The 49,554-nt window shown below is 70.4% G+C and carries 41 protein-coding genes, 2 tRNA genes and 1 pseudogene; 16 read left to right on the top strand and 28 right to left on the bottom strand.

Annotated features, from left to right (window positions below; genetic code table 11):
- The first annotated feature begins 21 nt into the window (after positions 1–21).
- The 4 genes from JMJ55_RS27325 (at position 22) to JMJ55_RS31785 (ending at position 2,546) form a co-directional block, all read left to right on the top strand.
- Positions 22–483: a DUF2924 domain-containing protein gene (locus JMJ55_RS27325; RefSeq protein WP_202828779.1), complete on the top strand. Its 462-nt coding sequence runs from the start codon at positions 22–24 to the stop codon at positions 481–483.
- Positions 480–1,832 carry a recombinase family protein gene (locus JMJ55_RS27320; protein WP_202828778.1) on the top strand — a complete coding sequence of 451 codons (1,353 nt, stop codon included), beginning with the start codon at positions 480–482 and terminating at the stop codon, positions 1,830–1,832. Before JMJ55_RS27325 ends, JMJ55_RS27320 begins: the two co-directional genes overlap by 4 nt.
- The gene (locus tag JMJ55_RS27315) at positions 1,829–2,260 is read left to right on the top strand and encodes a hypothetical protein (RefSeq protein ID WP_202828777.1); all 432 of its coding nucleotides are present in this window, start codon (positions 1,829–1,831) and stop codon (positions 2,258–2,260) included. The genes JMJ55_RS27320 and JMJ55_RS27315 overlap by 4 nt, the downstream gene beginning before the upstream one ends.
- A 163-nt stretch (positions 2,261–2,423) precedes the next feature.
- A complete protein-coding gene (locus JMJ55_RS31785) occupies positions 2,424–2,546 on the top strand; it encodes a hypothetical protein (RefSeq protein ID WP_268885434.1) in 123 nt (40 codons plus the stop codon).
- 3 nt (positions 2,547–2,549) lie between these two features.
- Here the strand turns inward: JMJ55_RS31785 and JMJ55_RS27310 are convergent, their stop codons facing one another.
- On the bottom strand, positions 2,550–2,792 hold the full coding sequence (locus tag JMJ55_RS27310; RefSeq protein ID WP_202828776.1) for a hypothetical protein: 243 nt from the start codon (positions 2,790–2,792) through the stop codon (positions 2,550–2,552).
- A 13-nt stretch (positions 2,793–2,805) separates the two neighbouring features.
- Here JMJ55_RS27310 and JMJ55_RS27305 point away from each other — a divergent pair, with 13 nt between their 5' ends.
- Positions 2,806–3,843: a patatin-like phospholipase family protein gene (locus tag JMJ55_RS27305; protein ID WP_202828775.1), complete on the top strand. Its 1,038-nt coding sequence runs from the start codon at positions 2,806–2,808 to the stop codon at positions 3,841–3,843.
- A gap of 524 nt (positions 3,844–4,367) precedes the next feature.
- On the opposite strand, the gene JMJ55_RS27300 is transcribed toward JMJ55_RS27305, so the two are convergent.
- From JMJ55_RS27300 to pip, 6 genes are all read right to left on the bottom strand, one after another.
- Positions 4,368–6,074: a type I restriction enzyme HsdR N-terminal domain-containing protein gene (locus tag JMJ55_RS27300; protein ID WP_202828774.1), complete on the bottom strand. Its 1,707-nt coding sequence runs from the start codon at positions 6,072–6,074 to the stop codon at positions 4,368–4,370.
- A gap of 55 nt (positions 6,075–6,129) precedes the next feature.
- Positions 6,130–6,330: a hypothetical protein gene (locus JMJ55_RS27295; RefSeq protein ID WP_202828773.1), complete on the bottom strand. Its 201-nt coding sequence runs from the start codon at positions 6,328–6,330 to the stop codon at positions 6,130–6,132.
- A gap of 145 nt (positions 6,331–6,475) precedes the next feature.
- Positions 6,476–7,663 (bottom strand): hypothetical protein, encoded by a 1,188-nt coding sequence (locus JMJ55_RS27290; protein ID WP_202828772.1) that lies wholly within the window; start codon positions 7,661–7,663, stop codon positions 6,476–6,478.
- A gap of 48 nt (positions 7,664–7,711) precedes the next feature.
- Complete coding sequence (locus tag JMJ55_RS27285) at positions 7,712–9,631, bottom strand: ATP-binding protein (protein ID WP_202828771.1); 1,920 nt, start codon at positions 9,629–9,631, stop codon at positions 7,712–7,714.
- 1,098 nt (positions 9,632–10,729) lie between these two features.
- A tRNA-Arg gene (locus JMJ55_RS27280) sits at positions 10,730–10,806 on the bottom strand.
- Between the two features lie 20 nt (positions 10,807–10,826).
- Positions 10,827–11,777: a prolyl aminopeptidase gene (pip, locus tag JMJ55_RS27275; protein ID WP_202828770.1), complete on the bottom strand. Its 951-nt coding sequence runs from the start codon at positions 11,775–11,777 to the stop codon at positions 10,827–10,829.
- Between the two features lie 167 nt (positions 11,778–11,944).
- On the opposite strand from pip, the gene JMJ55_RS27270 reads away from it, so the two are divergent.
- Complete coding sequence (locus JMJ55_RS27270) at positions 11,945–12,706, top strand: hypothetical protein (RefSeq protein ID WP_236034108.1); 762 nt, start codon at positions 11,945–11,947, stop codon at positions 12,704–12,706.
- 66 nt (positions 12,707–12,772) lie between these two features.
- Here JMJ55_RS27270 and JMJ55_RS27265 read toward each other — a convergent pair whose 3' ends face one another.
- The 11 genes from JMJ55_RS27265 to JMJ55_RS27215 all read right to left on the bottom strand — a co-directional run bounded on the left by JMJ55_RS27265 (position 12,773) and on the right by JMJ55_RS27215 (position 27,529).
- Positions 12,773–14,116, bottom strand: coding sequence for an aldehyde dehydrogenase family protein (locus tag JMJ55_RS27265; RefSeq protein ID WP_202828769.1), 1,344 nt, complete (start codon positions 14,114–14,116; stop codon positions 12,773–12,775).
- A complete protein-coding gene (locus tag JMJ55_RS27260) occupies positions 14,100–15,314 on the bottom strand; it encodes a hydroxysqualene dehydroxylase (RefSeq protein ID WP_202828768.1) in 1,215 nt (404 codons plus the stop codon). Before JMJ55_RS27260 ends, JMJ55_RS27265 begins: the two co-directional genes overlap by 17 nt.
- Before the next feature lies 1 nt (position 15,315).
- Positions 15,316–16,929 carry a squalene/phytoene synthase family protein gene (locus JMJ55_RS27255; protein ID WP_202828767.1) on the bottom strand — a complete coding sequence of 538 codons (1,614 nt, stop codon included), beginning with the start codon at positions 16,927–16,929 and terminating at the stop codon, positions 15,316–15,318.
- On the bottom strand, positions 16,926–18,026 hold the full coding sequence (locus JMJ55_RS27250; RefSeq protein ID WP_202828766.1) for a glycosyltransferase: 1,101 nt from the start codon (positions 18,024–18,026) through the stop codon (positions 16,926–16,928). The genes JMJ55_RS27255 and JMJ55_RS27250 overlap by 4 nt, the downstream gene beginning before the upstream one ends.
- Before the next feature lie 5 nt (positions 18,027–18,031).
- A complete protein-coding gene (locus JMJ55_RS27245) occupies positions 18,032–18,829 on the bottom strand; it encodes a lysophospholipid acyltransferase family protein (protein WP_202828765.1) in 798 nt (265 codons plus the stop codon).
- A complete protein-coding gene (locus JMJ55_RS27240; RefSeq protein WP_202828764.1) occupies positions 18,826–20,427 on the bottom strand; it encodes a phytoene desaturase family protein in 1,602 nt (533 codons plus the stop codon). The genes JMJ55_RS27245 and JMJ55_RS27240 overlap by 4 nt, the downstream gene beginning before the upstream one ends.
- A gap of 22 nt (positions 20,428–20,449) precedes the next feature.
- Entirely contained in the window at positions 20,450–22,039 is a 1,590-nt protein-coding gene (gene crtI, locus JMJ55_RS27235) for a phytoene desaturase family protein (RefSeq protein ID WP_202828763.1), read from the bottom strand.
- A gap of 106 nt (positions 22,040–22,145) precedes the next feature.
- Positions 22,146–23,792, bottom strand: a complete 1,647-nt coding sequence (locus JMJ55_RS27230) for an acyl-CoA dehydrogenase family protein (RefSeq protein WP_202828762.1) — start codon at positions 23,790–23,792, stop codon at positions 22,146–22,148.
- 139 nt (positions 23,793–23,931) lie between these two features.
- Positions 23,932–25,713 carry a DUF3140 domain-containing protein gene (locus JMJ55_RS27225; RefSeq protein WP_236034106.1) on the bottom strand — a complete coding sequence of 594 codons (1,782 nt, stop codon included), beginning with the start codon at positions 25,711–25,713 and terminating at the stop codon, positions 23,932–23,934.
- Between the two features lie 115 nt (positions 25,714–25,828).
- Complete coding sequence (locus JMJ55_RS27220; protein WP_202828761.1) at positions 25,829–26,683, bottom strand: aldose epimerase family protein; 855 nt, start codon at positions 26,681–26,683, stop codon at positions 25,829–25,831.
- Between the two features lie 3 nt (positions 26,684–26,686).
- Positions 26,687–27,529: an NAD-dependent epimerase/dehydratase family protein gene (locus JMJ55_RS27215; protein WP_202828760.1), complete on the bottom strand. Its 843-nt coding sequence runs from the start codon at positions 27,527–27,529 to the stop codon at positions 26,687–26,689.
- 86 nt (positions 27,530–27,615) lie between these two features.
- On the opposite strand from JMJ55_RS27215, the gene JMJ55_RS27210 reads away from it, so the two are divergent.
- Entirely contained in the window at positions 27,616–29,058 is a 1,443-nt protein-coding gene (locus JMJ55_RS27210) for an MDR family MFS transporter (RefSeq protein WP_202828759.1), read from the top strand.
- A gap of 100 nt (positions 29,059–29,158) precedes the next feature.
- On the opposite strand, the gene JMJ55_RS27205 is transcribed toward JMJ55_RS27210, so the two are convergent.
- From JMJ55_RS27205 to atpH, 7 genes are all read right to left on the bottom strand, one after another.
- Positions 29,159–30,283 carry an endo-1,4-beta-xylanase gene (locus tag JMJ55_RS27205; RefSeq protein WP_202828758.1) on the bottom strand — a complete coding sequence of 375 codons (1,125 nt, stop codon included), beginning with the start codon at positions 30,281–30,283 and terminating at the stop codon, positions 29,159–29,161.
- Positions 30,280–31,140: an acyl-ACP desaturase gene (locus tag JMJ55_RS27200; RefSeq protein WP_202828757.1), complete on the bottom strand. Its 861-nt coding sequence runs from the start codon at positions 31,138–31,140 to the stop codon at positions 30,280–30,282. Before JMJ55_RS27200 ends, JMJ55_RS27205 begins: the two co-directional genes overlap by 4 nt.
- Positions 31,141–31,306: 166 nt before the next feature.
- Entirely contained in the window at positions 31,307–31,717 is a 411-nt protein-coding gene (gene atpC / locus JMJ55_RS27195) for an ATP synthase F1 subunit epsilon (RefSeq protein ID WP_202828756.1), read from the bottom strand.
- Between the two features lie 2 nt (positions 31,718–31,719).
- Positions 31,720–33,147, bottom strand: a complete 1,428-nt coding sequence (gene atpD / locus JMJ55_RS27190; RefSeq protein WP_202828755.1) for a F0F1 ATP synthase subunit beta — start codon at positions 33,145–33,147, stop codon at positions 31,720–31,722.
- A 16-nt stretch (positions 33,148–33,163) separates the two neighbouring features.
- Positions 33,164–34,045, bottom strand: coding sequence for a F0F1 ATP synthase subunit gamma (locus JMJ55_RS27185; protein ID WP_202828754.1), 882 nt, complete (start codon positions 34,043–34,045; stop codon positions 33,164–33,166).
- A 19-nt stretch (positions 34,046–34,064) separates the two neighbouring features.
- The gene (gene atpA / locus JMJ55_RS27180; protein ID WP_202828753.1) at positions 34,065–35,600 is read right to left on the bottom strand and encodes a F0F1 ATP synthase subunit alpha; all 1,536 of its coding nucleotides are present in this window, start codon (positions 35,598–35,600) and stop codon (positions 34,065–34,067) included.
- Positions 35,601–35,602: 2 nt separating this feature from the next.
- Entirely contained in the window at positions 35,603–36,205 is a 603-nt protein-coding gene (atpH, locus tag JMJ55_RS27175; protein ID WP_328702786.1) for an ATP synthase F1 subunit delta, read from the bottom strand.
- A 192-nt stretch (positions 36,206–36,397) separates the two neighbouring features.
- Between atpH and JMJ55_RS27170 the strand changes: the two genes are divergently transcribed.
- Positions 36,398–37,594, top strand: a complete 1,197-nt coding sequence (locus JMJ55_RS27170) for an MFS transporter (protein WP_202828751.1) — start codon at positions 36,398–36,400, stop codon at positions 37,592–37,594.
- Here the strand turns inward: JMJ55_RS27170 and JMJ55_RS27165 are convergent.
- Both JMJ55_RS27165 and JMJ55_RS27160 read right to left on the bottom strand, forming a co-directional pair.
- Complete coding sequence (locus tag JMJ55_RS27165) at positions 37,591–37,746, bottom strand: hypothetical protein (protein WP_202828750.1); 156 nt, start codon at positions 37,744–37,746, stop codon at positions 37,591–37,593. The genes JMJ55_RS27170 and JMJ55_RS27165 overlap by 4 nt on opposite strands.
- 80 nt (positions 37,747–37,826) lie before the next feature.
- The gene (locus tag JMJ55_RS27160) at positions 37,827–40,064 is read right to left on the bottom strand and encodes a primosomal protein N' (protein WP_202828749.1); all 2,238 of its coding nucleotides are present in this window, start codon (positions 40,062–40,064) and stop codon (positions 37,827–37,829) included.
- Positions 40,065–40,194: 130 nt separating this feature from the next.
- Here JMJ55_RS27160 and fsa point away from each other — a divergent pair, with 130 nt between their 5' ends.
- The 7 genes from fsa to JMJ55_RS27125 all read left to right on the top strand — a co-directional run bounded on the left by fsa (position 40,195) and on the right by JMJ55_RS27125 (position 48,204).
- Positions 40,195–40,851: a fructose-6-phosphate aldolase gene (fsa, locus tag JMJ55_RS27155; RefSeq protein ID WP_202828748.1), complete on the top strand. Its 657-nt coding sequence runs from the start codon at positions 40,195–40,197 to the stop codon at positions 40,849–40,851.
- An 11-nt stretch (positions 40,852–40,862) separates the two neighbouring features.
- On the top strand, positions 40,863–41,540 hold the full coding sequence (locus JMJ55_RS27150; RefSeq protein WP_202828747.1) for a DUF484 family protein: 678 nt from the start codon (positions 40,863–40,865) through the stop codon (positions 41,538–41,540).
- A gap of 107 nt (positions 41,541–41,647) precedes the next feature.
- Positions 41,648–42,583 (top strand): tyrosine recombinase XerC, encoded by a 936-nt coding sequence (locus JMJ55_RS27145; RefSeq protein WP_202828746.1) that lies wholly within the window; start codon positions 41,648–41,650, stop codon positions 42,581–42,583.
- Positions 42,584–42,661: 78 nt separating this feature from the next.
- On the top strand, positions 42,662–42,898 hold the full coding sequence (locus JMJ55_RS27140; RefSeq protein WP_202828745.1) for a zinc-finger domain-containing protein: 237 nt from the start codon (positions 42,662–42,664) through the stop codon (positions 42,896–42,898).
- Positions 42,891–45,758, top strand: a complete 2,868-nt coding sequence (gene polA / locus JMJ55_RS27135) for a DNA polymerase I (RefSeq protein WP_202828780.1) — start codon at positions 42,891–42,893, stop codon at positions 45,756–45,758. The genes JMJ55_RS27140 and polA overlap by 8 nt, the downstream gene beginning before the upstream one ends.
- A gap of 142 nt (positions 45,759–45,900) precedes the next feature.
- On the top strand, positions 45,901–48,060 hold the full coding sequence (locus JMJ55_RS27130; protein ID WP_202828744.1) for a hybrid sensor histidine kinase/response regulator: 2,160 nt from the start codon (positions 45,901–45,903) through the stop codon (positions 48,058–48,060).
- Between the two features lie 54 nt (positions 48,061–48,114).
- A tRNA-Ser gene (locus JMJ55_RS27125) sits at positions 48,115–48,204 on the top strand.
- 61 nt (positions 48,205–48,265) lie between these two features.
- On the opposite strand, the gene JMJ55_RS27120 is transcribed toward JMJ55_RS27125, so the two are convergent.
- Entirely contained in the window at positions 48,266–49,252 is a 987-nt protein-coding gene (locus JMJ55_RS27120; RefSeq protein ID WP_236034111.1) for a c-type cytochrome, read from the bottom strand.
- Positions 49,253–49,379: 127 nt separating this feature from the next.
- On the opposite strand from JMJ55_RS27120, the pseudogene JMJ55_RS31275 reads away from it, so the two are divergent.
- Positions 49,380–49,554, top strand: a pseudogene (locus JMJ55_RS31275) (IS3 family transposase); the annotation flags it as partial.

Raw genomic sequence — 49,554 nt, 5'->3', positions numbered from 1 at the left:
GCAGCACGCGGGAGATATCCCTTGGCCGGGTCAGTTCTCGATGAAAACCCCGGGTCAGTTCTCAGCGAAACTCAACAGGCCGACATCGCCGAGCTGAAGCAGCAGTGGCGCGAGCTCTGCGGCACCGAGCCGCCGCCCTACAACAGGAAGTTCCTGGAGAGCCGGCTCGCCTACCGCATCCAGGAACTGGCCTATGGCGGCCTGAAGCCGGAGACCGTCGCCCGGCTCGAGGCCCTGGGGGATCAGTTGGACGGCGGCAATGTCGTCCTCCGCCGCATCCGCGCCGGCGAGGACCGGCCGATCGCCGGCACGCGGCTCGTGCGTGAATACCAGGGCATCCAGCACACCGTCACTGTGCTGACGGACGGCTTCGAATACGAGGGCCGGCCCTACCGCTCCCTCTCTGCCATTGCCCGGCACATCACCGGCACGCGCTGGAACGGCTGGAGCTTCTTCGGGCTGCGCAGCCGAGGTGATGCATGAGCAAGCGCAAGGCCGCCACCACAGTCGAGACCGCCATGCCGGCCACCACCAAGAAGCTCCGCTGCGCCGTCTACACCCGGAAGTCGACTGAGGAGGGGCTGGAGCAGGAGTTCAACAGCCTCGATGCCCAGCGCGACGCCTGCGAGGCCTACATCGCCAGCCAACGCGCCGAGGGCTGGGTGTTGGTGCCGGAGCGCTACGATGACGGCGGCGTCTCCGGTGGTACCCTGGAGCGGCCGGCGCTGCAGCACCTACTGCGTGACATCGAGCGCGGCTTGGTGGACGTGATTGTCGTCTACAAGCTCGATCGACTGTCTCGGTCACTGATGCACTTCGCTAAGCTGGTGGAGGTGTTCGACACCCACAGCGTCACTTTTATTTCAATAACGCAAAGCTTTAACACGACAACCAGCATGGGCCGGCTGACGCTCAACATCCTGCTCAGCTTCGCTCAGTATGAGCGCGAGTTGATCAGGGAGCGGGTGCAGGACAAGGTCGCCGCCTCCAAAGCTCGTGGCATGTGGATGGGAGGACCGGTGCCGCTAGGCTACGAGGTGCGCGACCGCAAGCTGGTGGTGAACGAGGCCGAGGCAGCGTGGACACGGCGGGTCTTCGAGCTCTTCGCCGACACTGGCTCCGGCGTGGAGACTGTCCGGCGGCTGTGCGCAGAGGGCGTGCTGACCAAGACCGGCCGGCCCTTCGACAAGGGGGCGCTCTACCGGCTGCTGAACAACCGGACCTACCTCGGCGAGGTCATGCACAAGGGCAAGGTCTACCCGGGCGAGCACCGGGCCGTCGTGCCGCGGGCGCTGTGGGACCGGGTCCATGCCGTCCTGCAGGAAAGCCCGCGAGTCCGCGCCAACCAGAATCGTCGGCAGACCCCGGCGCTGCTGCGAGGCCTGATCTTCGGGTCGGACGGGCGCGCCATGTCGCCCACTCACACGCGGCGGCATGGGCGACTCTACCGCTACTACGTCAGCCAGGCCGTGCTGAAAGGGGAGACCAGCGACTGCCCGGTCCGACGCCTGCCCGCGGCCGAGATCGAGACGGCGGTCATCGATCAGGTCCGGGCACTGTTGCGCCAGCCAGAGGTGGTGGTCGGCACCTGGCGGGCGGCGCGGGCCGAGGCGCCGGACCTGACCGAGGCGGAGACCCTGGCTACTCTGGAGCGGCTGGACCCGCTGTGGGACGAGCTGTTCCCGGCCGAGCAGGCCCGCATCGTCCGGCTACTGGTGGAGCGGGTCGAGGTCAGCCCCGCCGGCGCCGACATCCGGCTGCGGCTGGAGGGGCTGGCCAGCCTGGTGCGGGACCTCGGCGGCATCGGCATCGAAACCCGGCGGGCGGCATGACGACGGCGACCAGCATCACGGTCCGAGTCCCGCTGACGATCCGCAGCCGCGGCGGGCGGAAGCTGGTCGTCACGCCAGACGGCAGTACATCTGAGCCCGCACCGGCGCGCACCCGAGCCGACCCGGCTCTTGTGAAGGCACTGGCACGGGCACATCGGTGGAAGCGGCTGCTGGAAAGCGACCGCTACGGCTCCCTCGCCGAGTTGGCCAGGGTCGAGAGGATCGACCGATCCTATCTCGGCAAGATGCTACGGCTGACGCTGCTGGCGCCGGATATCGTCGAGGCACTTCTTGATGGGCGGCAGCCTCCGGAGCTGGCTCTGGCGGCACTATCGACACCTCTCCCGAGCAGGTGGGATAAGCAGCGTCTCGCGCTCGCAGGTGCAGCTTTCCCGCCTGTCGCACGATCCAGTCGCATAGCGAATTAGCACCAGACCGCTTGAGTCTGTGGAGTCCACCTTAATTTAAGCCGAATACAGAGGGCAGGCAGAGCCGATATTTCGAGCTGTGAAACTCTATGTTACTGGAATTGTGCAGCGCAGCATACAACATGATCGGCGAGGTTGGGGAGGAACATTAGGAGCCTTCTCCATGCCCATCCTGACCACCTTGCTTGCTGTACTGATTGTCGTTGGTGTCAGACTGACCCTCGAACAGTCCAGATATTTCCAGAACCACGCGAAAGATCTACCACCAATGCCGCTCGGCCTCTGAGGCTCACGGCACCAACCGAGACCGCTCGCCCGGCCTCGGCCCACTCGGCAGACGTGACCTCTGCGCCTCTGCCCGCGCCAGCGGCACCGGGATCGCACTCATCCCGACATTGAGGATCACCACCCCGGCTGGACCGACCTGGTCCAGCAGGTGGTGACGGCCGCTCAGCGCCTCCGAACACAGGAAGTCAATGAACGTAGTTCCTTCTACCATCTCCCCCCAGCCACATCCGATCAGTTCGGTCACGACCCCGCGTCCGGTGACCATCGCGCTACAGGGCGGCGGCGCGCTCGGGGCCTTTTCATGGGGCGTGCTCGACCGCCTGCTGGACGAGCCGCGGCTGCGGATCGCGGTTGCCAGCGGCGCCAGTGCCGGGGCGATGAATGCGGCCATGCTCGTCCAGGGCCTCGCCAACGGCGGCCCCGCCGAGGCCAAGCACCTGCTCGAGGCGCTCTGGCGCCGCGTTGCCGTCGCTGCTGGCTCGCCCGACCTCGACAGCGCAGCCTGGCTCCGCCCCTTCTTCGGGATGTTCTCCCCTGTGGCCGACGCACTGCGGCATGCCGCCAAGGATCTGCCGCCATCGCGGCTCGCCCCGATGGGTCGCAACCCGCTGCGGGGCGTCCTCAATGGGCTGCTCGACCCGTCCGTCTTCGGGACGGAGGGAGCGCCGACCCTGGTCGTCTCGGCGACGCGGGTGCGCACCGGCGAGGCGCGGCTGTTCTGGGATGCCGAGGTCTCGGCCGATGTGCTGCTCGCCTCGGCCTGCCTGCCGCAGATCTTTCCGCCGGTGGAGATCGAAGGCGAGGCGTACTGGGATGGTGGCTACGCCAGCAATCCGCCGCTGCGGCCACTGATTGAGGCCGGGGCACCGGCGGATGTCATTCTTGTTCCCACCGCGCCGATGGAGCGCCCCGAGCCACCGCAGGGTGCCGCCGACATCCGCGAGAGGTCGGCCGAGATCGCCTTCGGCACGGCTCTGCGGCTGGAGTTACGCTCGCTCGCCATGGCGCAGCGGCTGCTGGCCGATTTGCCCGAGCCGCCGCCGCCGGGGACCGGGCTGGCGCGGCTGCGCGAGGCCCGGCTGCACGTGATCGCCGCTGAGGAGGCGCTCCGTGCCCTGCCGAGCGGCAGTGCGCTGGACACTCGCTGGGACTTCCTGCGGCGGCTGCGCGACCTTGGACGCAGCACCGCGGAGCGCTGGCTCGACGATAATCTCGACACTATTGGAATGCGCCCCACGCTCGATCTTGCCCGGTTCGCCAGGCCAGCAGTCGAGATCCGCACCGAGGAAGACTGATTCGCTGTGTGACGTGCTGTTCCGGCCAAGCAGGCTGGCATCGTCTGGCTGCTGGTCGAGCGGGTTGAGGTCAGTCCCGCCGGCGCCGACATACGGCTGCGGTTGGAGGGGCTGGCCAGCCTGGTGCGCGACCTCGGCGCCATCGGCACTGAGAGCCGGAGGGCCGCATGACCACGGCCACCAGCATCACTGTCCGTGTCCCACTGACCATCCGACGCCGCGGCGGGCGGAAGCTGGCGGTCACGCCGGACGGCACCGGGCCCCGCGCCGCGGCGGCGCGCACGCGCGCCGACCCGGCCCTGGTGAAGGCGTTGGCGCGGGCGCATCGGTGGAAGCGGCTGCTGGAGAGCGGCCGCTACACCTCCCCGCTGCAACGACGCGTAGCTACGGTTCACCCGTCGCTGATGCATGGCAAGCGAGGTGCGGGAATCGGACGCGCTGATCGAGGCGGTGCGCCGAATCGGCGGCAACACCGAATAGAAGGCCGCCCGACGGCCAGCACAGGCGCGAAATCCAACCCGTGTTTAGCGAAAGCCGTAGGAATTTCTGAGCGCGGCCGCGACCTCCACATCTCCAAAAAAGAAGCGGTCGGCCAGCTCAGCCTCGCTCGCCTGGGCACCGTCGTCGCGCGACATGCCGATCCATGCTCTGGCCTGCCACGACCCGATCGCGGCCAGGTGTTCGACCTCTGGCCTGTGCTGCGCGAGTGCATAGGACCGCCATTCGGGCGATCTGTCGAGGATGCACAGGCAGTTGTGCCCAAGCTCGTCGTAGACGATCCCCGCCGCCTCGGTGGGATGGACCTCGCCCAGATTGCGCTCGTTCAGCAGCGCCCTGTAATCCTTCACGCCGGAGATCAGGCTCCGCTCAAGCTGCCACAGCTGCTGGAGTTCGAGCTTCGCGGACTCGACGAGGAACCGCCGGTGCTCTCCGGTCGAGGTCGCCACGAAGCGGTGTAGCGCCAGTGCTTCGAGCTGGTCGAGCGATAGCAGGAGGTGACGGTCGGGGGACGACACCATCTGGGAGAAGTCAAACTCGTCGCCCAAGTACCTCTGGAGGGCATGCTTCGTCTCGCCGGCCCGCTTCATTTGCGGGTGCAGTACCATCAGCGCCTTGAACACGCGCCTGACGCCGTTCGCGTAGAGGAGCACGCACTTGCGCGCGGGATCGGCGCTGAAGTGCGTAAGGCCGAGCGCGATCAGCCTTCCGATTACGGCGTCGGTCGGGGCGCCGCCCCCGTTCGTTCCGCCCAGCCAGTGCGGCGTCCACGGCAGGTAGGCGTGCGCCTCGCTCAGCCCAATCAGGTAATGGAGTGCATGCGAGACGAAGGCGTCGTTCGCTGCGCGCGGCTCGTCCGGGAAGATGCGGTGCAAGACCTGGAACGGACTGGGCGTGCTCAATTCTACTAGGCGCGCGGTGCCGGCTTTGATCATGGGCCAGGGCAGCGGCACCGGGAACACGCCCTCGACGATCTCGGCGGCGTCGGCGGACCTAATTCTGCGGAGCTCGGCGTCGCCGCCGCGGGTCGCCCGCAGGGCTCGGTGGTTGGCGATCGTCTGCTGCTCCTTTGCGCGCAGGCGCCGGTCCACCAGGCTTCTGAACTCCTCCATGCGGCCGAGCTGGAACTCCTTATCGAACACCTTGTCCAGCAAGCGCACAACCCGGCGCTTCTGGAAGAACCAAGACTGCAACGGGCCGAGGAGGGCCCTAATCTCGTCGAAGTCGCGCAGCAGGTTTTCCCGCTCGACGCGGAGCACGGGAGCCTCCAAGCTCTCCTCGCGGTCGTAGATCTCGATGGCATGGCCGTCGCACAACACGACTAGTGCGGCGTTGACGGCCGGATGGATGGCGTACTGCACGGCTTGCCACAGCTGGTCGTACTTGAAGCGGCCGTTCGTCACCTTCGGCCTCTTGGCCTCGATGACCCAGAAGTCCTCCTCCCAAAGCGTGATCGTGTAGTCCGCGGAGAGCCCCTTTTCCAAAATCCGGAGTGACTTCTCGCGCGTGGTCGAGAACATGCTCTCCTTGGCGTAGCCCATGACACGCAGGATGGGGGTGATGATCTCCTCGCGGACATCCGCTTCGGACCACTCGTCGAGCCGGCTAAGGCCCATGATCCGCTCCAACTCGGCCTGCGCGCCGGTGGACAGCGGTTCGAGCGCCTTCGCTTGGAGTAGCAGGTCCGCCTCACTCAGCGAGCCGGTAAGGGGGTCCGTGAGGCCGTTGCCCATGTTTCCACCAATCCGCGACTACGACCCGCAAACCGATGCCGGCCCGGCCCGCCGGTCAGCCGAGTTGGTCCGGTGATCCATCATTCCAATACAGGGTGAGATCCGCTCCTGCCAGTCTGGCGGGCAGGTCGACCGGCGGGTAAGTCGCGAGGCGGCGGATGGCTAGGTCGTAGACCTCGTCGAACGCGGCCTCGACCAGCATCCCGGGCACAATGCGCCGTGCGCGGGCTTCGCCCTTTATGTTGGACGCGCTCACTGCCTGGATCCGCTTACCCGTACCGTGGAATGCGGTGAGCTAACGTCCGCCAAAAAGATTGGAGGCCATGGACCGCATCACCCTCTGGTCCGCACACGCGTGACATGGAGCCCTATTGTGTGCAGCGCCAATCACATCCGCAGCACTATGCGTCTTTCAATGTTCCCAGGTCTGGACCAAGGGGCACTATCCAACCTCCCGCACGATCGGGACGTGCAATCGCGCTCTTTCTTGAAACCCCGGCCATCGCCTTCCGTATCTCGGTGGGCTCTCCGGAAATAGCCAACCGCAGCACATCGCGTTCAATACCGACGAAGGTGGGACGCAAGTCCAGGCGGGCTAGGGTCTCCTGGTCTGCCTGCGAGAGAATTGCAGTGCGGGCTGGGCCAGCGCGGGTCACAAGACCACCCACCAAGCCGTCGAAGGCGTCTTCCGACGCTCCCGGGCTGATCTCCCTTACAGGTGCGTCCTCCAAGGCTCTTCGAGCCCGCGCTGAGGCTTGCCTTTCGCTCAAGGCGAACGAGGCGGATGCAAGCTCGCTGAGCTCGTTCGCCAATCCAGAATGCCCGAGCGGGCCCAAAAGGCCGGCGAAATGCAAGCGCAAGAGACCTACAAAGAGCGCATCCATGTCCTCAGGAGGTGTCGCATCCCCCTCATCTTCTGGATCGTGAACAGCCAACATCGGCTCCGGAGCGCCGCCGCGCGCCGCTCCCCAACGGGTCACGATTGCGACACGCTTCAGAGGGATTACCGGGTGATTTCCAGCGTACACGTTGACACGTCCGGCTTGCCGCCAAGCGCGTGCCAATGTTTGGGTGGGGCCGAGCCGGTCGTGACAGCCCTTGGCTTCGGCTACGGTCAAGGCGGTCATGCCGGCCGAGCACGAGATCCAGTCGGGAAGGTCCCCTCGCTCGCCGTGCCGTTTCTCAATCCTGATGCGCCGGCGCCTGTTCAGGTGAATGGTTGACCGTGCGAGGTGAGCAAAGACGGAGAGGCCGAAATAGCGTTCAAGGTAGGCGCGCGCAACAAATCGTCCAAAAAGTCCTGAAAGCGCAACTTTCACCTCGCGGGCCTGACCCAGAGGTTCACGAAAGATGAACGGCGTGCCGGCGCCGGTAGGCTGGAGGAGAGCGTTCAGCACTGACCACGAGCCCAACCCGGCACCTGGTGTTTGCAGCACCTCGCGGATCCCTGCATCCTCGATTTCCTGCGTGGAGAGGGCGACAGTAGGACCTGCTACCGGGTTTTGCGCAGCGGGCTCAAAGGAATGGATGAACGTCCGGTCCACGGCTTCCTGCTCAGCAAATGCGATTCTGGAATCCCATAGGTCCAAGAGCGACTTTCCCCGGAAGGGTGGGCTACCACCATCCGGCGCTCTGCATCATTTCGCAGCTGCCTGCGCAGATTCCGGGATCTGGGGTGTGAAGGTCGCGCGCACGAGCGTGGGGTCGATGCGAACCGCAATCTCCTCGAACCACCCGCGCACCTCGCCTGCTGGGTCACGCTCGCGCAGCATGTCGCGCGTCATGCGGGCAGCCGCATCGGCGTTCAGCCGCAGCTTCGCCTTACGACACTTCTCGGCCTGCTTCTTCTCGTCGAGTTCCGACCAAGCCTTGGGCGAGCCGCTGGCCAAGTGGACCTTCTGAGCGACAATGGTCGGCACGTCGCAGGCGTCTGTAAACACGACCGCCACCTGCATAGCCTCCGCGATCGCGCCCGGGTGCAGGTAGTTCTCCATCTCGCGCTTCGATGTCAGGCGGGCCCAGTGCGTGCCACCCCGCGCGTTCACCTGGTCTACGAAGGCGCCGTACTTCGGCGGGGTCTCTGTGTCGCGGTCGTAGATGTGGACCTCCGGCAGGCCGAGGTTGGCCAGATATCGCTCGTTCACCCAGTGCCGTAGGTTGCCGCCGCTGGTTACCACGAAGGCGACCCTCGGATCGTTTTGTATGTCCGGCACGGTAGTGTCGCCGTCGGCGCGGAACAGGCGCGCCATGTGACCCAGGAAGACGACGTCGTTCGGGCCCTCGACATAGACCAGCAGCGCGGCCCGCTTGTCGGGCAACACGCCGAGCTGGTCCGCCACATCGCGCAGTACCTCTTCGCCGCCGCCCCGCACCTCGGGGTGGCCGTCCGCACCTCGGGCGACGAACCGGATGCTCTCCGCAGGCAGGAGGCCCGCGATCGCGGGCACATGTGTCGTGAGGAGGACCTGCACGCCCTCCCGCTCGCTCAGCTCGGCGAGCGCCCGCACGAGCATCGCTTGGTTGTTGGGGTGCTGCGAGGTCTCGGGCTCCTCGATGGCATAGATCACGCCCGGGCTATCCGTCGCGGCCTGCCGACGTTCGGCCTCGGCCCGGAAAAAGTTCAGCAGGATGAGCCTCCGGACGCCGCTACCCCGTTTGTTGATCGGCACGCCGCCCTCGCCTACCAGCGAAAGCTTAAATCCCTCCCATTTGGGTTCGGCGCGGAACTCTGGTGTCAGCTCTGAGGCGAGCGCCGGGTCCATCTCGCGTAGCTTCTCGATTGTGCGCTGCGCGACCTGCGCCACGCGGTCACGGACCTTCGCCCTGACCTGCTCCAGGTCGGCCTCGACCTCCCGCACCGCCTCCTTTACGGCCAGGGCCATGGGGTCTTGGACCTCAGGGTCCTCGTCCCGGCTCGGCCGGTCGGACCGGAACAGGGCGAAGGTGGGGAGCACCTTCTGGAGCTGCTCCCAAACCTTTTTGCCGTCCTCAGCGTCAAGAGGGACCAGCCGCGCGACAAGGTCGAGATCGGCGACGTGGGCCCGGATGGCAGCGCGGAGCGACCCATTCGACCGCGCATCAGCAATAGCCTCCTTCGCGATGCCGAGGTCTGCGGCGCGCTTTTTCAGATCGGTGTTCTTAAGCTGCAGCAGGTCCGCGGCGCCGTTCGCCGTAGGGTGCAGGCAATTGGCATACACGGTGCAAGGCACCGACTTCTTCGAGGCGTCGAAGACCTTGACGATCTCCAGCAGTCCCTCCGCGTTAAGTAGGTGCTCGTCCGTAAGGCTCGTGGGTGCGCGGGCATCGATGACAATGTGTCCTGGGAATTGGTCGAACACGCAGCCGATCCGGATGAGCGGGCCCGTTTCGCCGCGCATGCAGGCGTCCTGCTGGTCGATCTTCACCGCATCACAGCCGAAGAAGATGGCCAGGGCCTCAAGGATGGTGCTCTTGCCGGCATCGTTCTTGCCCACGACTGATGTCAGGTCTGCAATATCAATCTCGGTGCGCCGCGCATACCCGCGAAAGTTCTCCAGGATCAGCCGGTGCAGGCGCATAAGCAGAGTCCCCCACGCCGATTCCCTCAGAAGGCGCGCCTCAAGTTTCCGTGAAATTCACGGGGTCGACAATAGAACCTTTTAGCAACAAGCGGTTGGGCTTAGTCGGAAACGGGCGCGCCTCCCCCGCCCGCTGCGCGGTTTCAGCACTCCGCGTGATGATCCCTCACGCGGGTCTGCCTGAAATAGCCGCGCCCACCCGCCGTGCGGGAGGCTGCCGGCGTGCTAGCGCGCGTTACGGACACGGGCCCCTTGCCCGCACTGCCTGCGCAGGCTGTGACGGGCCCGTAGGGACGGGGGAGCGCCTGACGGGCAAACCGGCCCACCTATCCTGAACGTTTAATGATTGCTCCGGCCCGACAGCGGCCGAGGGGAACGTCCGCTTTGACATCCCGGGTTTTCGAAGCGGACAGGCCGCCTCCGGCCAGACCACGCCGTAGCAGGCGACCTTGGGCAGGCTGCTTCTACGACCGCTCACGTGGGTGAAGCGGACATACGGGCCGCAATCGTATACAGTCGTTTCCTGCCCTCCTCGGTCGGTTGAGGCTGGGTATGCTTCGTCCGCTTCCAGAATATCGCGTGCGCCCAGCCGACGACCGACACGGGCGCGACGCCGCCGATCCTGTCATTTGCGGACTCATGGCCGCTTTGCCCCCGTATCCGGACCTTAACGGGCCAGACTTGGAGATCCGAGAGGGGGCAAACCGAGCTCTTCCCGCCACCGAGTCTTCGAGGACGGCCGTTCTCTCGGATGCTGCCCAACCGCGACTTAACGGTACGAGCGGGGTCGCCCTGACATGAGCTATAATCGCGTTCCGGGCAGCGGCGGTTCTGAAGTTCGTCGCTGGAGCCGAGTGGTCGGGCATTCGGATTTCCAACTTCCGCGAGAGATGCCGCTCGGAAGCCGGCCTTTTTCCTCGGTCCCAACCTTGGGACTAAATCGGCCAAGTCCCCAGGTCCGGAGAGAATCCGTCCTCCGGAGAGAGATTGCCGGCCAGCTCCGACCTCAGCACTCCCAAGGTTCGTGCGCCAACCCTGGCGCAACCTGCGGTTCCAGGCGCCGCCCAGCCAACCGGAGAGCGAGTTTGCAGGAAGGAATGGTGTCCCCGGCGGGATTCGAACCCACGGCCCCCAGATTAGGAATCTGGTGCTCTATCCTGCTGAGCTACGGAGACCCAGAGCCAGCCTTAGCATATCAGCCGCGGCGCCGGAACCGCTCCACCGCGCTCACCAGCGCCGTCCGCACCCCGGGCTCCAGCGCCGAATGCCCGGCATCCGGCACCACCGTCAGCCGCGCGCGGGACCAGGCGGCGGCCAGCTCGAAGGCGGTCTCGGCCGGGCAGACCATGTCGTAGCGGCCCTGCACGATCTCGGCCGGGATATGCGCGATCCGGTCCATATGGCCGAGCAGCCCGGCCTGCGGCAGGAACAGGTCATGGGCGAAGTAATGCGCCTCGATCCGCGCCAGGCCGAGGGCGGAGCGGTCCTGGGCGAAGCTCGCCACCGTCTCCGGGCTCGGCAGCAGGGTGGAGCAGGAACCCTCATACTGGCTCCAGGCCCGCGCCGCCGGCAGATGCACCAGCGGGTCGGGGTCGCAGAGCCGGCGGAGATAGGACCCCAGCAGGTCCCGCCGCTCCTCGGGCGCCAGATGCTCGGTGAAGGCGGTCCAGGCATCGGGGAAGATGCGGCGCAGCCCGGTCAGGAACCACTCCACCTCCGACCGCCTTCCGAGGAAGACGCCGCGCAGCACGCAGCCGGTGACGCGATCCGGATGGGCCTGGGCATAGGCCAGCGCCAGGGTCGAGCCCCAGGAGCCGCCGAAGAGCAGCCAGCGCTCGATGCCGAGGAAGCGGCGCAGCGTCTCGATATCCTCGACCAGATGCGGCGTCGTGTTCTCGCGCAGCTCGCCGAGCGGCCGGGACCGGCCGGCGCCGCGCTGGTCGAAGATCACCACACGCCAATGGCTGGGATCGAAGAAGCGGCGATGCACCGCGCCCGCCCCGGCGCCTGGCCCGCCATGGAGGAAGAGGGCCGGCTGGCCGCGCGGATTGCCGACCTGCTCCCAATACATCACATGCCCGCCCGTGAGGGGGAGCAGGCCGGTTTCGAAAGGCGCGATATCGGGGAAGAGGTCGCCACGGGGCATGGGCGCAATATCCCCATCCCATGGCACCGCGGCAACTGCCTCCGCGCATCGGGCGGTGCGGGATCGTGTCCCATGGCACCGGAAAGTGACACATTCGATGGAAGGGTGGCGATGGATGCTGCTGCGACCTCTTCGCCTTTGGCCCCTGCACGCCTAACTTGTGGGCGATGGCCATATCCTCGCCTGCCAATTCCAGCCCGACGCCGGCCGATGCCCTGCCGCGCTGCGCCGTCTGCGGCACCGGCAGCCGGCAGCCGCCCTTCCGGCCCAACCCGCCGGAACAGGCGCCGGATCTCGACCTGCGGCCGGGCGAGCCGGTGCGCTCGACCATGGCGCGCTGGCTGCAGCAATGCCCGAATTGCGGCTATGCCGCGCCGAACATCACCCGCGCCCATCCGGCCGCGGCCCAGGCCGTGACGGCCGCGCCCTTCCGGGCGCTGATGGCGGAGGCGGGCTATCCGCCCCTCGCCCGCCGCTTCCTCGCCTGGGCGCATGTGCTGGAGGAAACGGGCGCGCTGCATGCCGCGGCCGAGGCGACCTTGCAGGCCGCCTGGGTCGCCGACGACCTTGGCCAGGCGGAGCTCGCCCGGCTCTGGCGGCTGGAGGCGGTGGCGCTCTGGCGCGGCGGCCCGCCGCTCGACCAGGAACAGACGGTGCGGGTCATCGATGCGCTGCGCCGTGCCGGCGCCTGGGATGATGCGGCGACCACCGCCGAGACGCTGCGCCGCGTGGCGGAGCTGCCGGAGGCGGTGGCCCAGGTGGTGGGGCTGGAGCTGCGGCTGATCGCGGCGCGGGATGGCGGGCGGCACACCGTCGCCAGCGCCCTGCCCCCGCCGGCCCGCCGCCCGCATGTGACGCATCAGCGCAGCCAGCCCCGCGGCGGCCCCGGCCTGTTCGAGCGGCTGCGGCGCTGGTTCGGCCGGGGCTAGAGCATTTTCAAGTCCGGCGTGTCCGCCGGACGACTCGGAAAATGCGACCAAACAACAAGCTAGGCCCTACTTCAGGATCCGCCGCACCAGGCGGCGCCTGCCCTCGGTCCAGGGCGGGTCGAAGAGGCGCGAGAGGCTCCAGCGCCCATGCCGCACCCGGGCGCGGAGGGTGCTGAATTCGCGGAACCCCGCCTCCCCGTTCCGCCGGCCGAAGCCGGAGGCGCCGACGCCGCCGAAGGCCAGCGCCGGGAAGGCGGCATATTCGACGCAGCGGCCCTCGATGATGGCGCCGCTGCGGGTCCGGGCGGCAACCTGCGCCGCCTCTGGCCGGCTGGCGCCGAAGAGGTAGAGGGCGAGCGGCGCCGGCCGCGCCGCGATCCAGCCGAGCGCGGCCGCGAGATCGGGCAGCGGCTGCAGCGCCAGCACCGGGCCGAAGATTTCCTCGCTGTGCAGCGCATGGCCGGGCGGCGCCTCGGCGAGCGCCAGGGCGTGGCGGCGCCTGGGTCCATCCTGCGCGAGCGGCGTCATCCGCGCGCCGGCGCAGAGCGCGGCGAGGCGGGCCGCCTGGCGCTCATTCACCACCGCCGTCTCCGGCAGGCCGATGCCGCTGGCGCGGCAGGCGGCGATGAAATCCGCCCGCTCATGCCCGACCAGCAGCACGGTATCGGGCGCGACGCAGGTCTGCCCGGCATTCACCGCCTTGCCGGCGAGGATCGCCCGCGCCGTGCGGCCGAGATCGGCGCCCGGCAGCACCAGCGCCGGGCATTTGCCGCCCAGCTCCAGGGTCAGCGGGGTGAGCCTGGCCGCCGCCGCGGCCATGACCTTGCGGCCGGTCTCCGTCCCGCCGGTGAAGACCAAGTGATCCCAGGGCTGGCCAGCGAAATCGGCGGCGACCTCCGGCCCGCCCTGGACGGTGCGGGCGATGTCGGCGCCCAGCGCCTCCTCCAGCAATGCCTCCAGCAGGGCCGCGGTGCGGGGCGTCGCCTCGGAGGGCTTGAGCACGATGCGGTTGCCCGCGGCCAGCGCATCGACGGCCGGCAGCAGGGCGAGCTGCACGGGGTAGTTCCAGGGCGCCATGATGCCGACCACACCCTTGGGCACCGCTTCCTCGCTCGCCTGCGCGGGCTGGAAGGGGAAGGGCACGGTGGCGCGGCGTGGCCGGGCCCAGCGGGCCAGGTGGCTACGGGCATGGCGGGCGGCATCGACCACCAGCTTCACCTCGGCGAGCAGCGTCTCCTCCGGGCTGCGGCCGCCGTAATCGGCATCGATGGCGGCGGCGATCGCCTCGGCCCGGCGCAGCAGCGTGGCGGCCAGCGCATCCAGCAGGGCGCGGCGGCGGGCGAGGTCCAGGGCGCCGTCCCGCGCCTCGGCGGCGCGGAGGCCCGCCAGGGCTTCAGCCGCGGAGGGCATCGGCCGCCGCCTCGCCGCTGCGGGTCGCCGCCTCGATGGTGGCGGGGAGGACGGGGTCGGTCCAGTCGCCGGCCAGCGCCAGATTGGGCAGCGGCAGGCGGGGCGGGCGCGGCGGGGGCCCGGGGGTATGGCGGGGCGTCGCGCGGCGCTCCTTCACCACCCGGCAGGGCGGTGGCGCCTCCGGCCAGTCGCCGGCAAGGTCGAAGGCCAGCGCTGCCTCGCGCAGCTCGGCCCAGGCGCGGGCGGCGAGGCTGTCCTGGTCCTCGCGCGCGGCCTCGTCCCCGGCGGAGACCGTCACGCTGACCCCGGCCGGCCGCACCAGCACCCATTGGCAGAGCGCGTCCAGCAGGCCGAGGAAGCGCACCGGGCCGGGGCCGGGATGGGCGTAGTGCAGGTTGACGATGGGGGCATAGGCTTCGGGCGCCGGGAGGTGCGGCAGCAGGCGCAGGCTCTCCCAGGGCGGGGTCGCCAGCACCGCGGCATCGCCGGGGCCGAGGCGGACGGCATCCTCGCCGAAATCGAGGGCGGCGAGCCGCCCGCCCTGCTGCACCAGCCGGCGCAGCCGGGCGCCGAAGCGGATCTCGGCGCCGGCGGCCTCCAGCGCGGCGAGGGCCGGCGCCACCAGATCCGGCCCGAGGCCGCTGCGCGCGACCAGCAGCCGCGTCGCCCCGGGCCCGCCCATCCGCCGCAGCACGGCGCCGAGCCGGCGGGAGGAGGCCTCGACGGAGGGCGTGTTCAGCGCCGCGATCACCAGCGGATCGACGAAGCCGCGATGGAATTCCGGATGCGCCGCCATCGCCTCGGCGACGGGCCGGTCGCCCCAGGGGGCGGAGAGCCGGGCGAGGGCCAGCATGGACCGCGCCGAGACGCCGGGCGGGCGGAGCGAGGGGTCGCGCCAATGGAAGGGCGAGAGGGCGACGCGGAAGGCGCGGCCGTCGCGCCGGTCGAGCACCGGCAGACCGGCGGGTTCCGGCTCCACCCAGCCCTCCAGCGCGCCGATCCGCTTCAGCAGCGCGAGCGCGGCGGTATTGGCGCCGAGCAGGGCATGGGTGCCGTTATCGGTGCCGTCCGGCAGGGCGCGGGCCCGGCCGCCGGCGCCGGGCGAGGCCTCGTGCAGCACGACCTTCCGGCCCCGATCCACGAGGCGCAGCGCGGCGGCGAGGCCGGCGACGCCGGCGCCGATCACATGGATGGTCATCTCAGCGGCCCAGCGCCATCCAGGCCATGCGCAGCTTCTCGCCCTTGGTCAGGCGCGGGCGCGGCCGGGCGCCCTCCCAGCCGCGGGCGACCAGCCGGTCCAGCAGGCGGCGATAGCCCCAGGCCATGACGGCGGCGGGGCGCAGCGCGACCGGGTCGAAGCGGCGGATCTCCTGCTCGGCGCGGGCGAAGCCGGCCTGGGCGCGCTCGCCCAGCCGGGCGCAGATGGCGGCGAAGCGGGGATGGCGGATGATGCTCTCGGCCGGGCCATCCGGGATGCCCTCGGCGGCGAGGAGGTCGAGCGGGACATAGACCCGCTCCCGCAGCGCATCCTCGTCCACGTCGCGGAGGATGTTGGTGAGCTGGAAGGTATGGCCGAGATCGAGGCCGAAGCCCTCCGCCTCCGGCGCGCCGAAGATGCGGACGGCCATGGCGCCGACGCTGCCGGCGACGCGGCGGCAGTAGAGGTCGAGATCGGCCTCGGTCTGGAGGCGCAGCCGGTCGGCGCTGTCCGTCTCCATGCCGGCGATCATCGCCTCGCATTCCTCGAGCGGCACGCCATAGGCCGCACGGGCCCAGGCCAGCTCGCGCGAGAGGGCGCAGTCCGGCCGGTCCAGCTTGCGGCGCCAGTCCGAAAGGAAGCGGCGCTTTTCCGCCTCGGGCATGGCGCCATCGGCGATGTCGTCCACCGCCCGGCAGAAGGCATAGACGGCCCAGAGGGCGCGGCGGCGCTCGCCCTTCAGCGCCGCCATGCCGCGGGCGAAGGAGGAGCCGGCGCGGGAGACGCGGCTGGCGACGATCGCCGCATCGCGCGGGCCGAGGAAGGGGGCGGCGGCGAAGGCGCGGGCGAAATCCACCCGGCCCAGCGCGACGCGGCCGAGCACCGGATCGGCGCGGCGCAGCCGCGCCAGCAGCCGGCGGGCAAGAGCGATGGTGACGGTGCTCTGCCAGGCGAGGCGGCGGGAGCGGAGCAGGCGTGGCAGGGCAGCGGCGCGGTCGAGCTGTTCCTCGACGCGGTCGAGGGCGGCGTCCAGCACCTCGCGCCGGCGGGCGGCATTCGCCGGGTCGAAGAACCCCGCCTCGCCGCCGGCGAGGTCCATCCAGGATTGCGGCAGGTAGATGCGGTCGAGCGCGTCGCGGTCCGGCACCAGATCCTGCAGGTGGTTCAGCACCTGCAGCGCGGTGCAGAGCCCGTCGGCGGCGGCATTGGCCTCGGCATGGTCGCCATCGCCATGCAGGCGCAGCAGCATCCGCCCGACCGGATCGGCGGAGCGGCGGCAGTAATCCTCCAGCGCCGCCCAATCCCCGTAACGGGTGCAGGTCGCATCCTGGCGGAAGGCGGAGAGCATCAGCCGCGCCTCCGCCGTGCCGACGCCGAGCCGGTTCAGCGGAATGCCAGGGTCGTCGAGGCTCCGCTCCATGGCGTCGAGCCGGGCGAGCTTCTCCTCGGCCGGCAGTTCGGCGCTGTCGGCGATGTCGTCGGCGGTGCGGACGAAGCGGTAGAAGGCCATCACCTGGGCGCGCGCCGGCCGCGCCAGCAGCAGCGAGGCGGTCGGGAAATTCTCGGTGTCCTGGTCGCGGTTCGGCGTGACGGCGATGCTGGCGGCGCTGCTCATGCCGCCTTTGTGGCCGGATATGCCCGGCCTTTCCAGCCCGCCGGCCGCCCGAGCAGCCAGCGGATCAGCGCCACCCATTGGATGGCCAGCGCCACCAGCACGGTCAGCGGATGCAGCGGGATGGTCCACCAGGGCTCCCGCGCCCGCCAGGTGATGGCGGCCCGCAGCGCCAGCATCAGGAGGATGGCAGCATTGGCGGGCGGCGCCGGCAGCAGCGCCCAGGGCCAGAGATGCGCGCCCGAGAGCAGCACGGTCCAGACCGGCAGGCCGAGCGGCGTCGCCATCCCCTCCCGCGCATTCTTCATGAAGCCGGCCCAGGATTCGGCGAAGCTGCCATACATCCGGCAGGTGGCGAGCGGGGCGCCATCCACCACCTCGGTCCGATGGCCCTCGGCCCGGAAGCGGCGGGCGAGCGCCAGCCCGTCATGCAGCACATGGCGGACGGCGCCATGGCCGCCCACCGCCTCATAGGCGGCGCGGTCGCAGAGGATGAGCTGGCCGCAGGCCGCCGCCAGATCGGGCCGGCGGGTGAAGGCGCGGCCGACCGCCGGCAGGTAGCCGAGCAGCAGCAGGTTGATGGCCGGGACGGTCAGCGCCTCGCCCAGCGAGCGGATGAGCTGGCGCGGCACGCCGGAGAGCATGGCGATGTCCTGGGCGCGGCCATGGGCGAGCATGGCGGCGGCGGCCTCCGGCGCGAGGCGGACATCGGCATCGATGAAGAGCAGATGGGTGCCGCGCGCGGCCTCGGCGAGGCGGGCGCAGGCATGGACCTTGCCGGTCCAGTCGGGCGGCAGGGGCGGCGCCTCGATCAGGCGGATGCGCGGATCGGCCTCGGCGAGGCGGGCGACGATCTCCCCGGTGCCGTCGCGGCTGGCATCGTCGATCACCACCGCCTCGACCGCGACGCCGCGGCTGGCGAGCACGGCGCGGAGGCAGGCCTCGATATTCGCGGCCTCGTCGCGGGCGGGGATGAGGATGGAGACCAGCCCCTCCTGATCGCCGGACGGGGCGCGGAGGCGGGGCAGCAGCCAGAGATTCACCAGGCCGAACACCGCCGGCAGCGCCGCCAGGCCAAGGGCGATCCAGGCGAGCGTCATGGCCCCTAGCCCCCCGCCCGCGGATCGTGGCGCGGGTCGAAGGCCTCGCCGCGCAGCGCCGCCCGGGCCTGCCGCCAGCCCTGATAGATGCCGCCCATCCCGGCCCGCCCCTCCAGCACCGGCCGGAAGCGGCCGGGATCGCGGGCGATGGCATCCGCGGCGAGGCGGTCCATCACCGCTTCCAGCGCGGTGCGGAGGCGGTCGGCGCGGGCATCGCGGTCGAGCGTCATCAGCTCGGCGGCCGGGATGGGCGGGCCGAAGCCGGCCAGCATCTCGGGCGCGGCCTCGGTCCAGAAGGGGTATTCCAGGGCGAGGGGCAGGAAGCGGGCCTCCGGCGCCAGCTCCGCCAGCCGGGTGAGGCCGGGGGCGATGGGGACCGGGCGTTCCCGCACGTCGCAGAAGCGGCCGGGGGCATTCATCCAGAGCATATGGCCCGGATCGCCCAGCACCGCCTGCGCCGTGCGGAGGAAGGCGACGGCACCGCGGGCCGAATGCTGCTCCACCCCGAAGACGCCGAGGCGGCGCATGAAGCCGTAGCGGGACAGCGCCTCCGCCTCCATCGGGATGAACATGCGCCGGCCGGGCAGCAGCTCGGTCGAGAGGATCATGAAGGCGACGCCGTCCCACCAGGAGGGGTGGTTGGCATAGACGACGAGGGGACCAGCCCCCTCCTCCACCCGCGGCGCGCCCCAATGGGCGAGGCGGATGGCACGCAGCCGCCGCGCCGCGGTGCGGCCGAAGATGAAGCGGAAGAAGGCGAAGCGGGACGGCGAGAAGAGCTCGACCGGCCCGGATGAAGTCATTCGGCGGCGAGCGGCATGCGGAGGGCGTCGGGCAGGCCGGCCTCCCGCGCCGCCGCGCTCATGCCGCGCCCGCCGAGATCCTGGTCGAGGCTGTCGGCGGCGATCCAGCCGCTCATCATCACCATCGGCATGCCCGGCCCCGGATGGGCGGCGCCGCCGGCGAGGTAGAGGCCCTTGATGCGCTTCGAGCGGTTGCCCGGCTTGAAGGCGCCGAGCCAGGCGCCGTGGCTGGCGAGGCCGTAGATGGCCCCGTTCAGCACCCGGTAGCGCTCATGGATATCGACCGGCGTCAGCGCGCTCTCGGTGACGATGCGGGACTCGATATCCTCCATCCCGGCGGTGCGCTTCAGCTTGTCGAGGATGGTCTGCCGGTAGGGGCCGAACATCTTTTGCCAGTCATGGCCCGGGCGCAGCCAGGGGGTGTGGACGAGGACATAGAGCGCCTCGCCGCCCTCGGGCGCGACCGTCGGATCGGTGCCGGAGGGGGCGGCGAGATAGGCGGTCGGGTCCGCTGCGGGGATGCCGCGCTTGTAGATGGCGTCGAACTCCTCCTCCGCATCGCGGGAGAAGACGAAGCAATGGTGCGCCAAGTGATCGTAGCGCTTGTTGAGGCCGAGATAGAGCACCACGCCGGAGCAGGCGGGCTCATGCCGCTTCTTCGCCACCTTCTGACCGGTGGGGCCGCCGACCAGCTCGGTATAGGTGCGGATGGCGTCCATGTTGGAGATGACGGCATCGCAGGCGATGCGCTCGCCACCCGCGGTGCGGACGGCCTTGATCGTGTTGGCCTCGATGTCGAAGCCGGAGACCTCGACGCCCGGCCGCAGATCCGCGCCGAGCGAGGCGGCGAGGTTGGCCAGCCCCTCGGCCACGGCACGGGTGCCGCCCTTCGGATACCAGATGCCCTCGCTCGCCTGCATGTCGCCGATCGAGCAGAGCACCGCCGGCGCCAGATAGGGGCTGGAGCCGACATACTGGCAGAAATGGTCCAGCATCTGCGCCAGCCGCGCATCCGGCACATGGCCGCGGATGATGTTCGCCACCCGCTTGCCCATGCGCAGCGCCAGCACGTCGCGCATGGTGTTGGGGTCGAAATTGGACTTCAGGTCGATGGTGTCGGAGAGGCCCTCGACCGATTTCCAGAAGAAGAATTTCTCCGAGATCTCGTGCAGCCGCCGCGCCTCGGCCTGGAAGCGCTGGTAGCCGGCGCCCTGGCCGGTGCCCGGGGCGAAGGCGTCCATGGCGGCCGCCATCTTCGCCACATCCTCGATCAGGTCGATCCGCGTGCCGTCCTCGAAGAAGCAGCGCCATTGCGGGTCGAGCCGGATCAGCGGCAGGTCCTCCGCCTGGTCGCGCCCGGCTTCCGCGAAGATGCGGCGGAGGACGCGCGGCACCGTCAGGATGGTCGGGCCCATATCGAAGCGGAAGCCCTGGTTGCTGCCGAGGCGCGTCGGGTCGGGCAGGTTCAGCACCGCCGCCTTGCCGCCGAGCCAAGGATTCTTGTCGAGCAGCGTCACCTTGTGCCCGCGCGCCGCCGACACAGCCGCCGCCGCCAGCCCGCCGAGGCCACCGCCCACCACTACCACATGCGAGACCATGGCTGGTCTTCCTTCCCTGTTCCTAGCGCGCGGTTTGGTAGCTGGGCTCGATCTCGGCGAAGCCGGTGCCCTGCGGCACGGCACCCAGGCCGAGATCGCGCGCCAGCAGCCCGCTGCTGATCCGTGCGCCCTCATAGATCACCGGCAGGCCGCTGCCGGGATGCGTGCCGCCGCCGACGAGGTAGACGCCCTCCACCCCGTCGAAGCGGTTGCGCGGCCGGAAGCAGAGCATCTGGCCGAGATCGTGCGAGAGGTTGAAGGTCGCGCCGAAGCCCACCGCATATTCGTCCCGCCATTCGCGCGGCGTCACCATCCGTTCGTAGCGGATGCGCGGCTCAAGGTCGCCGAGGCCGAGCAGCTTCAGCCGGTCGAGCGCCAGGCGGCGGTAGCGCGGCGCCTCGGCTTCCCAGTCGAAGCCGTGCTGCTCCGCATCGCGCATGTTCGGCACCGGGACCAGGAGGTAGAGGCTGGTATGGCCGGCGGGCGCCATGCTGTCATCGGTCTTGCCGGGATGGTGCAGGTAGAGGCTCGGCACGTCCGGAATCTCGCCCGCCTCGATCTGGGAGATGTTCCGCCGGTAGTCCTCGGCCAGCAGGATGGTGTGGTGGGCGAGGTCGGGGAAGGTCCCCTCGACGCCGAGATAGAGCATGAAGGTCGAGCAGGAATAGCGCGCCTTGGCGATGCGCTTGTCCGGCCAGCGACGGCGCAGCGCATCGGGGATCAGGCGCGGCATGGCATGGGCGAAATCGGCATTCACCACCACCGCATCCGCCGCGTGGCGAGTGCCGCCGACCTCGACGCCGGTCGCCTTGCGGCCGTCGAAGCTGATCCGCTCGATCTCCGAGCCGAGGCGGATATCGACGCCGAGCCGGCCGGCAACGCGGGCCATCGCGTCCGAGACGGCGCCGCAGCCGCCGACGGGGTGGAAGACGCCGTGCTCGTATTCAAGGAAGGAGAGGATGGTGAAGAGGCTCGGGCAGCGGAACGGGCTCATCCCGAGGTATTTGGTCTGGAAGGAGAAGGCGAGGCGCACCCGCGGGTCGCGGAAGTAGCGGGCGAGGTCCTGATCCACCGTCTGGTGCGGCCGCATCAGCGGCAGGCTCTTGAGCAGGCCTGGGGTGAGGAAGCGCGCCGGCGAGGCGAAGGCATTCTCCAGCACCGGGCGGAAGGCCTCGAGCTTGCGCCGGTTCGCCTCGAAGAAGGGACGGAGGCCGGCGGCATCGCCCGGATTCAGCTGGGCGATCTCCGCCTCCATCCGGGGGATGTCCGAGGTCGCCTCGATGGTCTCGCTGCCCTCGAAGACCAGCCGGTATTGCGGATCCAGCCGCTTGAGTTCGACCTCCTCCTCGAGGCTGGCACCGCAACTGGAAAAAATCTCCGACAGGATGCGGGGATAGAGGAAGAAGGTGGGGCCGAGATCGAAGCGATAGCCCTGATCGGTCGTCAGCGTCCGGGTGCGGCCGCCGACCACCTCGTCCTTCTCATGCAGGGTGACGCGGGCGCCCTGGGCCGCCAGCAGCATCGCCGCCGCCAACCCGCCCGGACCTGCCCCGATGATGGTGACGCGCGGGCGGGAGCCCTGGAGGGCGGGTGCGGCAAGCGGGGCATTCATGCGCGGCTGTCATCCAGGCAAGGCAATGGGAGACCGGTCTCAGGCCAGATGCGGTGCGGGCCGCCTTCCGCAAGGCCCGCACCGGCGCAATAAACAGCCAAATGCCTCACGCCGCCGGGAGGAGGGCGAGTAGCGCGTCCGCCGCCTCGATCTCCGCCACCCGGGCGGCGGCCCGGGGCAGCAGCCGGGCCAGGTAGAAGGCGCAGATCGGGGCATAGCGCGCATCGGCCGCGGCGGCGCGGGCCAGCATCCAGCCGCCCATGGTCCAGCCGGCCGCATCCAGATAGGCGGCGGCCGAGGCCTGGGCGGCGGCGGCATCCCGCTGGCCGCGGTCGAGCATCCAGGCGGTCGCCCGCTCCAGCGCCGCGGCAGCCTCGGCCAGGCGGGGATCGGCGGCGCGGATCTCGGCGATGACGGCGGCCATCTCCGCCCCGCCATCGCGGAACAGCTTGCGGGTGACGAGGTCGATGGCCTGGATGCCGTTGGTGCCCTCATAGATCGGGGCGATCCGGGCATCGCGCAGCACCTGGGCGGCGCCGGTATCCTCGACGAAGCCCATCCCGCCATGCACCTGGATGCCGAGCGAGGCGACCTCGACCCCGCGATCGGTGCACCAGGCCTTCACGATGGGCGTCAGCAAGGCGACCCGCGCCTCGGTGGCGCCGGCGAGGCGGGCGCGGTCGAGCGCGGCGCCGGCCTCCAGCGCCAGCAGCCGGCCGGCCAGGGTGATGGCGCGCATCTCGGCCAGCATCCGGGCGACATCGGGGTGGCGGCTGATCGGCCCGCCGCCCTGGATGCGGTCGGCGGCATAGGCCTCGGCAAGCTGCAGGGCCCGGGCGCCCTGGGCCACGCCCTCCACCCCGACGCCGAGGCGGGCGGCGTTCATCATGGCGAACATGGCGTTCAGGCCGCGATTGGGCTCGCCGACCAGCTGGGCCTCGGCACCGTCGAACAGCATCACGCAGGTCGGCGCGGCATGGATGCCGAGCTTCTTCTCGATCCCGCCGCAGCGCAGTGCATTGGCCCGCCCATCCGGCAGCACCTTCGGCGCGGCGAAGAGGCTGATCCCCCGCGTGCCGGGCGGCGCATCGGGGAGGCGCGCGAGGATGAGGTGGAGCGTATTCGGCGTCAGGTCGTGGTCGCCGAAGGTGATGTAGATCTTCTGCCCGGTGATCCGGTAGCCGCCGGTGCCGTCCGGCTCGGCCTTGGTGCGGACCTGGGACAGGTCGCTGCCTGCCTGTGGCTCGGTCAGGCACATGGTCCCGGTCCATTCGCCGGAGACCAGCTTCGGCAGCCAGGCCTCCTGCTGGGCGGGGCTGGCGAAGCGGGCCAGTGCCTCGATCGCGCCGGCGGTGAGCAGCGGGCAGAGGCTGAAGGCCATGTCGCCGGTCGTGACGAGCTCGGAGACCGCCATCCAGAGCGCCTGGGGCAGTTCCTGCCCGCCCACCGGGATGCCGTTCACCTCGGCGGGGGCGGCGAGACCCTGCCAGCCGCCCTCGATCCAGCCCTGATAGGCCGTGTGGTAGGAGGGCGGCAGGCGCACCACGCCATTCTCATAGACGGCGCCATGGCGGTCGGCGACCTGGGACTCGGGCCAGAGCACCTCCCGCGCATAGCGCTCCGCCTCGCGGATGATCGCCGCGATGTCGTCCGGGCCGAGAGGCAGGCCGGTGGCGGCGGTGATCCCGGGGAGGTCGACCACCTGGGTCAGGCCCAGGATGAGGTCCTCGGCGGGGGTGCTGGCATGGCTCATCGGTGGATCGGCCCTCCCGGATCGCGGTTCGGCCGAGCCTAGCACAGCGCGACGCGGCTCGTGCGAGCCGCGTCGGCTGCGAACCGAAGCCGCCCCCCTTCCGCTCATGGGCCGTGCCCATGAGCGGAAGGTTCAGGCGTTAGCGGCTGCGGCTGCGGGAAGTACCGGCGCTGTTGCGCCCGCCCTTCGCCGCGGCGGCGGTGCGCCCGGCGGCGCCGCGCGTCGTGGTCTTGGCCGCGCCGCGCTTGGCGCCGCTGCCATTGGTCGCCCGCTTGGCCGTGGCGGCGCCGGCGGATTTCGCCGTGCTGCGCTTGGCGGCGGTGCCGGCGGAGGCGCGCTTGGTCGTGCCGGCGCTGGCGCGCCCGCCCTTGGCCGCGGCAGCGGTGCGCCCGGCGGCGCCACGCGTCGTGGTCTTGGCGGCGCCGCGCTTGGCGGTGGTGCCGGCAGCGGCACGCTTGGTCGTGCCGGCGCTGGCGCGCCCGCCCTTCGCCGCGGCAGCGGTGCGGCCGGCGGCGCCGCGCGTCGTGGTCTTGGCCGCGCCGCGCTTGGCGGCGGTGCCGGCGGCGGCGCGCTTGGTCGTGCCGGCGCTGGCGCGCCCGCCCTTCGCCGCAGCGGCGGTGCGGCCGGCGGCGCCGCGCTTCGCGGTGGTGCTGGAGGTGCGCTTCGCCGTCGTGCCGGAGGCGCGCTTCGCCGTCGTGCCGGAGGCGCGCTTCGTCGCCGTGCCGGAGGCGCGCTTCGTCGCCGTGCCGGAGGCGCGCTTCGTGGTCGCGGCCGTGGCGCTGCTGCGGCGGGTGGTCGCCGCCTTCGCCGTGCCGCGCGCCGTCGCGCTGCGGGTCGCACCGCCCTTGGCGCCGTTGCTGCGCGCCGCCGCGGCCTTGCGCGGGGTGCGGGCACTGCCGCCCTTGCGGCCGCCCTCGCTCTGCGCCTCGCGGCTGGCAGCGGTGCGGGTCGTCTTCCGCGCGCCGGAAGCAGAGGAGGCGCGGCCGCCCTTCGCCGCGGCAGCGGTGCGGCCGGCGGCGCCGCGCTTGGCGGTGCCGGTCGAGGCGGCGCGGCGCGGCTTGCGAGCCGGTGCCTCGCCATCCGCCGAGGCGGCGGCGGTGCGGCGCGTGCGCGTCCGCTTCGGCGCTTCCTGCTCGGCGGCCGGCGCGGCCTCCGGGGCGGCGGTTTCTTCAGGGGTTTGGGCTTCGGTATCGTCCTGCATCGGGTCGTGTCCCCAGTTCATGAGTGAATAGCGCCAGCGCGTTTCCGCGATGTCGCCGGAGGGCCGCTGCGCCAAGTGGCGGTGGATGTAGCCGATCACCTTCCGCTGGAAGGCTTCGTCCGCCTCCGCCTCGCCGTCGAGCATGGCGAGGATCCGGCGGCCGGACTGGTGCCCGACTGCCTCGCTCTCGCCCTCATGGGTGAAGCCCACCTCGCGGCTTTCCTCGGTCTCCAGCCAGCGACGCAGGCTGGCGGCCGACATGTTCACGAGGCGGCGGAATTCCGCCCCGGTCTCATCCTGCACCTTCTCGTCTCCCTGCTGGTGATGGTGGCGTGCCGCCGCGCTCTTCCGCGCGACATCGGCCGGCTGGGGCGAGAATTGCCGCCCGGCCTCCAGGTCGCGCTGCTTGCGCTCGCTGCTGCGCCGGTATTCCTCCGGCGTCAGCTGCTCGCGCGCCTCGCGCGGCAGGTAGCGCTCGCCGGTTTCGAGCGAGGGCTGGCCGGAGCGCGTGCCCCAGTCTTCCTCAGTCCATTCGGCAAGATGGTTGTCGGGATCCTTCGGCCCCTCATAGCCACCGCCGCGCTTCTGGTATTCGGCGCTCGCCATCTGCGCCTTGCGGGCGGACCACTGGCCGGGCTTGCCGCCCTTGTCGCCGGCGGTGACCTCTTCCTTCACCTTCTCCCAGAGTTCGGGATCGGTTTTGCGCGCGGTCCCTGTCATGCTGGCTGCGCTTCCTGCGACATGGTTGCATCCGGCAACGTCACGCCAAGGCAAGCGTTCCCGCGCGCCATTCCACGCACGCGGGATTCAACAGCAGCGAGTCATCGGCGCGGAGTCACGCCTCCGCCGTCAGCCGCAGCGAAGCCTCCAGCACCGCGCCGGGCGCGAGCATCGCGAGTGGACCATAGCCGGCGAAGTCGGGGCGGTTCGGCGCATCCGGCACATGACTCACCGGCTCGACGCAGAGGATGTTGCTGCCGCCCGGCGCGAAGACCTGCAGGTTGCGCGCCCAGGCGCCGGCGGCTTCCAGGCGCAGCCGCAGATCGGGACGGATGATCTCCGCCATGCCGTCCCAGCCGGCGAAATGCGTGTCCAGACCCTCATAGGCCGGCTCCTCGCCGACGACTCCCGCGCTCGGCTGCACCGCGACCGGCAGGCAGCGGGCATCGCGCGCGAAGAGCGAGGTCGCATGGAAGCGCAGCCCGGTGCCGGGCGGGCGCAGGAAGAAGGGATGCCAGCCGAGGCCGAAGGGAAAGGGCAGCGTGCCGGCATTGGTCAGCGCCAGCGCGCAGCGCATCCCATCCGCCCCGAGCGCGACCTGCAGCCGCGCGACATAATGCCAGGGCAGGCCCTCCGCCGCGCCGTCCAGCACCTGCACCAGCTCGCATGCCGCAGGTCCCGCAGACTCCACCTGCCAGGCGCGGTCGCGTGCCAGGCCATGAATGGCGGTGTTGTCCGCCACGCGGTTCACCGGCAGCTGGTACACCGTGCCGGCGACCGGCAGCAGCCCGGCATCCAGCCGGTTGGTCCAGGGCGCCATGACGAAGGCACCCGCGAAGCTGGCATTGGGATCGGCGCCGAGCGGCAGCGGCACCAGCACGTCATGGTCGCGCCAGGCGAGCTGCGCGAAGGCGCCGCCCTGTTCGGGTAGCAGCCGCGCCCGCCAATCGCCGCCCGCGAGGTCCAGCACCGCTCAGTCCAGCGCGAAGGCGTCGCGCGGGGAGGGCGTGCTGCGCGAATACTCGATGCTGGTATAGCCGCCGCCCTGGTAGCGCTCCTCCACCGGATCGCCTGAGAGGATGTGGCCGACCTCGGTGCGGTAGTCCTCGGCGCTGTCCTGCGGCTGCCAGCCGATGCGGTCGCGATGGTCCTTGCCCCAGAAGCTGGCCGGGTTGTTGGAGCAGGCCCAGATCACGCAATGCCCGGTGCGCGGCGCCTCAACCGCCGCCGTCACCAGCCGCGTCAGGTCGCCGAAGGACAGCCAGGTCGAGAGCATCCGCGCATTCACCGGCTTCGGGAAGCAGGAGCCGATGCGGCAATTGACGTTCTCGACGCCGTGCTTGTCCCAGTAGAGCCGGCCCATCAGCTCGCCATAGGCCTTGGACAGGCCGTAATAGCCATCCGGGCGGAAGGCGCAGTCGACATCGATCTTGGCCTCGTTGCCCTGCGGCCGCTCATGGAAGCCGATCGAGTGGTTGCTACTGGCGAAGAGCACCCGCGCCCCCTCGCGCCGCGCCGCCTCATACACATGATAGAGGCCGCGCAGGTTCGGGCCGAGCACGGTCTCGAAGGGCTGCTCCACGCTGACGCCGCCGAAATGCAGGATGGCGCCGCAGCCCTCGGCCAGCCGCGCGAGGGCCAGCCCTTCATTCAGGTCGAGCCGGGTGAAGCGCGCCCGCTCCGGCAGCTCATCCGGGAAGGGGGCGATGTCGGTCAGCCGCAGGGTCCAGCCCTGCGCGGCCAGCGCCGGGGCCAGCACCCGGCCGAGATTGCCGCTGGCACCGGTGAGGAGGACGGGCTTCTGCGCAAGAGACATGTCAAAGCCTTCATGTTGGCGTTCCGCCGCCATGATGCGGCGGCGGCCGGGTTGGCGGCAACGCCCCATCGGCCTAGCCTTCCCGCGTGCGCGATACGCCCGACACCCCCGAGACGCCCAGCTACGCCGCCTTCTCGCCCCGCGAGGTCCGCACCATCGTCATGGGGCTGATGCTGGCGCTGTTCCTCTCCAGCCTCGACCAGACCATCGTCGCGACGGCGCTCTCCTCCATCGCCGGCGATCTCGGCGGCTGGGGGCTGCTGTCCTGGGTGGTCTCGGCCTATCTCATCGCCTCCACCGTCACCACGCCGATCTATGGACGGTTGTCGGACCTCTATGGCCGGCGGCCGGTGCTGCTGGTCTCGGTCTGCATCTTCGTCGGCGGCGCGGTGCTGGCGGCGCTGGCGCCGAGCATGCCGGCGCTGATCGCGGCCCGGGTGGTGCAGGGCCTGGGCGGCGGGGGGTTGCGCGCCATATCGCTCGCGGTGGTGGGCGACATCCTGCCGCCGCGGGAGCGGGGGCGGGTGCAGGGCTATCTCTCCGGCACCTTCGCCACGGCCAACATCATCGGGCCGGTGCTGGGCGGGCTTTTCGTCGAATACCTGTCCTGGGCCTGGATCTTCTGGATCAACCTGCCGCTCGGCGCCGCCGCCTTCGCCGCCACTTATTTCCAGCTGCGCCGGCTGCCGCGACCGAACCGGCGGCCGCGGATCGACTGGGCCGGGGCGGTGCTGATCGTGCTGTCCTGCACGCCGCTGCTGCTCGGCATCACCCTGGTGCAGCGGGCGGGGTCCTGGGCGGCGCCGGAGGCGCTGGCCTGCTTCGGCCTCGGCCTCGTCTTCCTCGTCTGGCTGATCCTGCAGGAGAGATCGGTCCAGCAGCCGATGCTGCCGCTGCACCTGTTCGGCAATCCGGTGTTCAGCCTCGGCATCGCCATCTCCGGCCTCAGCTCTATGGTGATGATGGCGCTGGTGATCCTGGTGCCGCTCGACTACCAGCTCGTCGCCGGGCTCTCGCCGAAGGAGGCGGGGCTCAGGATGATCGCGATGACGCTCGGCACCGTCACCGGCAGCTTCGTCGCCGGGCAGGCGGTCTCCGCCACCGGGCGCTACCGGCCCTTCGTCATGCTCGGCACGGCCGTCGCCACCGCGATGTCGCTGCTGGTCGCGCTGCTCGGCATCGGGCATGACCCGTTGCGCGACACGGTGGTGACCCTGCTGCTGGGCCTGTCCTTCGGCTGCCAGTTCTCGCCCATGTCGGTGACCATCCAGAATGCGGTGGAGCCGCGCGACGGCGGCATCGCCATCTCCTGCATGATGTTCTTCCGGCTGATGGGCGGCGCCTTCGGCGTGGCGCTGCTCTCCTCCGTGCTGTTCTGGCACCTGCCGGGCGGCACGGCCGAGGGCGCGGCGCCGGAGGTGGCGGCGCCGGCCTTCTCCATCGTCTTCCTGGTCGCGGCCGGCATCGCCGCGCTGGCGCTGGTCTGCACCCTGTTCCTGAAGGAACTGCCGCTGCGGGGGCGGAGCTAGAGCATTTTCAAGTCCGGCGTGTCCGCCGGACGACTCAGAAAATGCGAAAAAACAACAAGCTAGACCGCTTTCACGTGTGCGCAGCGCAGGTGAAAGCGGTCTAGCCCCGCCCCTTGGCGGCGAAGCAGGCGGCGAGCGCATTCCACATCGGCTTCCGCTTGCCTTCGCCATCGAGCGGCAGGCCGCGATGCGTCTCGCCATCCTTGCGCGTCACATCCGGGTCGCGCGCCAGCCAGCTCTCCTTGTCGGACAGGCCCCAGGTCAGGACGGTGCGGCAGCCGGCCTCGAGCGCGGTGCCGACTACGCCCCGCACCCGCTCCGCCACCGCCATGTCGCGGGCGGCGAGGTCGCCGGCGAGTTGGCTGCCCTCCCGCACATCGAGCTCGGTGACGAGGATCGACAGACCCATCTCCCGCACCGAAGCCAGGAAGGCGGCCAGGGGCTCGGGCCGGAAGGGCTCGTCCAGCAGCAGATGCGCCTGCAGGCCGAGCGCATCGACGGGCACCTGCGCCTCCAGCAGCCGGCGCAGCAGGCGGAGGGTGCGGCGACGCTTCTCCTCCGCCCAGGGGCTGTCGCCCTCCAGCCCATACTCATTATAGGTGAGGCGGAGGGTGCGATCGCGTTCCCGCGCCAGGCGGAAGGTCAGATCCACATAGCTGGGGCCGAGGGCACGCAGCCAGGGCGAGTCGCGCAGGTCGCCCACCGCCACGGGCTTGGCGGCGAAGGGATTGCCCTCGGCATCCGCCACTGCCTCATTCACCACATCCCAGTCGCGGATGGCGGGGCGGGTGGCGGGCAGCACGGCATCCAGATGTGCCGTCAGCACGGCACGGGCGCGAGCCGGACCCTCGGCCAGGGCGGCGGTGAGCCAGTCGGGCATGGCGTCGTGCCAGACCAGCGCATGGCCGCGGAGCTGCTTGCCGCTGCCTTGGGCGAAGCCTGCCACGGCGCCGAGCGGACCAAGGTCGAAGCTGCCCTCCTTCGGCTGGAGGGCAGCCCATTTCGCCTCCCATTCCGGGACAAGGAGCTGGGCCTCGGCCGTGACCTGGGCGGCATAGGCGGGATCGCCCGCGAGCTTGCCGGAATCGACCGCGGTGCCGAAGGCGATGCCGGCGGCGCGGGCGAGGGTGGCGAGGCCATCCTGCTGCGCCCTGCCCTGCCCCGCCAGCAGCGCGGCCGCGGCACCGCCCAGCAGCAGCCGGCGGGACGCGCCGAGGCGCTTCAAGCGGCCTGCGGCAGGGCGGCGGGCACGGGCGGCGGCATGCGCCGCAGCGCCTCGCGGTAGCGGTCGCGCCGCCAGCAGAGCAGCCGCCAGGCGCCCCGTGCCGCCATCTGGGAGAGCCGGCCGCGCGGCTCCAGCCCCACCGCCTTGAAGATCATCCCCATGCCGCGTTCCAGGTGGCGCTGCCGGTAGAAGCCCATGGCGCGGCCCATATAGCCGGCGATGCAGCGGTCATGGCTGTAGACGAGGCCCGGGTCCTCATTGGCGCAGTGGAAGGCAAAGGCGAGCTCGTCGTCTTCCGATTCGCCGACCCGGCCGAAGGCGACGCGCAGCCGCCGGGCAAAGGAGAGATCCTCCCGCGCCAGGTAGCGCTTCATATGGTCGTAGAAGAGCTTGAAGTGCCGATACTCGTCGGCGGCGATCAGCTTGCAGACCTGCTGCAGCACCGGCTCCTCGGTCGCCTCGGCGAGCGCCGTGTAGTAGCTGCTGGTGCCCGTCTCGACGATGCAGCGCGCGATCAGCTCCCCGGTGCGGGAGCCGCGGATCGAGGCATCGGCGTTCAGGTCGATCTTGTAGCCGTTGCGGTAGCGCTCGAAGGCCGCGGCATAGTCCCAGCCCGGATCGGCCAGGCTGGCCCATTGCCCGAGCGCGTCGCCATGCTGGATCTCCTCCTCCGCCCAATGGTCGGCGGCCTGGGCGAAGTCCGGGTCGTCATGGAAGACGCGGTTCAGATAGATGGCGTAGTCGCCGCCATTGCGTTCGACCATCGCCGCGGCCTTGACCAGCGGGATGATCTCCGGGTCCACCTTCGAGGGATCGAAGCGGTCCCAGGCGACCTGCTCGACGCGCCAATGCTTCATCCTGTCCCCGCGGCCCACTGGGGCCGTTTTCCTGCGATGTCCGAAGGGCGCCCAACGCCCCCGGGATCGCTATGTTCGGCGGGTCAGGGCGTGAATCAAGCGCCGTTGCCGGTGGGCCACGGTGTGCCGGACGAAAATCCGCACACCGTGCCCTTCGGGTGGCAGGTCAGGCCGCCTCGGCCACCGAGGCAGCGGTGCGGAGGGCCTGGACCCGGGCATAGGCCGCCTCGCGCTTCGCCTCGGGCTCGGCCGCAGCGGCCGTGGCGGCGGCCTCGGCCTCGGCCAGGCGGCGCTCGGAATCAGCGCGGGAGAGGCTGGCCAGCGGCGTCACCTCATCGGCCAGGATCGTCACCCGCTCCGGCGAGACCTCGGCAAAGCCGCCGGCGACGAAGAGCCGCTCGGTCTCGGCGCCGTTCTCGCGCACCCGGATCACGCCGCCCCGGAGGACGACGATCATCGGGGCATGGCCGGGGAGGACGCCCATCTCGCCCTCAACGGCGGGGATGGTCACCATCTCCACCGGCCGGGAAAGCAGCAGCTTCTCCGGCGAGACGAGTTCGAGCAGGAAGGTGGCCATGGTTAGGCAGCCACCTTCAAGGTCTCGCCCTTCTTCACCGCGTCCTCGATGGTGCCGACCATGTAGAAGGCAGCCTCGGGCAGGTGGTCGTATTCGCCGGCGCAGATGGCGCCGAAGCTGCGGACGGTGTCCTCCAGCTTCACGAAGACGCCCGGGGAGCCGGTGAAGACCTCGGCCACATGGAAGGGCTGGCTGAGGAAGCGCTGGATCTTCCGCGCGCGGGCGACGACCAGCTTGTCCTCTTCCGAGAGCTCATCCATGCCCAGGATGGCGATGATGTCCTGCAGCGACTTGTAGGTCTGCAGGATGCGCTGCACCTCGCGGGCGACACGGTAATGCTCGTCACCGACGATCCGCGGGTCGAGCGCGCGGCTGGTCGAGTCGAGCGGGTCCACGGCCGGGAAGATGCCGAGCTCGGCGATCGAGCGGTTGAGCACCGTCGTCGCGTCGAGGTGGGCGAAGGAGGTGGCCGGGGCCGGGTCGGTCAGGTCGTCGGCGGGCACGTAGATGGCCTGCACCGAGGTGATCGAGCCCTTCTTCGTCGAGGTGATCCGCTCCTGCAGCGCGCCCATATCGGTGGCGAGCGTCGGCTGATAGCCCACCGCCGAGGGGATGCGGCCGAGCAGCGCCGAGACTTCGGCGCCCGCCTGGGTGAAGCGGAAGATGTTGTCGACGAAGAACAGCACGTCCTGGCCCTGCTCGTCGCGGAAGTATTCCGCGATGGACAAGCCCGAGAGGGCGACGCGGGCGCGGGCGCCCGGCGGCTCGTTCATCTGGCCATAGACCAGGGCCACCTTGGAGCCCTCGGTCGTGCCCTCGCCGAGCTTGATGACGCCGGCATCGACCATCTCGTGATACAGGTCGTTGCCCTCGCGGGTCCGCTCGCCGACGCCGGCGAAGACCGACACGCCGCCATGCGCCTTGGCGATGTTGTTGATCAGCTCCTGGATGGTCACCGTCTTGCCGACGCCGGCGCCGCCGAACAGGCCGATCTTGCCGCCCTTCAGATAGGGGGCGAGCAGGTCGATGACCTTGATGCCGGTGACGAGGATCTCGGCCGCGGTCGCCTGGTCCTCGAAGGAGGGGGCCTCGCGGTGAATGGTATAGGTCTTCTCATGCGGCACCGGGCCGCGCTCGTCGATCGGCTGGCCGATGACGTTCAGGATGCGGCCGAGGGTGCCCTCGCCCACCGGCACGGCGATGCCGGCGCCGGTATCGACCACTTCCTGGCCGCGGACCAGGCCGTCGGTGCTGTCCATGGCGATGCAGCGCACGGTGCGCTCGCCGAGATGCTGCGCGACCTCGAGGACCAGCGTGGTGTCGCCGTTCTTCGTGGTCAGCGCGTTCAGCATCTCCGGCAGCTCGCCCGGGAACTGCACGTCCACCACGGCGCCCAGAATCTGCGCGATGCGCCCGACATTGTTCTTCATGGTGTCATGCCCCTCGTCAGACTGCCTCGGCCCCGGAGATGATCTCGATCAGCTCCCTCGTGATATTGGCCTGGCGCGTGCGGTTGTAATTGAGAGTCAGCCTGTTGATCATCTCGCCGGCATTGCGCGTGGCATTGTCCATCGCGGTCATGCGGGCGCCATGCTCGCCGGCCGCGCTTTCCAGGATCGCGCGGTAGATCTGGATGGCGAGGTTGCGCGGCAGCAGGTTGGCGAGGATCTCCTCCTCGGCCGGCTCATATTCATAGAGGGCCTGCGGCCCGGTCGCCGCGGCGGTGCCTTCCGGCAGCGGCGTCGGGATCAGCCGCTGCTCGGTCGGGATCTGGCTGATGACGTTGCGGAACCGGTTGTAGATCAGGCTGCAGACGTCGAAGCCGCCTTCCTCCAGCAGGGTCGCGACCTGGACCCCGATCGCCTCGGCATCGGCGAAATCCACCCGCTTGCGGCCGGCGAAGGAAACCTCGCCGACGATGCGGCTGGCGAATTCGCGCCGCAGGAAGGCCGCGCCCTTGCGGCCCACCGTCAGCACCTTCACCTGCTTGCCCTCGGCCTCCAGCGCCCGGATGCGGGCGCGGGCAAGCCGGCCGACCTGGGTGTTGAAGGGCCCGGCCAGGCCGCGATCGGCGGTGACCACCACCAGCAGATGCACCTGGTCCGCACCGGTGCCGACCAGCATCCGCGGCGCGTCCGGGGAACTGGCGACGGCGGCGCCGAGGGAGGCGAGGATCGCCTCCATCCGCTGCGCATAGGGGCGCGCGGCCTCCGCCTGGGCCTGGGCCCGGCGCAGCTTCGCCGCGGCCACCATCTTCATCGCCTGCGTGATCTTCCGCGTGGACTTCACGCTGTTGATCCGCCCGCGCAGGTCCTTGAGGCTCGGCATCGCGCCCGCTTCCCCTGGTTCAGGCCGAGAAGGACTTGGCGAAGCCGTCGAGGAAGGCGACCAGCTTGTCCTCGGTCGGCTTCTTGATCTCGCGGTCGGCGCGGATCGACTCCAGCACCGCCGGCTCGCGCGACTTCAGCTCGGAGAGCAGGCGCCGCTCGAACTCGCCGACGGCCGAGACCGGCAGCTTGTCGAGATAGCCGCGGGTGCCGGCAAACAGGGAGACGACCTGCTCCTCGACCGGGACCGGCTTGTACTGGGGCTGCTTCAGCAGCTCCGTCAGCCGGGCGCCGCGGGCCAGCAGCGCCTGGGTGGAGGCGTCGAGGTCCGAGGAGAACTGGGCGAAGGCCGCCATCTCGCGGTACTGGGCGAGCTCGAGCTTGATGCGGCCGGCGACCTGCTTCATCGCCTTGATCTGGGCGGCGGAGCCGACGCGGGAGACCGAGAGGCCGACATTCACGGCGGGGCGGATGCCCTTGAAGAAGAGCTCCGTCTCCAGGAAGATCTGCCCATCCGTGATCGAGATCACGTTGGTCGGGATATAGGCCGAGACGTCGCCCGCCTGGGTCTCGATGACCGGCAGGGCGGTCAGCGACCCGGCGCCGAAATCGTCGTTCATCTTCGCCGCGCGCTCGAGCAGGCGCGAGTGCAGGTAGAAGACGTCGCCCGGATAGGCCTCGCGGCCCGGCGGACGGCGCAGCAGCAGCGACATCTGGCGATAGGCGACGGCCTGCTTGGACAGGTCGTCATAGAAGATGACCGCGTGCATGCCGTTGTCGCGGAAATACTCGCCCATGGCGCAGCCGGTGTAGGGCGCCAGGAACTGCATCGGCGCCGGCTCGGAAGCGGTGGCGGCGACGACGATCGAGTATTCGAGCGCGCCGTTCTCCTCCAGCGTGCGGACCAGCTGGGCGACGGTGGAGCGCTTCTGCCCGACCGCGACATAGATGGTGTAGAGCTTCTTGCTCTCGTCAGAGCCCTGGTTGATGGGCTTCTGGTTGATGATGGTGTCGATGATGACGGCGGTCTTGCCGGTCTGGCGGTCGCCGATGATCAGCTCGCGCTGGCCGCGGCCGATCGGGATCAGGGCGTCGATCGCCTTGATGCCGGTCTGCATCGGCTCATGCACCGACTTGCGCGGGATGATGCCCGGCGCCTTCACCTCGACGCGGGTGCGGGTCACATCGACCAGCGGGCCCTTGCCGTCGATCGGGTTGCCCAGGCCATCGACCACGCGGCCGAGCAGGCCGCGGCCCACCGGAACGTCGACGATGTTGCCGGTGCGCTCGACCGTGTCGCCTTCCTTGATCTCGGCGTCGGAGCCGAAGATGACGATGCCGACATTGTCGGTCTCGAGGTTCAGCGCCATGCCGCGGATGCCGGCGGAGGGGAAGAGCACGAGCTCACCCGCCATCACATTCTGCAGGCCGTAGACGCGGGCAATGCCGTCGCCCACGGTGAGCACGGTGCCGACCTCGGCCACATTCGCCTCGGCATCGAAGCCGGCGATCTGCTGCTTGAGGATTTCGGAGATCTCGGCGGGACGGATTTCCATGGTCAGGCGGCCCCCTTCATGGCGTACTGCAGGCGCTGCAGCTTGGATTTGATGCTGTTGTCATAGAGCCGGGAGCCGATCCGCACGATCAGCCCGCCGAGGATCGAGGGATCCACCTGCTCCGTAAGCTTGATGCCGGAATAGCCGGCTTCGGTCAGGCGCGCCGCGATCTGGGCGCGCTGGGTATCGGTCAGCGCATGCGCGCTCGTCACCTCGGCGACCTGCTGGCCGCGGCGCACCGCGAGCTGGGCGCCGAAGGAGGAGACGACCTGCGGCAGCAGCGCCAGGCGCCGGTTGCCGATCAGGACGCCGACCAGGTTCCGCACCTCGGTCCCCGTCCCCACCCGGTCGAGCAGGGCGAAGGCGCCGCGGCGCTGGGCTACCGAATCCAGCCGCGGATCGGCGATGAAGCCACGGAAATCGGCATCCGTGCTCCAGAGCTTGCCGAGGGATTCGAGGTCGCCGGCGATGCGGTCGAGCGCAGCCGGATCGTCTTTGCGCCGGTCATCGGCGAGGGCGAGCAGAGCCAGCGCATAGCGCGCGGCAAGCCCGGTCGGGGTAGGCGCCTTGGGCGCGACGGAAGCGACGGTCTCGGCAGAGGCCACGGGCTGTCCCGGTCCTGTTCTTGTGGTGCGCATGCGCGGGACCGCGGCTGGGCCCAGGGGCCCTGCGCGGCGGCCGGCCTTTACCATGGGGTTTACAGCCCCGCAATCCGCGGAGGCCGCGCAAAATCGGCCTCTGCGACGCCGCGACGCGATCGCGCTACCCTTCCCGCCGGGGAAGGGGGCGGGATCGGCATGGGCGGCACGCGACGGGGCTTCTTCGGCTGGCATGTGGTCGCGGCCGCTTTCCTGCTGGCAATGTTTGCCTGGGGCATCAATTTCTACGGTCCCTCGGTCTATCTGCATGCGCTGCATGCGCGGGAAGGCTGGGCGCCGAGCCTGATCGCCGCCGCCATCACCCTGCATTTCCTGGCCAGCGCGGTGGTTGTCTCCGTCCTGCCCCGGCTGCACCGGCGCTTCGGCCTGGTACCGGTGACGCGGGCCGGGGTGCTGGCCTCGGCCGCCGGGCTGCTGGGCTGGGGCTTCGCCAGCGCGCCCTGGCAGATGGTGCCGGCGGCGCTGCTGACCGCCTGTGGCTGGGCGGTGACCAGCGGCGCCGCCATCAATGCCTGCGTCGCCCCCTGGTTCGACCGGCGCCGTCCGGCGGCGCTGGCCATGGCCTATAACGGGGCGAGCATCGGCGGGGTGGTCTTCACCCCGCTCTGGGCGGCGCTGATCGCCGGCTTTGGCTTCGACTACGCGAGCGTCATCGTCGCCGGCGCCAGCCTGCTGCTGCTCTGGCCGCTCGCGGGACGGTATTTCGGCTTCGGCCCGGCCAGGCTGGGGTTGCATCCGGATGGCGCGGCGGGGCCGCCGGCACCACGGGCGATGCGGGCGCCGGCCGGGCCGCTCTGGCGGCAGCCGCCCTTCCGCAGCCTCTCGCTCGCCTTCGCCATCGGGCTGACGGCGCAGATGGGGCTGCTGACCACGCTGTTCAGCATCCTGGCGCCGAGCCTCGGCGTGCAGGGGGCGGGGCTGGTGATGAGCCTGGCGACGGCCTGCGCGGTGGTCGGCCGGACGGTGGTCGGCACGCTCCTGCCGCCGGGATTCGACCGGCGGCGGGCGGGGGCGCTCAATTTCGTCCTGCAGGCGGTGGGCTGCGCGGTGCTGGCGCTGGCTGGCGGCGCGGCGGTGCCGCTGGTGCTGGGGGCGCTGCTGTTCGGCCTCGGCATCGGCAACCTGCTCTCGCTGCCGCCGCTGATCGCCCAGGCGGAATGGCCGGCCGAGGAGGTGGCCGCGGTCATCGCCCTGGTGACGGCAGTGAACCAGGCCTTCTACGCCTTCGGCCCCGGCCTGTTCGGCAGGGCGCTGGACGCCTTCGGGCCCTGGGCGCCGCCGGCCGCCGCGGCGGCGCTGCAACTCCTCGCCGCCGGGGTGCTGGCCAGGCGCTAGGCCGGATTCAGCAGCACGGTCTTGGCGGCGATGGCCGCCAGCCCCGCCGCCATGGTGGCCAGCGCCACCCCGCGCGAGGCAAGGGCAGCATAGCCGAACCCGCCGGCGATCAGGGCCCAGGCGGCGATCTCGGTCACGGCAAGGACGGGCATCTTGGCTCTCCCTGGGAAATTACTTGCGGGTAATTTCTTTACCATTTTACAGCCATGTCATGCCAGCGGAATCCATGCCGTCAGAGGAAGCTCACCGGGTCCACATCCACCTGCACCCGCACGCTGCCCGGCACCGGGACCCGGGCCAGCCAGTCGCGCAGGATGGGCTGCACCGCGACCTCCCGCCGCGTCTTGAGCAGCAGCCGCCGGCGGTGCCTTCCGCGCAGCAGGGCGAGCGGCGCCGGCGCCGGGCCCAGCACCTGCACCCCCTCCCCGCCCGGCGCGGCGAGGCCGAGATCGCGGGCGGTGCGATCTGCCTCCCGCTCATCCTCCGAGCTCACGATCAGCGCGGCGAGGCGGCCGAAGGGCGGCCAGTGGCCGGGCCGGCGGATCGCCGCCTCCTCCGCCATGAAGGCGTCGAGATCGCCGGAGATCAGCGCCTGCATCACCGGATGCTCGGGGCTGAAGCTCTGCAGGAGGACGCGCCCCGGCGCCTCCGCCCGGCCGGCGCGGCCGGCGACCTGGTGCAGCAGCTGCACCGTGCGTTCCGCCGCGCGCAGGTCGCCCCCGGCCAGGCCGAGATCGGCATCGACCACGCCGACCAGCGTCAGATGCGGGAAGTGCCAGCCCTTGGCGACGATCTGGGTGCCGATGATGAGGTCGACCTCGCGGTCCTGAATCTGCTGCGCCGCCATTCCCGCCGCGGCGGGGCCGGGCAGCGTGTCGCTGGCCATGACCAGCCGGCGCGCCTCGGGCCAATGCGCGGCGGCTTCCTCCAGCACCCGCTCCACCCCGGGGCCGACCGCGACCAGGCTGTTGGCGGTGCCGCATTCCGGGCATTCGGCCGGCGGCGCCTCGGAGTGCCCGCAGTGATGGCACTGGAGCTGCCGCCGGGCGCGGTGCTCCACCAGCCAGGCGGTGCAATTCGGGCAGCGCATCCGGTGGCCGCAATGCCGGCAGAGGGTCAGCGGCGCATAGCCGCGGCGGTTCAGGAAGAGCATCGCCTGCTCGCCCCGCTCCAGCGTCGCGGTCACCGCCTCGATCAGCGGGGGCGAGAGGAAGCGGCCGCGCTCCGGCGGGGTGCGGCGGAGATCGATCGTCTCGACCGCGGGCAGGCTGGCGCCGCCATGCCGCTCCGGCAGGTTCAGCGCCTCGTAGCGGCCGCTCTCGGCATTGGTCAGGCTCTCGAGCGAGGGGGTCGCCGAGACCAGCACGCAGGCGGCATGGGCCATCCGGGCGCGGACCACCGCCATGTCGCGGGCGTTGTAGACGACGCCATCCTCCTGCTTGAAGGCGGTCTCGTGCTCCTCATCGACGATGATCAGGCCGAGATCGGGGAAGGGCAGGAAGAGGGCGGAGCGGGCGCCGACCACGACCGGCGCCTCGCCCTCGGCCACCGCCCGCCAGGTGTCGCGGCGGGTGCGCGGCGTCACCTCGGAATGCCAGAGGGCGGGGGCGACGCCGAAGCGGGCCTTGAACCGCTCGAGCCATTGGGCCGAGAGCGCGATCTCCGGCAGCAGGACCAGCGCCTGGCGGCCGTGGCGGAGCGCTTCCGCGACCGCATCCAGATAGACCTCGGTCTTGCCGGAGCCGGTGACGCCGGTCAGCAGCGTCACGCCGAACTGCCGGGTGGCGACCTTGGCGACGAGCCGCGCCGCCGCCTCGGCCTGGGCGCCGCCGAGCTTCGGGCCGGGATGCTCCGGGTCGGGCCGGTTAAAGCGGCTGGCATGCGGCAGCAGCGCCGGGCGGATCAGCCCGTTATCCGCCATGCCGCGCAGCACGCCGAGCGAGACGCCGGCCGCCTCGGCCAGCGGCGCCCCGGCATAGACCCGGCCCGGCTCCATCACCGCCATCACCCGCTGGCGTTCCGGCGTCATGCGCGGCTGGCGGTTGGAGCCGGCGCCGGCCAGGACCCAGCCCGCCTGCTGAGTCGGCGGTTCCAGCGCGGCGGTGGAGCCCATGGCCATCCGCAGCACCGCCCCGGGCGGGCTGAGCGTATAGGCCGCCACCCAATCGATGAACCGCCGCAGGCTCACGGTCATGCGAGGTGCTGGCAAGATGGCGGTAACCGGCTTCAGGCGATGATCGGCCACCGGGGTAGCCTCGGGTTCCTCGGTGGGGTCCCAGACTACGCCGATAATCGGCCTCTGGTTCAGGGAGACGGTGACGAAATCGCCGGGATGGATATCGAGCTGCGGCGGGACCCGGTAGTCATAGGCACCGGCGAGCGGGAGGGGCAGAAGCACCCGAACCCGTTGCGTGCCAGACACAGGTAGCGTGTCTTTCATATCGCGCCGCTTTTCCGACCCCTGCCGCATCGGCTATCCTGCCTGTGAATAAATACGCAACGACCGCCGCCCCCTATCTGCGTGCCATAATTTCGGCGCGTCCGGCGGTGCCTATTCCAAACACGGACCCCGCCGGGTCCGCCCCGGGGACCCACCCAGCATGAAATTCTTTGTCGATACGGCCGAGGTATCCGAAATCCGCGCCCTGGCCGAGGCCGGGCTGGTGGATGGCGTCACCACCAATCCCAGCCTGATCGCCAAGTCCGGGCGCAAGATGGCCGAGGTGATCGCCGAGATCTGCGAGATCACCCCCGGCCCCGTCTCCGCCGAGGTGACGGCGACCGATTTTGACACGATGCTGGCCGAGGGCCGCTTCCTGCGCGGCATCGCCAAGAATGTCGCCGTGAAGGTGCCGCTGACCGAAGCGGGGCTGAGCGTCTGCCGCAGCCTGGCGGATGAAGGCACGCCGGTGAACGTCACCCTCTGCTTCTCCCCGGCCCAGGCGCTGCTCGCGGCCAAGGCCGGCGCCGCCTATATCTCGCCCTTCGTCGGCCGGCTCGACGATATCGCGCATGACGGCATGCTCCTGATTGCCGATATCCTGAAAATTTACCGAAACTACTCCTATATTAAGACGGAAGTCCTGGTGGCGTCCATCCGCCATCCGGTGCATCTGGTCGAGGCGGCCAAGCTCGGCGCCGAGGTGGCGACGCTGCCGCCGAATGTCATCCGCCAGCTCATCAAGCATCCGCTGACCGACCGCGGGCTGGAAAGCTTCCTCGCCGATTGGCGCAAAACGGGCCAGAGCATCCTGTGACGATCATGCCCATGACCGGCGCCCAGCCCCTGCCCGTCCCGCCCGAACCCGGCGCGGTCCCCCTGCCCGGGGCGGAGGCGGTGACCGCTTTCCTGCGGGCCAATCCGGACTTCCTGGCCGAGCGCCCGGACCTGTTCCGCGCCCTGACCCCGCCGCGCCGCATCCATGGCGAGCGGCTGGCCGACCATATGGCGGCGATGCTGCAGGCCGAGCGCCGCCGCGTCCGCTCGCTGGAGGCGGAGGTGGATGCCGCCGTCACCGCCGGGCGGGCCGGCCATGGGCTCACCATCCGGGTCCGGCTGGCGGTGCTGGCGCTGATGCGCGCCCAGGACGTGGTCGAGACGGTGACGCAGGAGCTGCCGGCGCTGCTCGGCGTCGAGACCTGCACCCTGCTGGCCGAGCTGCCGGACCGCCGCGGCATCCCGAAGCTGCCGCGCGGCCTGGTCGGGACGCTGCTCGGCCCGGGGCGGGATGCGGTGGTGCGCGCCGCCCCGACCGAGGTGGAGCTGCTGCACCAGGAAGCCGCGCCGCTCGTGCTGCGCGACGCGCTGGTGCGGGTGCCGGTCTGGACCGGCCAGCCGACCCTGATGGCGCTCGGCGCACGCGACCCGCAGGCCCTGCCGACGCGGCAAGCCACGGCGACCCTCGCCTTCCTCGGCCGCGCGGTCGCGGCGGCGCTGGCGCGCTAGAGCGGTTTCCGTTCGCGGTGGCTCACGAAACCCGCTCTAGCTCTTTGTTTGAGCAAGCAAATTACTCCAATCAGGTGATGCCACCTGATTGGAGTTTGCTCTAGCCCTTGGCCGAGGCGCGCGCCCTCGCCGCCGGCTATCTCGACTGGCTGGCGCGGGAACGCCGCGCCTCGCCGCATACGGTCGAGGCCTATGGCCTCGACCTGCGGGACTTCCTCGGCTTCCTGACCGGGCATCTGGGGGAGGAGCCGGATCTCGCCGCGCTCGGGGCGCTGCGCCCGGCCGATCTGCGCGCCTTCCTCGCCGCCCGGGCGCGGGACGGCGCCGGCAATGCGACCCGGGCCCGGCAGCTCGCCGCCATCCGCGGCTTCCTCCGCTACCTGGCGAAGACGGCGGGGCTGGCGCCGCTGGCGCTCGCCAATATCCGCGGCCCGCGGACCAAGCCGCCGGTGCCGCGCGCCCTGACCCCGGACCAGGCGAAGGAGGTGGCGGCCCATACGGGCAGCATCCACCAGCCCGGCCATGCCGAACACCCGGCCGAGCAGGCGGCACGGGACGTGGCGCTGTTTACCCTTCTCTATGGCTGCGGGCTGCGGATCGCCGAGGCGCTGGCACTCAATGTGCGGGATGCGCCGCGCCCCGGCAGCCAGGCCGCGCTCCGGGTGCTGGGCAAGGGCGGCAAGGAGCGGCTGGTGCCGGTGCTGCCGGCGGTGCGGCAGGCGATCGCCGAGTATCTCGCGCTCCGCGGCGACCCGCCGCCCGAGGCGCCGCTGTTCCGCGGGGCGCGCGGGGCGCGGCTCGACCCGGCGGTGGCGCAACGGGCGATGCGGCAATACCGGCGCCTCGCCGGCCTGCCGGAACATGCGACGCCGCATGCGCTGCGGCATTCCTTCGCCACCCATCTGCTCGGCGGCGGCGCCGATCTGCGGGCGATCCAGGAATTGCTCGGCCATGCCAGCCTCTCCACCACCCAGCGCTATACGCGGGTGGATGCGGCGGCGCTGCTGGAGACCTGGCGGCGGGCGCATCCCCGCGCGGGGTAACGTGGGGCGGGATGACGTGACGGGCGGCCCGCCCGCGACTATGGTGCGGCCGACCCGACTCCCCGATGAGGACCGCCGATGCGCGACGGCAAGATGACCCAATACACCCCGAAACTCGTCGAGGGCGTCACCCCCGTCCAGCGGATCGAGGTGGATCGCCGCAAAGTGCCCTGCGACGGCGAGGTGGCGGGTCCCGGCATGGGCCATCCGCGCGTCTGGCTGCCGATGAACCCGAACGAGACCCAGGTGACCTGCCCCTATTGCTCCATCACCTATGTGCTGAAGGCAGGTGCGGGTGGCGACGACCATCAGTGACACGCCGGCGGCCTCCGAGGAGGCCGTCCCGGTCGCGGCGCCGGGGACCCGGCATCTCGTCCTGGTCGATGGCTCGGGCTATATCTTCCGCGCCTATCACGCCCTGCCGCCGATGACGCGGCCGGACGGCACGCCGGTGAATGCCGTCTTCGGCTTCACCCAGATGCTCTCCAGCTTCCTCGCCGAGCATCGTGGCAGCCATCTGGCGGTGGTCTTCGATGCCAGCCGCAGCACCTTCCGCAACGAGATCTTCCCTGACTACAAGGCCCACCGGCCCGACCCGCCGGAGGAGCTGGTCCCGCAATTCGCCCTGATCCGCGAGGCGACCGAGGCCTTCGGCGTCGCCCAGGTCGAGGCGCCGGGCTTCGAGGCGGATGACATGATCGCCGCCTATGCCCGCGCCTTCCGCGAGGCGGGCGGCGAGGTGACCATCGTCTCCTCCGACAAGGACCTGATGCAGCTGGTGCGCCCTGGCGTGCAGATGCTCGACCCCATCAAGCGGAAGCCGATCCGCGAGGCGGAGGTGGCCGAGAAATTCGGCGTGCCGCCGGAGAAGGTCATCGAGGTCCAGGCGCTGATCGGCGACCCGGTGGACAATGTCCCGGGCGTGCCGAAGATCGGGCCGAAGACCGCGGCCGAGCTGATCCTCGCCTATGGCGATCTGGAAACCGTGCTGGCCAATACCGCCAAGATCAAGCAGCCGATGCGCCGGCAGAATCTCGAGCAATATGCCGAGCAGGCCCGGCTCTCGAAGCGGCTGGTGACGCTCGACGACCAGGCGCCGCTGACGCTGCCGATCGAGGCGCTGGCGGTGCGGCCGCCGGAGCCGGCGGCGCTGGCGAAATTCCTCCAGGACCAGGGCTTCCGCAGCGTCATCGCCCGGATGGGCCTCGGCGAGGCGGCCGGCGATGCGGCGACGCGGGCGCGCAACAGCGCCATCAGCGCCGCCCAGGCCGCCGCCGCGGCACCGGCCGCCCCCGCCGCCGAGACAGGCGCCCTGCCCTACGGCCCCTATGAGACGGTGACGACGCCTGAGGCGCTGGCGACCTGGATCGCCGAGGCGCGGACAGCGGGCGTCATCGGCCTCGATACCGAGACGGACAGCCTCGATGCGCTGAAGGCCAACCTGGTCGGCGTCTGCCTCGCCACCGCGCCGGGCCGGGCCTGCTACATCCCGCTGCGGCATGTCTCGCCGGGCGCGGGCCAGGGCGACATGCTGGCGGAGCCGGAGAAGGCTGCGGCGCCGCCGCAACTGCCCTTCGAGGAAACGATGGCGGCGCTGAAGCCGCTGCTGGAAGACCCTGCCGTGCTGAAAGTGCTGCAGCACGCCAAATACGACCTCGAAGTGCTGGGCCGGCCGGAGAATGGCGGCATCGCCGTCGCCCCGGTCGATGACACCATGCTGATCTCCTACGCCATGGAGGCGGGGAAGCATGGGCATGGCATGGATGAGCTTTCGCGTCTCCATCTCGACCATTCGCCCATCTCCTTCGACCAGGTGACCGGCACCGGCCGCGCCCGGATCAGCTTCGCTGCCGTGCCGCTCGACCGGGCGGCGGAATACGCGGCCGAGGATGCGGATGTGACGCTCCGCCTCTGGCAGTTGCTGCGGCCGCGGCTGCGGGAGGATGGCTCCCTCGCCCTCTACGAGCAGGTGGAGCGGCGGATGATCGCCGTGCTGCGCGACATGGAAGTCGAGGGCATCAAGGTCGATGGCATCGAGCTCGCCCGCATCGGCGAGGATTTCGTCGCCCGCATGGCGGTGCTGGAGGGGGAGATCCACGGCCTTGCCGGCCGCCCCTTCGCCGTGGGTTCGCCGAAGCAGCTCGGCGAGATCCTGTTCGACGAGATGAAGCTGCCGAATGGCCGGAAGGGCAAGTCCGGCGCCTGGGGCACCGATGCCGCGGTGCTGGAGGAGCTGGCCGCCCAGGGCATCCCCCTCGCCCGCAAGGTGCTCGACTGGCGGCAGCTCTCGAAGCTGAAATCGACCTATGTGGACGGGCTGACGGCGCAGATCGATCCGCGCACCGGCCGCGTCCATACCGATTTCTCCATGGCCAATACCAGCACCGGGCGGCTGGCCTCGACCGAGCCGAACCTGCAGAACATCCCCGTCCGCAGCGAGGAAGGGCAGCGCATCCGCCGCGCCTTCATCGCCGATCCCGGCCATGTGCTGATGTCGGCCGACTATTCGCAGATCGAGCTGCGGCTGCTGGCGCATATGGCCGATGTCCCGGCGCTGCGGGAGGCCTTCGAGACCGGCCAGGACATCCATGCCCGGACCGCCGCCGATATCTTCCGCTTGGCGCCGGAGGCGGTGGACCGCGAGGCGCGGCGGCGCGCCAAGACCATCAATTTCGGCATCATCTACGGCATGTCCGCCTTTGGGCTCGCGGGGCGGCTCGGTATCGGCGCCGGAGAGGCCAAGGGCATCATCGATGCCTATTTCGGCCAGTATCCCGGCATCCGCGCCGCGATGGAGCGGCTGAAGGAGGAGGCGCGGCTGCGCGGCTATGTCTCCACCTCCTTCGGACGGAAGCTCTGGATCCAGGATATCGGCACCAAGGACCCGGTGCGCCGGGCCGGGGCCGAGCGGGCGGCGATCAACGCCCCCTTCCAGGGCGGGGCGGCGGAGATCATCAAGCGCGCCATGGTCCGCCTGCCCCAGGCCCTGACGAAGGCCGGCCTCAAGGCCCGGCTGCTGCTGCAGGTGCATGACGAGCTGGTGCTGGAGGTGCCGGAGGCGGAGGTGGAGCCGACCACGGCCCTGGTGCGGCAGGTGATGGAAGGCGTCGCCCATCTCCGGGTGCCGCTGGCGGTCGAGGTCGGGACGGGGCAGAGCTGGGCGGAGGCGCATTAAGGCCCGCTTCACGCCCCTGGTATTGTCTCGTGAATGTGATAAGACGGACAGCCCGTGACGCAGGAAGGTCGCGGAACTGTTTCGGAGAAGCTCCATGACTGGGGCGGAAGGTCCAGCAACATCCGGCCGTCCGCGGGAGCGCTTGCCGCTGTCCCTGCGTTGCATGCTGCTCGCTTCCCTGGTCGTGCCGCTCGCCTTCCTGGCCGGCGCCGCCTGGTACGACCACCATCGCCTCCATTCCGAAGCCTATGCGGACGTGGTCCGGCTCTCGGCCGTGGCCAAGGAGCATGCGCTGAAGGTGGTGGAGACCAATGCCCTGGTGCTCGACCGCATGGAGGACCGCATTCGCGGCCTGAGCTGGGAGCAGGTGCAGGCCGAGGCGGAGGACATCCAGCGCTGGATGCGCAGCCTCGACGAGAGCATCGCCCAGATCACCTCCCTGCACCTGGTGCGGCCGGATGGGCGGCTGGCGGTGCTCAGCATCGCCTGGCCGACCCCGCCCATCTCCCTCGCCGAGCGGCCCTATTTCCGCCAGATCGAAGCCGGGGAGACCGGGCTCGTCTTCGGCGAGCCGCTGCGATCGCGACTCACCGGCATCGTCACCTTCGCCGTGGCCCGCCGGCGGGAAACCGCGGATGGGCAATTCGCCGGCGCCCTGGTCGGCTCCATCCTGCCCGGCTATTTCCAGGCCCAGTGGCACGCCATGGACCCGGAGGGGAAGGCGAGCTTCGAGCTGATGCGGACCGACGGGCAACTCCTTGTCGTGCATCCCTCGGGCGGGCAGGACCTGTTCGATCCGCCGGATGCCGCGACGGTGCCGGATGCGGTGCGCCATCCGAGCAATGTCGGCCCGGTCATCGAGCATTTCGGCGAGCGGAAGGAATGGCTGACCGCCTTCCGCCAGGTCGGTGAGCATCCGCTGGTGGTCAGCGTCACCCTCTCCATGGACCGGGTCTGGGCGGAGTGGATGCAGAACACCGCGCTCAGCGCCACAATCTGCCTCGCCGCCGCCCTCGCCCTCGGCTTCAGCACCCTGCTGGCGATCCGCCGTTGGCGGTCGGAGCAGGTGATCCTCCAGCAGCTCAGCGAGAACCGGGACGAGCTGCGTTCCGAGATCGCCCGGCGCGAGACGGCCGAGGCGGGGCTGCTGCAATCGCAGCGGCTGGAGGCGCTCGGCCGGCTGACCGGCGGCGTCGCGCATGACTTCAACAACCTGCTGACCGCCATCCTCGGCACCATGCACCTGCTGGAGCGGCATATCGGCTTCGGCGCCGATGAGCGGGTGCGGAAATACCTGGCGATGACCCGGGATGCGGTGCAGCGCGGCGCCCGGCTGAATTCCAGCCTGCTGGCCTTCGCCCGGCGGCAGAAGCTGCACACTGCCAGCATCGACGCCAATGAGCTGGTGCAGGGCTTCACCCCGCTCATCCAGCGGGCGCTGGGCGAGGCGGTGACGCTCGAGGTCGTGCTCGACCCGGAGCTGCCGCCCTGCCGGGCCGATGCCTCGCAGCTGGAATCGGCGCTGCTGAACCTGGCGATCAATGCCCGGGACGCCCTGCCGCGGGGCGGCACGGTGACGCTGACGACCCGGCCGGCGCAGCTGGATGCGGCGCTTCTGGCCGGCAATACCGATGCGCAGCCCGGCCCCTATATCGCGCTGTCGCTGCGCGACGACGGCACCGGCATGGCGTCCGAGGTGCGGGAGCGGGCCTTCGAGCCATTCTTCACCACCAAGCCCCAGGGCAAGGGCACCGGGCTCGGCCTGTCCCAGGTCTTCGGCTTCGTGCGGCAGCTCGGCGGGCATATCGCCATCGACAGCACCCTGGGCGAGGGCACGGTGGTGACCCTCTACCTGCCCGAATCCTCCGAGCGCCCGGCCCCGCCGCCGGCCCCGCCGGAGCCGATCCCCGAGGGGATCGCCGCCGTCGCCCGCGCCACCATCCTGGTGGTGGAGGATGACGAGCGGGTGCGGGAGGTGGCGGCCGAGACGCTGCGGGATTCCGGCTTCCGGGTGATCGCCGCCGGGGATGGGCTGGAGGCGCTGAACCTGCTCCGCCGCGGCGAGCATTTCGACGTGCTGTTCAGCGATATCGTCATGCCGGGCGGCATGAGCGGGATCGAGCTGGCGCAGATCGCCCGCCGGCTGCGGCCGCAGCTGCCGGTGCTGCTGGCCACCGGCTATGCCGCGACGGCGGCCGGGGCCGGGGAGCATGGCTTCGAGGTGCTGGCCAAACCCTATGACCAGTATGAGCTGGCCCGGCGGATCGCCGAGCTGGCCAGCGAGCGGCAACGCGTCGCCTAGTCACGCAGGGCGTTGCGCCGCGGGCCGCGGCCGATTATAGGCTGGCCCCGACCCGGAGAGGTGGCGGAGTGGTCGATCGCGTCGGTCTCGAAAACCGAAGTAGGTGCAAGCCTACCGTGGGTTCGAATCCCACCCTCTCCGCCATCAGGCCCACTAACCGAGAGCCTTGGCCCGCAGGCCAAGGCCAGGTCCGGATCAGCCAGCGCTAATCCAGCTTCCGCGCCGCCGCGACATGGGCCGGCGTGATAGTGGATGGCTTGCCGCCGAAATGGCCGATCACGTAATTCGCCACGGCTGCGATCTCGGGATCGGTATAGGCGGTCCCGAAGGCCGGCATGGAGACGTCGCCTTCGTTCGTCTTCATATGGCTCCCATGGATCAGGACCTGCAGCAGGTTCGTGCCGGTCGGGTCGTTGACGGTCTGGCTGCCGACCAGGGCCGCATGCGGATGCTGCAGGCCCTCGCCATTCCAGCCATGGCAGCTGGAACAGGCGCCCTGGAACAGGCTGAGGCCGAGCGACCCGTCTCGCGCCTCCTCCGGCGCCGGGCTGAAGGCCGTCGAAGCCCGGACGAGAGGCGGGTCGGGATTGATGGTGATCTCCGCATCCCCGCGCTGCGGCGGGATGGTGCGCAGATAGGCCACCATAGCCTGGATATCCTCCGGGGTAAGGTAGCGGAGGCTGTGCTCGACCGCCTCCGCCATGCTGCCGGAGGCCGAGCCACGGCCCTCGGCATGGCCCTCCGAGAGATAGTCTGCGATCTGCGCATCGGACCAGGACCCGATCCCGAATTCGCGGTCGGAGGTGAGGTTGTAGGCCCGCCAGCCGGCAGTGACCGCGCCGGCGAAGGTCTTGCCGCTGTCCAGCGCGAAGAGCAGGTTCCGCGGCGTGTGGCACTCGCCGCAATGGCCGAGGGCTTCGACCAGATAGGCGCCGCGGTTCACCTCGGCGGAACGCTGCGGGTCCGGCTGCTCGGGGCCGGACGGCTTGAACAGCAGGTTCCAGCCGCGCATGAGATAGCGCTGGCTGAAGGGGAAGCTGAGCTCCGTCGCAGGCGCCACCGACCGGACCGGGGTCAGGCTGAACAGGTAGTCCTTCAGCGCCAGCGCATCCTCCGTGCTCATCCGCGCATAGGCCGTATAGGGAAAGGCGGGGTAGAGGTTGCGCCCCTCGTTATCGACGCCGTCATGCATGGCGCGCACGAATTCCGCATCGCTCCAGCGGCCGATCCCGGCGTCCGGGTCCGGCGTGATATTGATCCTCCCCCCTTGAAGTGGTCCGCCTTGAGGTATGGCTTTGAACCGGAGGAGGACCGAGAAGATGGGCAAGGAGCACCGGCCTGAAGAGGCGCTTACCAAGCTGCGGCAGGTGGATGTCCTGGTCTCGCAAGGGCAGTCCGTGGCGGAGGCGATTGGGGTTGAGGTGACACGGCGAAAGTGGTCCAGCTCTGGTGTTAGCTTTTCGGCGGATTTCCTCATGACGGATGTGGAGATTG

The organism is Belnapia mucosa, assembly GCF_016775475.1.
Classification (GTDB): Bacteria; Pseudomonadota; Alphaproteobacteria; order Acetobacterales; family Acetobacteraceae; genus Belnapia; species Belnapia mucosa.
This window is presented reverse-complemented; position numbering and strand designations above follow the sequence as displayed.

Bases quoted from the DNA above. Each gene is read 5' to 3' on its own strand.
- JMJ55_RS27165 (WP_202828750.1), bottom strand. From the start codon at position 37,746: ATGCCCGTCCTTGCCGTGACCGAGATCGCCGCCTGGGCCCTGATCGCC.
- JMJ55_RS27255 (WP_202828767.1), bottom strand. From the start codon at position 16,929: ATGAGCAGCGCCGCCAGCATCGCCGTCACGCCGAACCGCGACCAGGAC.
- JMJ55_RS27215 (WP_202828760.1), bottom strand. From the start codon at position 27,529: ATGTCTCTTGCGCAGAAGCCCGTCCTCCTCACCGGTGCCAGCGGCAAT.
- JMJ55_RS27245 (WP_202828765.1), bottom strand. From the start codon at position 18,829: ATGACTTCATCCGGGCCGGTCGAGCTCTTCTCGCCGTCCCGCTTCGCC.
- JMJ55_RS31785 (WP_268885434.1), top strand. From the start codon at position 2,424: ATGCCCATCCTGACCACCTTGCTTGCTGTACTGATTGTCGTTGGTGTC.
- JMJ55_RS27270 (WP_236034108.1), top strand. From the start codon at position 11,945: ATGGCCATATCCTCGCCTGCCAATTCCAGCCCGACGCCGGCCGATGCC.
- JMJ55_RS27250 (WP_202828766.1), bottom strand. From the start codon at position 18,026: ATGACGCTCGCCTGGATCGCCCTTGGCCTGGCGGCGCTGCCGGCGGTG.
- fsa (WP_202828748.1), top strand. From the start codon at position 40,195: ATGAAATTCTTTGTCGATACGGCCGAGGTATCCGAAATCCGCGCCCTG.
- JMJ55_RS27320 (WP_202828778.1), top strand. From the start codon at position 480: ATGAGCAAGCGCAAGGCCGCCACCACAGTCGAGACCGCCATGCCGGCC.
- JMJ55_RS27240 (WP_202828764.1), bottom strand. From the start codon at position 20,427: ATGGTCTCGCATGTGGTAGTGGTGGGCGGTGGCCTCGGCGGGCTGGCG.
- JMJ55_RS27160 (WP_202828749.1), bottom strand. From the start codon at position 40,064: ATGCGGCAGGGGTCGGAAAAGCGGCGCGATATGAAAGACACGCTACCT.
- atpA (WP_202828753.1), bottom strand. From the start codon at position 35,600: ATGGAAATCCGTCCCGCCGAGATCTCCGAAATCCTCAAGCAGCAGATC.
- JMJ55_RS27140 (WP_202828745.1), top strand. From the start codon at position 42,662: ATGCGCGACGGCAAGATGACCCAATACACCCCGAAACTCGTCGAGGGC.
- JMJ55_RS27200 (WP_202828757.1), bottom strand. From the start codon at position 31,140: ATGAAGCATTGGCGCGTCGAGCAGGTCGCCTGGGACCGCTTCGATCCC.
- JMJ55_RS27150 (WP_202828747.1), top strand. From the start codon at position 40,863: ATGACCGGCGCCCAGCCCCTGCCCGTCCCGCCCGAACCCGGCGCGGTC.
- JMJ55_RS27120 (WP_236034111.1), bottom strand. From the start codon at position 49,252: ATGCATGACGGCGTCGATAACGAGGGGCGCAACCTCTACCCCGCCTTT.
- JMJ55_RS27300 (WP_202828774.1), bottom strand. From the start codon at position 6,074: ATGGGCAACGGCCTCACGGACCCCCTTACCGGCTCGCTGAGTGAGGCG.
- JMJ55_RS27285 (WP_202828771.1), bottom strand. From the start codon at position 9,631: ATGCGCCTGCACCGGCTGATCCTGGAGAACTTTCGCGGGTATGCGCGG.
- JMJ55_RS27225 (WP_236034106.1), bottom strand. From the start codon at position 25,713: ATGACAGGGACCGCGCGCAAAACCGATCCCGAACTCTGGGAGAAGGTG.
- JMJ55_RS27315 (WP_202828777.1), top strand. From the start codon at position 1,829: ATGACGACGGCGACCAGCATCACGGTCCGAGTCCCGCTGACGATCCGC.
- JMJ55_RS27170 (WP_202828751.1), top strand. From the start codon at position 36,398: ATGGGCGGCACGCGACGGGGCTTCTTCGGCTGGCATGTGGTCGCGGCC.
- atpD (WP_202828755.1), bottom strand. From the start codon at position 33,147: ATGAAGAACAATGTCGGGCGCATCGCGCAGATTCTGGGCGCCGTGGTG.
- JMJ55_RS27230 (WP_202828762.1), bottom strand. From the start codon at position 23,792: ATGAGCCATGCCAGCACCCCCGCCGAGGACCTCATCCTGGGCCTGACC.
- JMJ55_RS27185 (WP_202828754.1), bottom strand. From the start codon at position 34,045: ATGCCGAGCCTCAAGGACCTGCGCGGGCGGATCAACAGCGTGAAGTCC.
- crtI (WP_202828763.1), bottom strand. From the start codon at position 22,039: ATGAATGCCCCGCTTGCCGCACCCGCCCTCCAGGGCTCCCGCCCGCGC.
- JMJ55_RS27260 (WP_202828768.1), bottom strand. From the start codon at position 15,314: ATGACCATCCATGTGATCGGCGCCGGCGTCGCCGGCCTCGCCGCCGCG.
- atpC (WP_202828756.1), bottom strand. From the start codon at position 31,717: ATGGCCACCTTCCTGCTCGAACTCGTCTCGCCGGAGAAGCTGCTGCTT.
- JMJ55_RS27265 (WP_202828769.1), bottom strand. From the start codon at position 14,116: ATGCCCTCCGCGGCTGAAGCCCTGGCGGGCCTCCGCGCCGCCGAGGCG.
- pip (WP_202828770.1), bottom strand. From the start codon at position 11,777: ATGCCCCGTGGCGACCTCTTCCCCGATATCGCGCCTTTCGAAACCGGC.